Raw genomic sequence first — 45,266 nt, forward strand, 5'->3', positions numbered from 1 at the left:
AGTTGAAAATTTAGCCAAATCCGATTAAAAATAGCAATCGATGTGTAATTTCAACTGTATATGGCCTTATAATTACACATCGATTTTCATAATTTAGGATTAAAAATACTAATTATTGGACAGTCCCTTTATGGCTTATTATTTTTTTCATGATTTTGCAAATATCTTTTAAAAATATTTAAATATTTTGGATTAGATAACTTTATCTTGTAGTATGTTGTTGAACTAATTATTATTGCTTTTTTGGTGATATAATGTCTGATGATAAACCAATTAATTCTATGTATGGTAGTAAAATAAAGTTAAATTTGAATAAAATTAAAGATAGTTCTAAAGATGACGTCGTTGAAGATAGTAAAGATGTTACTTTGAATAATGATGTAGTTGTTGAGGATAATGTTCCTGATGTTCCTGTTGAGGATGAGGTAGTTGTTGATTCTGTTGATGGGGATGATGTTGTTGATGTTCCTGTTGAGGATGAGGTAGTTGTTGATTCTGTTGATGGGGATGATGTTGTTGATGTTCCTGTTGAGGATGAGGTAGTTGTTGATTCTGTTGATGGGGATGATGTTGTTGATGAAACAAATATTAAAACAGATTCTAATGAATTTAAAACAAATTTAGATTCAAATCAAAATAAAGACTATAAAATCTTAATGGATTTAAAATCTAAACTTAAAGAAAGAGAAAATAAATTAAATAATCAATCTGGTGAACTTAATTATTTAACTAATAAAGTTATTCCTAAACTCAAAAAGGAAAATTCTGAGCTTAAAAAGCTTAAAAACGAGTTAACAATTGCATTAGAAAATTCTACTAAAAAATATTTTAACCAATTAGATATTAATGCTGACTTAAGTGATAGAGTAGGAAAACTTGGTGCAGACGGTGCTGTAAATAAAATTAAATTAGATAAATTAGAATCAGAAATGGAGTCTATTAAAGATAAATATGAAAGTAAAATTGGACAATATAAGTCTAAAATTGATTCACTTAGTTTAAATAGATTAGATAGTTTAAAAGAGAATAATATAAAATTGAATAAAGAGATTAAGTCTTTGGAATTAGAAATTTCAAATCATATTGAAGAAAATAAAAAACTCAATTCTGAAGTACATGATTTGAGAAATAAACTTATTGATGTTGGTAGTTATAAGGATGATGTGGATAAAAAAACTAATAAAAAAATCACAGATCTTGAAAATGAAATTAATTCTCTTAAAACTCAATTAAAAGTTAAAGAAAGTAGTTATGATAAATTATCTAACGAATCTCAAAAAACAATTTCTAATTTAAGAAAACAAGTAAATAAACTTGAAAAAATCATTGATAAACAGTCAAATAGAGGTCTATTTGATAGGATATCTAATAAATCTGTAAAGTTAGATGATTAAATCATATGAAATCTGATAATTATTTCATGGATGAAGCTATTAAAGAAGCTAAAAAATCCTTAGATGAAGGTGGAATTCCTATTGGTGCTGTCTTAGTTAAAGATGGTGAAATAGTATCTAGAGGTCATAATAGATTAATTCAAAATGATTCTGTTATTTTACATGCTGAAATGGATGCTATTGAAAATGCTGGAAGACTGAGTCATGAAGATTATGTACGTTGTACGCTTTACACTACACTTTCTCCGTGTCCGATGTGTTCTGGTGCGGTTATATTATATAATATTCCCAAAGTTGTAATTGGAGAAAATACTACTTTGAGGGGGGCAGAAAATCTTCTTAAATGTAATGATGTTGAAGTCGTTATTTTAAATAATAATTTATGTAGAGAATTATTGGAACAGTATGTTTGTCAAAATTCTGATTGCTGGAAAAATGAATTATCTAAAGTAGGAAACACTACCGAAACATTATAAATTAGCTTACATGTTTTTTTTTTAAAAAAATGGTGAGTGGTAAAGGTATTTAAGATTTAAAAAGCTTATTTAAGCTTTTCGTCTTAATCTTTTTACTACAAAATCTTTATCTAGAGATAATAAAAATGATGCTGCCCTAGGGCCCTGTTTTTGACCTAAAATCATTTTATAGATAGCTTGAAAACCTTTTTGTGGTTTTAATCCTTGCTCTTCAAGAATTTCATACATTGCATCATGTAAATCTTCAGCTTTGTTGTAATTTGTAGTTTCTATTAAATTAGCTAGGTCATTTAAAAATTGTGTTTGTTCATCAGTTAGTGGTAATTTTGGAATGTTTTTTTCCTGAACTTGGAATTTTACAAATTTAGGGGCATAAGTATCTAACCAATAACTTACATTATTCACACGTTCTTCAAATTGAGCTAATTCATTTTCATTTAAATCATCAAAGTTTTTATTTTCAAAGCTTTTAGTTAATTGAGAATTATTTTTAAGAATATTAAATATTTTTTCTAAATTATTTCCAGCTATTTGATAAGCATTAACTAAGAATCTGTATGGAGGTCTAAAAGGTAGTGGACTTCCAATATTGATTTGTGAAACTTCGTATATTTTCTTAAATTTCTTACCTTCTTTTTCAGAGGGTGCTTTTTCTTCATCATAAAATACTTTTTCTACTTTGTCAAATTGATCCATAAAGTCTAAAAATGACATTTTAGGTGAAAAATCTTTAGCTTTCATTGGTTTTGATCTAAATAAGTAATAGTTAAGACTTTCAGCAGGTCCAATTTTTAACCATTCCTCTGGTGTAAAGAATACTCCATGAGATTTACTCATAGCTTCACCATCTAATGTAATCCATTCATACGGTACAGGATATGGTGCTTCATAATTGAATATTTCTTCTGAAATTACGCTACTTACATCGTAGGATCCACCACTAGCTGCATGATCTTTTCCAAATGGTTCACAGGTAACTCCAAATATTTTCCATCTTGCAGCCCATTCTACTCTCCATGTAAGTTTTCCATTTCCAGATTTAATGTCCATTTCACCTTTATGACCACATTCACATCTGTATTTGATGTTATCTCCATCATAATCATAAGCATAAGTGGTGTTTACACGACCACATTCTTCACAAATTGGATTATAAGGTAACCAATTATCAGCTAATGCTTCTCTTCTATATTTATTAAATATTTCTTTTATTTGTGGAGTTTTTTCAAGAGCTATCCTAATATAGTCATTATAAATACCACTTTTATACATTTCAAAACCAGATTTAGTTTTAATATCTATTTTATAATCTTTCATTACTCTTAAAAATGGTTTTTCGAAGTGTTCTACAAAGTTACTGCAACATCCATCTGGACATGGAATGGTTGAGTAAGGCATTCCAAGATATTTCTCATAATCTTCAGGAAGTGGAAAAGGAACTTTTCTAAGGGGGTCATGATCATCAGCAATCCATATTGTTTCTGCATCATCACCAAGTTCACGTAATTTTTTCCCAATTGCATTAGCAATAAATACATCGCAGGAATTTCCAATATGTATTGAACCAGATATTGAAGTTCCACTTGCAATTACATGTTTTTCGATATTTCTTTCATTTAACTCTTCAGCGATTTTTTCAATCCAATGTTTCATCTAAATTCACCAGTTATAATAAGATAACTTAATTATCATAAAAAATAAGTATACTAATTATTTTCTTATTATTAGTATAAAAAGATTATTTAAAAAAAGAGAAAAATAGTTAGATTATTTAATTAAATCTGAGTCAGATTTATCTAACCATTCATTAACAATTTTCACAGCACAATAGTTTCCACACATTGTACATGCATCTTCATCTTCCGGAGGTCTTTGGTCTCTTTTAGCACGTGCTTCTTCGGGAAATAATGCAATTTCGTATTGTGCTTCCCAATCAAGTCTTTTTCTTGCATCGGCCATTGCCAAATCTCTTTCTCCACTTATTGCTCCTGATGCTAAATCTCCAGCGTAAGCTCCGATTTTTGTTGCAATAACTCCATCTTTTACATCTTGTGGGGATGGAAGTGCTAAGTGTTCTGCAGGAGTTACATAACAAATGAAATCTGCTCCAGCTTTTGCAGATGATGCTGCTCCAATAGCTGACACGATGTGGTCATAACCTGGTGCTACATCACATACAATAGGTCCTAACATATAAAATGGGGCATTTGAACACATTTTCTTTTGAATCATAACATTAGTTGGAATTTCATTTATTGGAATGTGTCCGGGGCCTTCAATCATACATTGTACTCCAGCTTCACGAGATCTATCAATTAATTCTCCTAAAATGATTAACTCTTGTATTTGTGCTCTATCTGTTGAATCAGCAATGGATCCTGCTCTCATTCCATTTGCAAGAGAAAGAACAACATCATGTTCTTTAGCTATTTCTAAAACATAGTCGAAGTTTTTATATAATGGGTTTTCTTTTTCATTTTCAACAATCCAACCAGACATAAATGATCCACCTCTTGAAACAAGTCCAGTTGCTCGTCCTTGTCTTTTAAGTCTAGTTAATGTTTCAATGTTAATACTACTGTGGATAGCCATAAAGTCAATACCATCTTTTGCTTGTTTTTCTATAGTATTGAATAATTTATCTTCATCCATGTAAATTACAGAGCCTTCATCTCTAATAGTTTCAATTGCTGCTTGGTATACTGGAACTGAACCAACTGGAAGTGGGGACATATCAAGTACTCTTCTTCTAATTACATCTAAATCTCCACCAATACTTAATTCCATTAAACAGTCTGCACCATTATCAATTGCAATTTGCGCTTTTAAGACTTCTTCATCAAAATTTACAATATCTGTTGATGTTCCAACTGTTGCATTGATTTTTGTTCTAAGTCCAGCACCAATACCTGATGCTTCAATATCTCTGTGTACGTTGCTAGGAATTACAATAGTTCCTTCAGCTACAGATTTTAAAATAAATTCCTCTGAAACATTTTCTTTAGCTGCCACATGTTTCATTTCTTCTGTTAAAATATCTTTCTTTGCGTCGCTCATTTGTGTCATATTATCACACTATTTTTTCCAATAATATTTAAAACAGTCAAATTTATATGAATTCTATATAATATCAATTTGATATTTTCTTATTGTTCGTTAATAGTATTTAAATTAATTGGATTGATTTTAATTTAATTAATATGGACAAATATCAATCTAATTTTAAAAAATAGTTTATTTAATTTTTTTGGTTTAATTAAAACGAATTTGAGTTAAATAAACTAATCTTTAATAAAAAAAGTATAATAAATTAATAAAATTCATTCATTCTTTTAAATGCATCATCAAAGCTTGGCATATTAGTTTGACAACCTTGTTCTTCAACAATAAATGATGATACGGATGATGCAAATTTAGCAGATTCTTCTAAGGATTCTCCATTTAAAAATCTTGATAAAAATCCTGCCCTATAGGAATCTCCTGCACCTGTTGGATCAACAGCTTCTTTTAAAATAGAACCAATTTTTATTTTTTCATCTTTTGAATATATTTCACTTCCATTAGCACCACAAGTTTTAACGATTATTTTAGGTCCTAATTCTTTAAGTCCATTAATGTCAATTTCAAGAGAGTTTAAAATTCTTTCTATTTCATGATGATTTCCAAAGAGGATAGTTGTGTTTCCAATCACATCTTTTAGTTTTTTAGTATCGTACATTCCAAGGTCTTGGCCAGGATCAAATGAAACAAGTTTATCATTATTTTTAGCTTCTATACTACATTTCCAATTAAAGTTAGGATCTCCTGTAGCTAAATGCACTGCTTCAACATTGGATATTGCAGAAGTTGGTATTTTACTTTCTGTGAATTCTCTAGCAGCACCCCAATAGAAATAACTAATTTGGTCTTCATTATCATTAGTTAAAACAAATGCAGTAGGTGTTGATTCACCTGGGACAATTATTAAAGAGTCAGTGTCGATATCTAAATTTTTCATATGCTCGTAATAATCGGATTTTTTGAATTCACCACCAACAGCAGAAACTAATGAAGTTTTTAATCCAAGATTAGCTCCAACACAAGCTACATTTGCTGCAGCTCCACCATTAAATGTTTTCATATTTAATATAGGCGCTGAAAAATTAGCTTTTGGAAATTCAGATACTCTAATAATATAATCATGGGCAGAGTGACCGATTGCTAATAAATCTTTGTTTTTTGCCATATTATCGCCTTTTTTTTTGTTTCGTATTTAATTTTTTGTTTCAATATTATTTAATAATTTTGAAAGTGCATATGCTTAGTGATGGTGTAGTTTAAATTAATTCGTAATTAATTATATTACATCATAATATTATATTACATTTTTTCTTAGCATTTGAAAAGTATTATTCCATTGGGATAAATCCTTGATTTTTAATGGCTGTTTGCCCTTCATTTAATAAAAAATTAATAAAGTCATCAATTTCTTCTTTATCTTCATTAACTTTAATTAAGCTAATTACATGACGAGTATCGAATTTTAATATTTCATTTCCTTTAAAATAACTGGCATTTAAGAAACTATGTAAGTTTTTTGAATTTCTAACCAGTTTAAATGCATCAAACTGAGAATTAACATTGTTTGTTATATTATACTTAACGTCATAATGATTTAAACTGTTCCAAGCAAGCCTTTGAGCCGAACCATTAACGTTTACAAAATTAAGATTATCTAAATCATTAATACTTTTAATTTCTTTTGAATTAGGGCTTGATATTAAAACAAGGTAATCATAAGCTATTGGTATAAAGTCAATGTCTCTTTCATAAGCAATTACTGGATCATCTAGGGTCAATATATCTACAGCTCCACGTTTTGCAAGTTCAAAAGCATCTTCATCACTACTACTATAAATATGGAGTTTAAATGGATGATTTATACTGTCTAAAAGTCCAGAACTAATATGGCCTCCAGCAAGAGTTATATTTTCAGTTTTTTCTATTTGAATTAAATATTTTTTATATTCTTCAAGTAATTTATTACCATAATATGTTAATATGGTTCCATTTCCTGATTTTTTACTAAGTTTAAATCCTAATTTTTCTTCTGCTTTAATTAATCTTCTATTAAAAACAGTATGTGCAATATTTAATTCTTTTGCGGCTTTTCTTTGAGAATTAACTCTAGCTAATGCATCTAAACTTTGGTATAATTTATAATCATAAATTTCACCATTGATTTCTAAATTGACCAAGCCTTTACTTTTAAGATTCATAATAATTAATTATATATAAAATTTTAATCAATAATAAATATTATATGTTTTATTGTTTATTGGGGAACTTGATAAAATGGAAATAATGAAAACCTCTATTAATGCAATTTTGGATAATATTCAAAACGCTGAAGAATATTTGGATGAAAACTCTATTGATAAATTTGAAGACATAATTATTGAATCTAAAAATGTTTTTGTAACAGGGGCTGGAAGATCAGGTCTTGCTGCTAAGGCTTTTGCTATGAGATTAATGCATTTAGGTGTAAGTGCATATGTTGTAGGTGAAACAATCTCTCCTGCTATTTATGAAGATGATTGTATTATAGCTATTTCTGGTTCTGGTGAGACAAATACTATTGTTTCTGCATCTGAAATTGCTAAAAATAGAGGTTCTAAAGTATTAGTTGTAACTTCTTATCCTAATTCTACTTTAGGTAATTTAGCTGATAGTATTCTTCTTGTTAAAGGAAGAACAAAAAAAGAAGTTGATGATGAAAATTATATGAAACGTCAAATTCACGGAAACTATACTTCTTTAACTCCTCTTGGAACCGCTTTTGAATTAACAACTTTAGTATTTTTAGATGCAATTGTATCTGAGTTAATGGAAAAAATGCATCAAACCGAAAGTGATTTAAAAGCTAGACACACTGTTCTTGAATAATTCTTTTTCATGTGCTTTGAAAAAGTTTACATGTTTTTATAAGCACAATTTAAATTTAATATTTTTAACAATAAACTCTAAGTTTAGGTTTAACTAAATTCATTTTATTTCTTTATATATTATGATAAAGATATTCCAGTTTTTTTATATTATTATATGCAGATTTTAATTCTTTAAAAAGGTTCATAGCTTATTAAAAATAGTTATTTGAAAAATTATTAAAAATTAGATAAAAAATAATATTTATAATTATTTATCATTAAGTATTTTATATACTAATAGTATTTAAATATTTCTTTTTGAATTTAATAATAAATCCTTTTTATTAATTAAAAACATATAATAAGACATAATACTATGAAATAAAGAAAATTGGCTTATTCGTTAGTATTATGTTGTATTTAATAAAAAGGGAAAATGAGGTTGATAATATGAGTTCATCTTTTAAAGGTCCAGCAGATGTTGCAAAAGCTGTTGCATCTACTGGTGGAGTTAAAGGGTCTGCTAATTTAGTAAATTTAATTTTACTTTCATTTTTAGCAGGTGCTTACATTGCATTTGGTGGTTTACTTGCAGAAGTTGCTAACGCTGGTATGTTAGATGCGGGTGCACCGCTTGGTTTGTCTAAATTTGTATTTGGTGCAGTGTTCCCAGTTGGTTTAATTATTGTTGTTCTTGCAGGATCAGAATTATTCACTGGAAACATAATGTTTATGACAATGGGAGTTTTAGATGGTCAATCATCTATTGGTGGTCTTGCTAAAAATTGGGTATTTAGTTGGGTATTCAATTTTGTCGGTGCTATTTTTGTAGCATTTGTACTTGCATATTTATCAGGTATTGCAACAGATCCAGTCATTTCTGCAGGAGCTATTAAAGTTGCATCTGCGAAAGTAGGTTTAAGTTGGGATCAAGCATTTTTAAGGGCTATTGGTTGTAACTGGCTCGTATGTTTAGCTGTATGGCTTGCAAATGCATCTGATGATATAATTGGTAAAATATTTGGTATTTGGTTCCCAATCATGGCGTTTGTATGTATTGGATTTGAGCACAGTGTTGCAAACATGTTTTTCATACCATTAGGTATGTTTTTAGGTGCTGAGGGTGTAAATTGGAGTACTATGATTATAAATAATTTAATTCCTGTATCTCTCGGTAACATCGTAGGTGGTGCTATATTCGTAGGTTGTATTTATTGGTACACATACCTTAAAGAATAAATAAGGAACTTTTAAAGTTTCTTATTAAACTTTTTTAAAATCAATTTTGGAGATTATAAAATGGTTGATATTAAAATTGTTCCAACAATCTGTCCATATTGTGGTACTGGTTGTGGAATTAACTTCGTCGTAAAAGACGATAAGATTGTAGGTGTCGAACCTTATAAAAGACACCCAGTAAACGAAGGTAAAGTATGTCCAAAAGGTAACTTTGGATATCAATTTATTAACAGAGAAGATAGATTAACTACTCCGTTAATTAAAGAAAATGGTGAATTCAGAGAAGCTTCATGGGATGAAGCATTAGATTTAGTTGCTAACAAACTTAAAGAAGTATCTGATGAAGATCCAAACAAAGTTGGATTCTATGCATGTGCTCGTTCACCAAACGAAAATATTTATATTACTCAGAAATTAGCTAGGGTAGCTTGTGGTACTCAAAATGTTGACCACTGTGCTCGTATCTGTCACGGTCCTACTGTAGCTGGTCTTGCAAATACTTTTGGATCAGGTGCTATGACCAATGGATTTGACAGTATTAAAGAAGCAGATTATATTTTCTGTATTGGGTCAAATAACATGGAAGCTCACCCATTATTTGGACGTAAATTAATTCAATCTAAGAAAAATGGTGCTAAATTAGTTGTTTTAGATCCAAGGTTCACTCCTACTGCTAAAATTGCTGACGAATATGTTGAATTTGAAACAGGAACTGATGTAGCTTTAATGAATGCTATGATTAAAGTAATCATTGATAAAGGATTACAAGATGATGAATTCATTAAAAACAGAACTAAAGGTTTCGAAGAAATGAAAGAAACTGTTCAAAAATATACTTTAGATATGGCTTCAGAAATTACTGGAATCAAACCTGAAGTAATTGAACACTTAGCTGTTGAATATGCATCTGCTGATAAAGCAGCTATTGTATATTCATTGGGTATCACTGAACACTCTCACGGTGCAGATAATGTAATGTCTACTGCTAACCTTGCAATGTTAACTGGTAACATTGGTAGGGAAGGAACTGGTGTAAACCCATTAAGAGGACAAAACAATGTACAAGGTGCTTGTGATATGGGTGCATTACCATCTGATTATGTTGGATACAGAAAAGTAGAAGATCAGGAAACTACTGACTGGTTCAATGAATACTATGGTGTAAATCTTCCAGCTAAAAAAGGTTTAACCTTAGTTGAAATGATGAATGCAGCTCATGCTGGTGATTTAAAAGTATTATATATTCATGGTGAAGACCCTGTATTATCTGATGCAGATATTAAACACACAAGAGAAGCTCTTGATAATTTAGACATGTTAATTGTACAAGAATGTTTCATGACTGATACTGCACAATGTGCTGATGTTATTTTACCTGCTGCAGGTTGGGGTGAGCAAGAAGGTACTTTTACCAGTGGTGAAAGAAGAGTTCAATGTTTACACAAAGCTCAAGAACCACCTGAAGGTGCTTGGTTAGATTGGAAGATTATGGAAGAAATTGCTGTTAGAATGGGAGTTCCAAGAGAAAAATTCCATTATGAATCTTCTGAAGAAATCTTCGATGAAATTAGAGAATGTGCACCAATCTTCGCTGGTATGGATCGTAAAAGATTAGATACTCCTGAAGCTCTTCACTGGCCATGTCCATCTGAAGATGATCCATGTCAACCATTAATGCACAAAGATAAATTTGCACATCCTGATGGTTTAGGTATTTTCCAAGCTTTAGAACACAAAGGTCCTGTTGAAGTTGTAGATGAAGAATATCCATTATTATTAACAACCACTAGGGTATTATTCCATTATCATGCTGCTATGACTAGAAGGTGTGAAACTTTAGATAATGAAGTAAAAACTGGATTTATAGAAATCAACACTGAAGATGCAAAAGAATTAGATATTATTAACGGTGAGGTTGTTAAAGCATCATCTAGAAGAGGATCTATTGCAATTCCTGCTCGTGTAACTGATGATATTAGAAAAGGTATTGTAAACATTCCTATGCACTTTGCAGAATGTGCTGCTAATGTATTAACTAACTCTGATTCTTTCGATCCTAAATCTAAAATGGTTGAATTAAAGGCATGTGCTATCAAAGTAGAAAAATTCGATGAAGCTGTTGAAATCAAAACTCAACTCTTTAAAGATGGAACTGTTACTGATATCGCAGCAGAAGATTACACAACTACTATTATAGGAAAATAAATGGGGAGTAGATAATATGAGCACAGAAAATATGTACTATGCATACTCTGCTATTGATGATATTAAACAAAAAGGGGAATATGGTGGTGTTGTAACTACCATAATGAAATATTTATTAGAAAACAATATTGTAGATGGTGTCGTTGCTGTTGAAGAAGGAGTAGATATTTACGATGCTGTCCCTTGTCTCATAACAAAATCTGAAGATGTTATTAAAACTGCAGGTTCAATCCACTGTGGTACATTAAACCTAGCTAAGTTTGTATACAAATATTTAGATGGATGCAGAGACATGAAAATTGCAGTTACTTGTAAACCTTGTGATGCAATGACTATGAGAGAATTAATGAAAAAAGGCAAAATCATTGAAGACAATGTAATTATGATTGGTGTAAACTGTGGTGGAACAATGCCTCCAGTACCAACCATGAAAATGATTAAGGATGTATATGAATTAAATCCTAAAGATGTTATCAAAGAAGAAATTGCTAAGGGTAAACTCATAATGGAAACTGCTGATGGAGAAGTAGCATTTGGTATCGAAGATTTAGAAGAAGAAGGAATGGGTAGAAGAGAGAATTGTCAAAGATGTTCTTTAAAAATCCCATCAAACACTGACATTGCACTAGGAAATTGGGGAGTAATTGGTCCTTTAGCTGGTAAAGCTACTTTTGTTGAAACATTTTCTGACAAAGGAGCTAAAATCCTTCAAGAGGTTATTGATGCAGGTTTAATTGCTGTTGAAGAACCAATTGAAAAAGGTGTCGAAATAAGAGAAAAAATTAACAACGTAATGCTTAAAAATTCTGCTAAGAAAAAAGAAGAAGATTTTGCAGGTACAACTGGAGATATTATTGATGTATTTTACAAATATGATGAAGAATTTTCTTCTTGTATGAAATGTTATGGTTGTCGTGAAGCATGTCCACTCTGTTTCTGTGAGGATTGTTGTCTTGAAGCAGAAGGTCCAGAGTGGGTACCTGGTGGATACACTCCTGCTGCACCATTTTTCCATTTAACTCGTATGGTACACATGGTTGATGCATGTACCAATTGTGGCCAATGTAGTGAAGTATGTCCATGTGAAATTCCTGTAGCAAAAGTATGGAACACTGTAAACAACAAAGTTAAAGAAATATATGGATATCAAAGTGGATTTGATGTAGATCAACGTATTCCATTCACTGATCATATATCTCATGCTAAAAAGTTATAATAAAGCTATTTAGCTTTATTTTTTTATTCTTTTTTTGATTTAATAGAAATTTAATTTAAAAATAGTTTTTTTTATTAATTAAAAGGCTTTCGATTGTCAATACCTTTAATGAAAATTTCTTCTAATTTTTTTTCACTTTCATTATTTCTCACATGAGAAATTAGTTCAACAAGATTATCATTTCTAAGCAAACAAGGTTTAATTTTACCGTCAGGGGTTATTCTTAATCTACTGCAGTTTGCACAAAAATTACTATTGTCAACAGGTTTAACTACTTCGATTTCTCCACCGTTGATGTAATATTTTTTACGGCCTTGCATAAATTTACGTGTTTTAATATTATCAGCTATATTAGACAATTCTTCTTCGATAGTATCTAGGTTATAATGATATTCTGCACTAAATTCATCATCTTCACAATTTTCACTTTCTATCAATTCAATTAATTGAAGTACAATATTGTTATCTTTACAGAATTTGAACATGTCTTTAATTTCAAATTGATTAATGTCTTTCATTATAACCATATTTATTTTAACAGGATAAAATCCTACTTCAACACTTTTTAAAATTCCTTTTTTTGCAGAGTCTAAATAATTTTTTTTAGAAATAAATTGATAAGTTTCAGGATTTAAAGTATCTAAACTAACATTTACTCTATCAAGTCCAACATCTTTTAAATCTTGGGCATATTTTTCTAATAAAACACCATTTGTTGTCATTGATATATCTTCAAAGCCAAGACTAGAAATTTTTTCAACAATTTCAACTATGTCTTTTCTAATTAATGGTTCTCCACCAGATATTCTGATTTTTCTAACGCCTATCTTTTTAGCTATTTTACAAATTGTATATAACTCATCAGGAGTCATTTCATCTTTTGATGAAACCATTCCATCGTGATGGCAGTATAAACAATTAACATTACATCTGTTTGTCAATGTTATTCTTAAAGATATGATGGGGCGATCAAATTTATCTTTTACAGGTTGGGAACTCATTTATTCAATCTCCACATCAATTTTCACATCTTTAATTTCATCATCAATATGTAATGTTTTTAATATTCCAAATATGCTTTCTTTTAAAATACCTTTTACAAACGCATTGATTTTAATAATTTCATCATTTATTATAAGAGAAACATTTGCATTGTAAATGTCATTGTTTTCGATATTTTCGATATCTATTTGTATATTTTTAGCTTTTTCATTAGTTTGAAGGGATTTGACAATTCCTATAATTGAATTTGCAACTATTGACTTTACAAATTCATTGATTTCAATTTTTTCACCGTTAATTATTATATCAGATTTTTTAATAGCGGAATCTATTTTTTCTTTATCATTTATTAGCACTTCAATTTTATCAACAGTATCTACACCATATTCTTTGGTATGAAGACTATTTATGATTCCAACAAGGGTTTGTTTAATATAATCGCTAACAAATCTGTTTAATCCAATCACTTTATCGTTAACAGATAGGTAACTGTGTACATCATCTAATTCATCAGTTTTAATATTTCCATTTCGAATTTCATGAGCTATTTCTTCTCCATTATTGTATCCGCAATTATCTAAAAATAATGTATCAACAATGTCATGGCCCTTTTCTTCGATAAGGTCAGCTAATTCATTAATCATTTCATAATCTGCTTCAAAGGGATTAACTTCTTTTATTGTATATTCATCAACAATTTCCGGTGATGTTGCTATTTTGGGATAGTTATATTTTTTAAATCCTTCAATAATTACAAAATCAAAATTACCTAAATGTTTTAGTAAATATAGAATTCTATTTAAATCATATTCTTCTTTTACATTAAAAAATGTAGTGGAACCTATACCCACAACTAAATTAGCTCCAGCTTGTTTATGTCGCCATGTATCAGTGTTCGGTTTATCCATTTCTATATTATGATGAGAATGTTTAACTGAAGCTACATTATATCCTCTTTTTGTAAGTTCTCTAATAAGTTTTGTAGTTAATGAAGTTTTTCCAGAATTTTTATTTCCAACAATAGATACTATTTTCATTTTATAATCCCCATGTAATATTTATAATAACAATGATTATTAACTTAACCGATATTTGTTGATGTGTAGTATCAACATATTTTAGGTAAGCCTAAAAATTTTCATTATTTTATGCATATTTTGTAATACTTTTAATGGTAGTTAGTATGATATTTTTTTCATATAAAATCATATTTTCATTATATTAAAGTATTTTTAATAATTATTTTTTATTATTACTTTATTTTCTTTATTATTTATATCTATAAGTTATAATATAGTCTTAAATTATAATTTAGTAAATTTTAATTAATTTTATAATTTTTTAATGTGTATTATTACCACAGTTATATTTAAAATTTGTGTCTTGATTTTAGTAGGCAAGTATTTATTAATAAAAAACATATGTGTAATCATTACACATGGTGGTTCAAAATGCCAAAACATATAGCATCTGGTTTAAAATATTTGGCCGCGGTCAAATTAAAAGATGCGGGTGAAAGTCACCAAGCAATTGCTGAGGAGTTAGGCGTTGATAGATCGACAATATCTCATTATTTGAATGGTAGGAACTTATCTTGGAATTCAATAGAGGTTGCGCGGACTATCACTGAATTATCTCCTCGCGATTTTTTAAAGATGACTGAGGCCATATTTGATGAACCAGATCAGAGTCGTAAAATTGTGAATATTTGCCGAGAAAGAAATTTCGAAGCTAAAGTAGAAGATTCTTGTATTGGTTGCGGCTTATGTGTAAGCATGTGTCCGATGAAAGCTATTAAGTTAGAATCATTAAAAGCACATGTAGACTCCATACAATGTTGTGGTTGTCAACTATGTAAAGACGAATGCCCAACTAATTCGATAAAAATTTTGGAGATTGAATATGATTAGAAATTTAAAAGAGGTCAACGACAATAACTTTGACATCACAAGATCTGCCGAAGAAGTAAGAAACTTGTCTTTTAAAGATGACATCTGTCTTGGGTGTGGAATTTGTGAATTTACTTGTCCTGTTGGCGCAATTGAATTAAATGCAATTGCTGTTGATGCTCGTAGTAGAGTGTCTAATGCAATTTACTTTAGTGGACATGATAAAATCGCTCAAAATTTCCGTGATGATTTTGATGTTCAAAAGATTACTGTAAACGAAAATAAATGTGTTTTATGTGGTATGTGTAGTGGTTTATGTCCTGTTGACGCATTAGTATTAACTATTAATGACGTGCCGATTAGAGAAATTGAAGCATATCCTCATTATAACGCTTTTTCCGAAATCGACGACGATGAATGTATTTACTGTAAAAGATGTGAAATTGCATGTCCTCGTGATGCTATTGTCATTGAAAGAAAATTACCAGTACGTGCTGACTTAGTAACTGGTGAAATTGAAGTAAATGAAGATGAATGTATCTACTGTGGGGTATGTGAAGAATTATGTCCTGCAGAAGCAATTATTGTAGATAAAGAAACAGGTAAAGAATCTATTGAAATTAACACTGACAATTGTGTTTATTGTCTTGTTTGTAAAAAAGCTTGTCCTACAAATGCAATTAAAGCAGTTTGTAGATCTTGTTCTTATGGAGAATATGACTTAAATCCTGCTAAAGCTGTTGTTAAAGGGAATTCCATCATTGACTCAGAACTTTGTGTATATTGTGGTTGGTGTGAAGGTGTTTGTCCAACTGACGCAGCTAAAACTAAAAAACCATTTAAAGGAACTTTAGAAGTAGATCAGGATAAATGTCAAGCTTGTGGAGCATGTGTAGATATTTGTAATTGTAATGCTTTAGCATTCCCAATTTCTAATGCACCTGGTTCAAGATTAGATCATGTCATCACTAATGATGAGTATTGTATTCGCTGTAAAGCATGTTCTAATGCTTGTCCTAATGGTGCAATTACTGTAACCAGAACTGAAATTGATCATACTCCTATAAATTCAACAACTTGGAAAGAAGCTTTAGATGCAATTAAAGACTAGGTGTTTATATGGAACTTAAAGTTAATCAAGATAATTGTTTAGGATGCGGGATTTGTGTAATTGCTTGTCCTGTTAACGCAGCTATCAGTCCAGAAAATGCTGGTGGTAATGGTGCAAAAACTGAAGAAGTCGTAATCATGGTAGAAAACGGATTTATTAAATTATTCAGTTCTGAAAAATGTGAATTGTGTGGAACATGTCAAATGTTTTGCCCAGTAAATGCTATATGGTTAGAATAGGAGGAATAATAATGCATTATGCTAATACTTATTTAGAAAAACCTGTAGTGCCTGATGTAAAAATTACTGGTGAAGGAACTACTGATGTTCTTAAATGTATGTTAAACACTGGATCTGATATTTATCAAGGGGCATGTAAGAAAAGAGGTTCTACCTTAAAAGAAGAATATAAAAACGTGTCAGGAACTTGTTATATGGATCCAAGAGATATGGCTAAATTAGGTGTAAACAATTGGGACACTGTTTTAGTTAAAACTGATTGGGGAGAAGTTGTTGTAAATGCTGCAGTATCTAGAGATGCTCCTCATGAAGGAACTATATTTATTTGTAAAGGCCCATGGGCTAATACTGTTGTAAGTCATGATACTTACTGTTGTTCTGACCCTACTTACAAAGGTGTTAAATGTACTGTAGAAAAAACTGATAGAAAAGTATTACTCATGGCTGATTTAATGAGGTGGGTATACAAAAAATATGTTGATGAAGATGATAATGATGTTGTTGAAAACATGGAATCTTTAGGCGAAAGGCCAGTATACAAAGGACGTAAATGGGAGGAGTTGATTGATCATGACTTATGAACCACCTGTTACAGATTATGATTACATTGTGGAAAATTGTACTTGTGCATTTTGTGGATGTAATTGTGATGATTTAGATTACTTAGTTAAAGATAATCATGTTGTTGCTGTAAGACATGCATGCAGATTAGGAGCAAGTAAAATCATGGAAGATATGGATCAAAGGTTACTTGTTCCAATGATTAGGGATGAAAATGGAGAGCTCATGGAAGTAGATTGGGACACTGCTTTAGATAAAGCTGCTGAATATATTGCTAATTCTATTAGACCAGTATTTTATGGATGGTCTGAAACATCTACTGAATGTATGAAAGAAGGTTTAGAATTAGGTGAGTATATTGGTGCTGTATTAGATAATCAAGCTACTATCTGTCACGGACCAAGTTTACAAGCTGTACAAAATGCAGGATATCCTATTCAAACTTTAGGGGAAGTTCAAAACAGAGCAGATGTCATTGTTTACTCTGGAAGTAATGCTATGAACTCTCACCCAAGACACATGGCTAGATATGCTGTGTTCTGTCGTGGATACTTTAGACAAAGAGGAAGATTTGATAGAACTGTTGTAACTATGGATCCTAAATTTTCAGATACTGCTAAATGTTCTGATAAATGGATTGGTTTCGAACAAAATGGGGATTATGGTTTCTACAATGCTATCCGTGCAGTATTAAAAGGAAAAGAATTATACCAAGATGTAATTTCTGGAATCCCTAAAGAAGATATTTATGAATTATGTGAAGAAATGAAAAATGCTGAATTTGGTACTCTTTTCTTTGGTTTAGGTTTAACTCATACATTATCTAAACAAAGAAACATAGATATTGCAATTAAAATGATTCAAGATTTAAACAAATTCTCCAAATGGGGCCTTACTCCAATGAGAGGTCACTTTAATGTAAATGGTTTCAACATTTTCATGGCTTTCGAAACTGGTTTTGCATTTGGTGTTGATTTCTGTAGAGGTTACACTAGATATATGTTAGGTGAAACAAACACTATTGATTTACTTACCAGAAAAGAACCTGATTGTTTCATGGTTATTGCAGCAGATCCTGGTGCTCACTTCCCAAATGGAGCTAATCAACACTTAGCTGATATTCCTGTAATTCAAATTGATATTCACTGGGGACCATCTACTGAACTTGCTGATGTAGTATTGCCTGGTTCATTCATTGCTGTCGAATGTGCAGGTACAAGTTATCGTATGGATGGAGTTCCTATTTACATGAAAAAAGCTATTGACAAGCCTGAAACATGTCGTGATGACGAATGGATTGTTAGAGAATTAAAAGAAAGAGTAATGAAACTCAGAGAAGAGCCAAATGTCGCTCCAAAATATGTGCCTAATCCAAACGCACTCTAAATGGTGATATAATGGAATATATACTTAAAAATGGTATTGTTTACGACCCTGCTAATGGAATCAATGGGGAGAAAAAAGACGTAATGTTTAAAGATGACATCATCGTAGACAATGTATCATCAGAAGCTAAAGTAATTGATGTCACTAATAAAATTGTCATGCCGGCAGGTGTTGATCCTCACTCACATATTGCAGGACCAAAATTAGTTGTTGGTAGATTATACAGACCTGAAGATTCAAGAAGAGGTGTTACTCAGAAAACTAAAGTATTAAGATCTGAATCTGGTTTTTCAATTCCAAGTTGTCCAGCAACTGGTTACAGATATTCAAGATTAGGTTATGGTACTGTTGTAGAAGCAGCTATGCCTCCACTTGAAGCAAAACACACTCACGAAGAAATTGCTACTATTCCTAATATTGATGTTCCAGCTTTACCATTATTTGGTAACAACTGGTTTGTAATGGAATATGCAAAAGAAAATAATATTGAAGATTTAGCAGCATTTGTATCTGCATGGTTAAAAATATCTAAAGGGTACGGTATTAAAATTGTGAATCCATGTGGTAGTGAAGCATGGGGATGGGGTATGAATGTACATGGATACGATGATAAAGCACCTTACTTTGATGTAACATCTAGAGAAGTCGTAATGGCGTTAGCTAAAGCAAATGAAATGTTAGGTCTTCCGCATTCTATTCATATTCACCCAAATGACTTAGGTCATCCAGGTAATGTACCTACTACTCTTGCAACTTTAGATTCTGTTAAAAATATTAAGAAGAGTTCTAATGCTACAATAAGAGATCAAGTTATGCATATTTGTCACTTACAATTCCACTCTTACACTGGTAACAGTTGGAAAGATGCTGCATCTGGTGCTGAAGAAATTGCTAAATATATTAATTCTCATGATCACATTACTTGTGACGTTGGTCAGGTAACTTTCGATGAAACCACTACTATGACTGCAGATGCACCAATGGAATATGATTTATTCAAATTATCTGGATTAAAATGGACCAACAAAGATATTGAATGTGAAACTGCTGCTGGTATTATTCCATGTATTTACTCACAAAAAAGTCCAGTTAGTTCTTTACAATGGGCTATTGGTCTTGAATTGTTTTTACACATTGATGATCCATGGAAAGTATGTTTAACAACTGACCATCCTAATGCAGGTCCATTTATAAGATATCCAAGAATTATGTCCTGGTTAATGAGTAGTAAAAGAAGAATGGACATGATAGATAATGGTGAAGTACACAAATGGGCTCATAAAAGAACTACCCTTGGAACTATTGATAGGGAATATGATTTCTATGACATTGCAACTATTACAAGAGCTGCTCCAGCTAAAATCTATGGATTTGAAGATAGAGGAGCACTTACTCCTGGTTTCAAAGCAGACATTGCAGTATATGACATAAATCCTAATGAAATTGACCCATCACTTCAATATCAAGAAATTGAAGATGGTTTCTCCCTTGCAGAGTACACTATTAAAGATGGTCAAATTTTAGTAAAAGATAAAGAAATCGTAAAAGTCAAAGAAAGTCAAAACATATGGGTAAATGTAGAAGGATACGAAAAACAAGAACAAAAAGTCATTGATGATATTATGCCGTTCTTCACTCAATATTACTCTGTAAAATGGGAAAATTATCCTGTACATGATCACTACGTATCTAACCCAATCAGAATAGATGTTCAAAAATAAGGGGTGTTCAATTTGAAAACAATAACTTTTGATCAAATAAAAACTTCTTCAATTGCATTAGAATTTGATGAAGTAATTCCAGATGAAATTTATTCTTGGACTGAAGCAGATTTTGCTAAATATCAAGTACCAATTGGAAATTCTAGATTTCCAATTACTGATTTCTTCAAAATAACAGTTGAAGGTGAAGCTGATGGACCTGCAGATGTTAAAATGATCCTTAACGGAGATTTAAACAGAGTAAAATACATCGGTTGTAAAATGAGTGATGGTGAAATTATTTGTAACAGTAGCGTGGATCTTCACGTAGGTGCTGAAATGAGTGGTGGATCTATCCTTGTTAAAGGTAATGCAGCAGCTCATGCAGGAAGAGAAATGAGTGGTGGATACCTTGAAATTGAAGGTGATACTAAAGAATTCACAGGAGCTTCTTACATTGGTGAATGGAGAGGCATGACTGGTGGTCAAATCCTTGTTCGTGGTAATGCTGGAAAACAATGTGGAGAATGTTTAACTGGTGGAAGAATTCATGTTATGGGTAATTGTGATATCTTAGCTGGTATTCACATGACCAAAGGTATTATTGAAATTGAAGGTGATGTAAATCGTTGGCCTGGTGGTCAAATGAAAAACGGAAACATTATCATTCACGGTTTCCTTGGTAGATTACTCGAAGGATTTGTGCTTGATGGTATTGTCGTTGATCCTGTAGTTGAAGGGGTTGTATTCGAAGGTAAATTTATTAAATATACTGGAGACATTGGTTTAAATGGTAAAGGTTCTCTATTTTTAGATGCTGAAGCTAATAAAGAAAAATTAACAGAATATGGAGAATTAGACGACGAATATACTTCAATTAGAGAATATAGGAATTTATAATTCCTTTAATTCTTTTTTTCTTTTTTATAACTATTTAGTTGTAGTTGATATTATGGTAAAAGAGATTCAGATGTCTATAGAGGATACAATTGAATATGTTAGAAATAATGTTAAAGTTGCTGATATTTTAGAAATTTCATATAATCGTATTTTTGCTCCTGGTGAAGTTCTAGGTATTGTTGAAGAAGATGAAATAACTGGGGAAGGACTTAGAGTTAATTTACAATTGACTGGTGAAATTTTAAATCAAGCTGTTGAAATAGATTTGGATACAATAGCTGATGATTTACTAGAAATGAGACATGTTCATGATGATGAAGAAATCATCATCGAAGTTTTATAGCTATTTATTTTTATTTTTTATTTTTCATATTGTTCGATGTTTTACAAACAAAGTTTTATATTAAGTAAAACATAAGTATCTACAAGGAGTTGAGTTTTATGAAAAAATTAAAATTAACAACTAAAGAAGCTGTAGATTATTTAAAAAAAGAGGTAAAAATTCATGATAATCTCGAAATTTCTTATAATAGGATTTTTGCTGAAGGAGAAGTTTTAAACATGGATTTTTCTGAATATTTTGGAAAAACAGGATTTAAAATGTTAATATCTCTTGATGCTGATTCAATTAATCCAACCATTGAAATTGATGTATACGAAATACAAGAGGATTTAATTGAATTTGTACATACGCCCTTGAATGGGGAAGAAGTGGAGGTAACTGTAATTTAATTACAGCTTATCCATTTTTTCGAAAGGCATTAATTTTTCAATAGCTTTTACATCAATATTTATTCCTTTTTCTTTAATTGAGCATATTAAGTTAAGTCCACTTCCAGTTACAACACCAAAATTGTATTTATCTACTTTTGCATTATAAATTAATTCTCGCGGTTTTCCGATTTTATAAATTGAAAATCCTATTTTTTCTAGAATATCAATGTAATAAATGGCTTTATCTCTTGATACATAGGGTATTTCTTTTAAACTAGCTAATATTTTTTTAGTACTTGTATTTTCAGTAATTGATGTCATATTTTTAGCTAAAAAAATTTTGTGTGGATCAATAGATGTACTATTATAAGAAATTAAATCTATGAATAATGGATGTTCATTTAGTTCTAATAACCCTCCATATTGGGGAGTACTCATTATTCCATTATTAATTAATAATCCATCAATACTTAGACTACATATTGTAGCTATTCCTATTTTATCATCATCATGGGGGTGTTTTATAATTTTATAATAGGGATTAACATATTCTAGATTATTATTATAAGTTTCTTTCATAATTGAAAGAGCAGAGTCTATTTGGTCTTTTTTAATATATGAAACATTGGATATTATATCTCCTTTTTTGGTTTTAACATCAAAATTTACTTGTTGGATTAAATTCCAAGATTTTGAAAGTAAAGATGGGACTTTTGTTTGGTTTTTATTGCAATTTTTTAATATTTTCTTAGTTTGCATTGATAAAGGAGATAATTTTTCGAAATTTTGAATTTCTTCAGCTTTTTTTATATCTATTTGGTGATTTGATTCTTGTATTGCACAAAAAGGGGTTATTCCACCAACAATAACTATTCCCACCATGCCTTGAGGAACTGGAATTCCTAATGTGTCTTCCCCATCTTCTGAAATTTCAATAATTCCACTTATTCCTATTTTTTTAAGGTTTTCAAAGATGTTTATAGCTTTTTTTCGACTAATGCTTGGAATAAGTCTAAAATTAGCTGGTATGTACCCATTTCCATTATCTATAATATCTAAAATAGAAGTCATTCCAGGTGTTATAAATGCTTCAAGTGGTGTTATTGACGTTTTTTTATATGAAATCAATTCCGTGAATTTGTCTGGGTGATAATCTTTAATTTTAAGAAGTCCACCATAAAGTGGTTGTGAGGGAATTTTTTCATTTAATAAAATTCCATCAATTGTTGTTCCACAAATTGTTTGAATTTCGATTTCATCTTCATTTTTAATTTCATTTAAATGAAAATAGTGACTAACAGAAAGGCCATTATCAGAAATATATTTCATTATATTAATAGCTTCTTCATCATAAATCGTTGCAGTATTTATTACCACATTTCCCTTTTGATTCATATAGCTAAAATTAGTTAAATAAATCATTTCTTTAATTTTGGAGTTTACAAAATCAACTTGTTCATAGACTAATCCTTTATCTAATTTTTCTTTTCCGAGTTCTGTGATTCGTCTTCCAGAATAGCCTATTCGTTTAGTATATCCTTTTTCATCTAAGATTTTCATATGGTAACGTACAGCACGTTCACCTAAGTTAAAACCTTTATTTTTTAATTTATCAGCTATTATTTTAGAACCAGTTGGATCTTCTTGTTCATTTAGAATTCTTAAAATTTCCATCATTCTGTCATCTGATTCTGACATGAATTAAGCTCCATTAAGCTAATAAAAAATAATATTTAGTTTAAATATCTAAATATTTTTTTTGTTCGTATCCAAATACTTGAACACGATATTCATCCCATTCTTTGTATTTGAGTTCCAAGAATTTTTCACTAACATGACTACCTAATGCATTTAATATGAGTGGGTCTTCTTCAAGAGCATGATAAGCTTCCCATAAACTTGATGGTAAAACTTTAATACCCATTGCTTCTCTTTCTTCTTCACTTAATTGATAAATGTTAATCTCGGTAGGGTCGCCTGGATCGATTTTATTAACAATACCATCAACACCCGCTTCTAACATTACAGCAAATGCTAAATAAGGATTACATGCTGGATCGGGTGCTCTATATTCAATACGAGTAGCTTTTCCACGAGCAGCTGGAACTCTAATTAATGCTGATCTGTTTTTAAGACCATATGCTCTGTATACTGGAGCTTCATAACCAGGCACTAAACGTTTATATGAATTTACAATTGGATTTGTAATTGCAGTTATAGCTGGAGCATGTGCAAGTAATCCTCCCATAAAGTAAATTGCATCTTTTGATAATCCATTTTCACTATTTGGATCTGAAAATAAGTTTTTATCTCCTTTAAACACAGATTGGTGACAATGCATACCACTACCATTTACTCCAAAGAATGGTTTTGGCATAAATGTTACTCTATAGTCCATTTGATCAAAAGTAGCCATATTGTCTACTATAGCTTTAATAGCTTGTTTAAATGTGATTACTGCATCAGCAGTTTTTAATGCCTCTTTGAATTTAAACGCTATTTCATTTTGACCTGGAGCTACTTCGTGGTGAGAAGCTTCAACTTCAAAATCAAGTTCTTCTAAATTTAAAGTTAATTCTCTTCTAAAATCTGGTCCTTTATCGAGAGGTTCTACATCAAAATAACCTGCTTCATCATAGGGTAAGGGATATCCTTCCTCATCAATATCTACAATAAAAAATTCTGGCTCTGGACCAATATTATATTGTAGTCCTTTTTTAGCTAATTTAGCTAATGATTTTTTTAAAACGCTTCTTGGGTCTCCAACAAATGGTTCATGTTCGGGAGTCCATACATCACAAATAAATCTGCATACAGCTGATTCTTCAGGTCTCCATGATAATCTGGAGTAAGTATTAATATCTGGTTTTAATACCAAATCACTTTCATTAATTCCAACAAATCCTTCAATTGAAGATCCATCAAATAACATTCCTTCAACGAATAAGTCTTCCATATCACTTTCTTTAAATGGAATTACAATATTTTTTACACTTCCATTAATGTCGACAAATTGTAAACGGATAAATTTAATATTATCCTCTTTCATTTGTTCGATTACTCTTTGCATTTTTTCTTTCTCTATTTTGTTCATCAAATCCTACTCCAATATTTTCATAATATTGAGTTCGAAAATAGTCGGAATGTATCTTCCTATATGACTAGTATATTCTTGACTAATATATATAAAACTTTTGAAAATTAGAATGATAGCTATTTTTTTATTGTTTCTAGTATAATAATGTTTATGGTTAATCTTTTTTGATTAAATATAATCTATAATTTTAAAAAATTAATAAATATTTGTTTAATTATGGTTCATAAATAGGTAAAAAATTGATTTATTGTTTAAATCTCTTGTAACTTAAAGGAAGATAAATCTAATAAATCGAAACTTAACATTTTAGGTGCAATCGTAAGTTTTCCAATCCCTGTTAAAAATTTAAAAGCTTCAAATGCTTCTAAACATCCAAGTATATTGGCTGTAGGTCCGATAACCGGTGGTACTTTGGATGTTAGTTCATTTAAAGATTTTAAAATATCATCTGTTAATTGTTTACCATCAGATGCTAAGTTAAACATTTTTTCATAAGTAATTTTATTTTCTGGCATAAATACGGTAACTTGACCTAATGTTCCATGTAATGCTCCATGTATATAGGGGATTTCTTTTTCTTTAGCTGTTCTTGAGGCGATTACTCTTGTTAAAACATTATCAAGAGCATCAATTACAATATCTGAGTCATTGATAATTTCATTGATGTTTTCATCACTGATGTGTTCTGTATAATTAGTTACTTTAACATAAGGATTGATTAACCTAACTTTTTCTTTTGCAACAACACTTTTTTCAAGACCAATATTATTTAAACTAGATAATGATTGTCGATTGAGGTTAGATATGTCAAATATGTCTTCATCAATAAGAACAAGCTCACCAATTCCCATTCTTGCTAACATTTCAATTGTCTGCCCACCAATTCCACCACAACCAATAACTGTAATTTTTCCATTTTTAAATCTTTCTTGCTCACTTCTGCTTACAATACTCATTTGACGACTTGCAATTTCCCAGTATCCATCACCAATATATCTTGTTGGCATTTAATCACCTTCAAAGCATTCATTAACTTTTTGGAGTTCTTCAGCAATATTTATCATTTGAGGGCATAAATGTTCACATTCCTCACACATTGTACAACTATCTGCTCTTGTTCCATCTTCAAGCAATTCAAAATAATATTTAGCACTAGCTTGGGGATTGTTTAACATTTTTGCCACATTGTATTCTCTAAAACAATACGGAATATTAACTCCTTGAGGACAAGGTAAACAGTGATTACAAATATCACACATGTTTCCTTTATGTTGCCAATATTCTATTGCTACGGCTCTAATGATTTCACAATCATTTTCACTAAATGAATTAACATAACTTCTTGAAGCAACTTCTATATGTTCTTTTAGATTTTCCAAACTTTTAATGTTATTTATAAGGCAATGAACATCATCTCTATTCCAGATATATTGAAGTGCCCATTCGAGAGGAGTTCGTTTAATATCTGAATAGTCAAATAATTCTTTAATTTCTATTGGAATATTTTCAATTAAACAGTTATTTCTTAAAGGATTTTTAACAATACTTCCTAGGTTTAAGTTTTTTAAATGTTCAAGTCCTTGAGTACCTGCTCTATAATGCTCATCAATATAACTCATTTGGCTTGTAACAATTTCAAATTTAGGATAATCATCTAAGATTTCCACTAAATAATCCATTTCCATATAAGCTTCAAATCCTAAATGTTTTACAGTACCATTGGATAAAATATTATCTAAAAAGTCTAAGAGATTTAATTCTTTTAATTCATTAAAATCAGGACCAGTTAATCTTATTTGATAAATATCAATATAATCAGTATTGAGTTTTCTAAGTTTTTCGTTTAAATCATTTTTAAAGTTTTTTGAATCAAGTTTGGCTTGAATTAAAATTTCATCTCTATAATCATTTTCCTTTAAGAATTCTCCAATTTGGCTATTATTAGAAGTTTCTATAAAATTAACCCCATTGTCAATAGCATATTTAAATATATTTTCACTTTCATTTATTGGAATTTCATTTCCTAAACCCAGAATAGAAATATTTTCATTTGTTTTTCCCAATTTTCTATATAACATTTAATCCTCTCATGAAAATTATTTATATAAAATATCTTATGTATTTATATTAATTTATAATGTTTGGGAAAACTTTTTTCTAAAAAAATAGTTTATATATTATTCTGGGATATATTATGCCGGGAGCGGGATTCGAACCCGCGGCCTCACGGTATCCCAGAAATAAGCTAGAGCACTGCTTTATTACCCTATGAGCCGTGCGCTCTAACCAGCTGAGCCACCCCGGCATCAGACAACTATTATATTAATTCTTTATTACATTTATATTTTTTGCTTTTAGGCGTTTTTTACTGATTTTAATCATAAATATTTTTTTTCAAACTAAAACATTATATTTAAAAATGTTTAATAAGATATAATATTTTACTAAATTTAATAGGAGATATTATGAGCAAAGTTAAAGATATGTCTCTTGCAGGTGAAGGAGTAAGAAAAATTGAATGGGTTCAAAAACACATGCCTGTTTTAGAACACATCAAAAAAGAATATGAAGAAACTCAACCATTTAAAGGTCTTACTATTGGGTCTTGTTTACACTTAGAACCTAAAACTATTAATTTAGGTTTAACATTACAAGCAGGGGGTGCTGAAGTAGCTATGACTGGTTGTAATCCGTTATCTACTCATGATGATGCAGTAGCTGGAGGAGTTGATTTAGGTTTGAACATTTATGGTTGGAGGGAGCAAGATGATGAAGAATATTATCAAACCATTAATATGGTGCTTGATCATAAGCCAGATATAATTATTGATGACGGAGCTGACATGATTATGGTTCTTCACAATGAACGAACCGATGTTTTAAAACACATAATGGGGGCTTGTGAAGAAACAACCACTGGAGTTCATAGATTAGAATCAATGCACAAGGATGGAGCTTTAAAATTCCCAGTTGTAGCGGTTAATGATGCATATACTAAATATTTATTTGATAATAGATATGGAACTGGTCAATCTAGTTTTGATGCAATTATGGGAACTACAAATATGATAATTGCAGGCAAAAGTGTTGTAATCTGTGGTTATGGTTGGTGTGGAAGAGGATTAGCACTTCGAGCTGCTGGATTGGGGGCAAATGTTATTGTAACTGAAGTTGATCCAATAAGGGCTCTTGAAGCAAGAATGGATGGTTACAGAGTAATGACTATAAGACAAGCTGTAAAAGAAGCTGATTTAATAATTACTGTTACTGGAAATGCTGATATTATCAATGGTGATGACTTTAAATATATGAAAGATGGTTGTATGCTAGCTAATGCAGGCCATTTTAATGTGGAAATTAATAGGCCAGATTTAGAAGCACAATCAACTTCTGTAAAAGAAGTTAGAGAAAGTATTGAAGAATTTACATTAAAAGATGGTAAAAAAATCTATTTACTTGCTGATGGTAGATTAGTTAATTTATCAGCAGCTAGAGGCCAAGGTCATCCTGCTGAAATTATGGATATGAGTTTTGCTGTTCAAGCATTATCTGCAAAGTTTATTCTTAATAATGATTTGCCTGTTGGAGTTATAAAAGCTCCTGATGAAATTGATTATAATGTAGCTAGTTTAAAACTTAAGGCTATGGGTATTGAAATTGATACATTGACTGATAGGCAAAAAGAATACATGTCAAATTGGCAAGAAGGAACATGAATTCCCTCTTTTTTAGATTTTAATGTCTTATTTTAGATACATTGATAATGGTGAAGGCCCAATTAAGTTATTTATTGGGGGGCTTCATGGAAATGAAGGTAAAACTTCAATAAAATTTTTAAAAAGAATTAAAACCAAAGATTTGTCTAATGGTCAATTTTATTTTTATAATTTTGATAAATCAAAGTATGTTTCAACAATTAAACAGGAATATTATGAATCTGAAATAGGTTCAAAGATTTTAGAGTTAATTAATTATTTTGATCCTGATTTTTACACAGAACTTCATTGTTATAACTTAAAAAATTATGATAATTTAATTTCAATGGAAAGATATAGGAAATTTGGAGTTCCACCTTTGATTAAATTGGAAAATCATGTTTTAATTTCATCTGTTTCACCATTAATTAGATTAACATATTTTTCAACCGATACAGTTTGTAAAACTTTGGAATTTCCATGCATTGAAAAATTAGACAACGATGTGATTAAAGAATTTGGATTTAATAAGAAATTATCTATTGAATCTTATGAGAATTTATTAAAATTAATCTTAAAATCTCCTTCAAGAGAGTATTTTGAAAAAGAAATGATGAAAAGATATGCTCTTCAAGCTAATTTAGCTATTGAATATGCAAAAAAAGTCTTTGGTGAGGATTTTCCTCCTTATTAAAACCAAGCATCTAAACTCCCTTGATTTGAACTTAAATTTTTAAGTTTATCTGATGCTTTAATTACTCGATCTTGTGAAAATCCATGTTCATAACATAAAAATTCAATAAGTTTGTCTTGTTTTACTTTTTCGAATTTTATTTTATAATCTGTATTAACTTCATGGTTTAAGAAGATGTCATGAACTTCTTTTAAATCATGTGTTGTTTCTTTTTGAAGTTCGGCTATTTTTTCTTTTAATTGATTATTTTTAGCTAATTTTAGTGCAGTTTTAGCACCAACACCTTTTAGACCTTCACAAAAATCTGTTCCAATTAAAATTCCCATATCAATAAGCTCTTCTTGAGTAATGTTTAGTGAGGATAGTACTTTTTTCAATTCATAATATTCTAAATTTCCTAAATTAGAATTAACGGCTAAATTTCTAATTACTCTTTTAGCTCCAAATAAAAGACAATCATAGTCTTGCGATGCCACAGCCCATGCATCTCCTTTTGAAACCAAATAAGCTGCTTGAGCTTCTCCTTCCCCTTTAGCTTCAATATATGGTATTCCCATGAGAGTTAATAATTTTTTAGATGATTCAATAATATCGGGAGACAATTTTGATGATCTTTTTGCATATTTACTGGCAGTTTTAGTGTCATTTCTAGCTAATGCTTCTTTATAAATCTTCTCAGATTCATCTCTAATTTCTCTTCTTTTAGCTATTGTTTCACGTTTTAAATCAGTTGGTGTTCCATCAAAGACATAAATGGGTTTAATGCCTTTTTCAATCATTGAAGAATTTCTATATAATATTCCACTTAAATGGGAGGTAATATTTCCATTTTCATCAGTTAATGGTCGCCCATCTTGTTGCCTAATTGTTGATAAAAATTGATAAAGAGTATTGAATGCATCAATAGAAACTGTTCTTCCTTCTAAATCTTTAAAATTAATTGATTCTGCTTTAATTATGTCTTTTAGTTTAACACCCATTTTATCACATTTTAAATATTTGTAAAGTGGCTAACTGGAAATATTTCTTTAATCCACATTAAAATTTCCCCATTGTGAATAATAACATAGTCTCGAGTTAACATATCTTCATCTGTGTTGAATAATTTTTTTAATTTTTCATTAGGCTTTTCAATGTATATGTTATTAATCTCACGTCTAGATTCATAATTATAATTTTTTAAAATTCTTCCAATAGGTATATCTGCTCTTACTAAATCAGCACAGACTTCATCACTTAATCTAGATAATGGAATATGAGATATAGCATATATTAAAGGCATATCACCTTTATGCATTATAACTTCCCTATAATTGATTTTATCTCCAATGTTACAATTTAATAAATTTGCATGATATTCATCTGCATCCTCAAAATGTTGCTCTAAGGTAGATAACGTAATTTTACCGTATAATACATCTAAAATAGCAGTAATAGATCCATCTGTTGTTAAAAGAATTTTTTGAGTATTTGAAAAGTTTTTAGTATAGCTATTTTCAAGTTCATCTATTTTTTCAATGAGTCTTTTGTTGGCATCGTTTTTTCTAAATGTCATATTATATCACTTATAAATCCTTTGGATTTGTAATAACACCTTCAATTGCTGATGCAGCTACAACCTTTGAATTAGCAAGGTATACTGAAGATTTTGGATCACCCATTCTACCCTTAAAGTTTCTATTAGTTGTAGATATACAAACTTCTTCTTCTGATAAAACACCCATGTGTCCTCCAAGACAAGGACCACATCCTGGATTACAAATAATGGCTCCAGAATCAATGAATGTTTCAATATAACCAGCATTTAAGGCTTCTTTATAAATTTCAACAGATGCTGGGAGTATTAATAATCTAACATCATTGTTTATTTTATTTCCTTCTAATATTTCAGCTGCATCAGCTAAATCAGATAATCTCCCATTTGTACAAGAACCAACTAAACATTGATCAATACTAATGCCTTCAACCTTAGAAATGTTTTTTACATTATCAACATCATTAGGACAAGCTATTTGAGGTTCTATATCTCCTATTTCAAAATGCATTTCTTTTAAGTATTCGGCATCTTTATCAGATTTTAAAATATTTAGTTCACTTTCTTTTTTACCAGTATTTTTAATAATGTAATCAATGACTTCACGATTAGGTTCCATTATTCCATTTTTAGCTCCCATTTCGATAGCCATATTACACATTGTGGCTCTTCCTTCTACACCCATTTTATCGATTGTTTCACCACAAAATTCTGCAGTTTTATAAGTTGCTCCAGCTATTCCCACTTTTCCTATTATATTTAAAATAATATCTTTTGGAGCAATGTAAGGGTTCAATTCTCCACTTATTTCCATTTTGATTGATTCAGGAACCATAAACCATGTTTTTCCAGTAGCCCATACCATAGCTAAGTCAGTTGCTCCCATTCCAGTTGAAAATGCACCAAATGCACCATATGTACAAGTATGTGAGTCTGCTCCAACAATAACTTTTCCAGGTTCCACTAATCCTTTTTCAGGAAGCACTTGATGGCAAATTCCTTCTCCATGAATGTAATTATGGGTAATATTTTGTTGTTTTATAAAATTCCTACAAACTTTTTGAAACTCTGCTGAACCAATCGTATTTGCAGGGATATTATGATCAAAAACAAGAACGATTTTATTTGGATTCCATACTTTTGTTGCTATTTTTTCAAATGTTTTAATAGTTGGGGGGGATGTTCCATCATGAGACATAGCTAAATCAACAGGAATTTCAATAATTTCTCCTGGTGAAACTTCATGATTTGTTTTTGAGGATAAAATCTTTTCAGTAATGTTCAAATTAACACCTAATTATTTACAACTTTTAACAATCTTTTTAAAGACTTCATCGTTAATGTATTTTCCTTCTTCTCTTGTTTGTTTTACTTTTTTAACAATTTTTATAAGGGTATCATCACTAACATCTAATTCGCATTCATTTAATTTAGCTTTAACTGCTCTGCATCCAGAATGTTTACCTAGAACTAATTGTCTTTTTTGACCTACTAATTCAGGTAAGTATGGTTCATAACATAATGGTTCTTCTATAACGGCATCAACATGAATTCCAGATTCATGTCTAAATACATTATTTCCAACAACTGGTTTGTTATAAGGAACATCAAGTCCACTAGCTTCACAGACAATATCAGATAATTCTTTTATATATTTGGTTTTAAATCCTAAATCTTTTCCATACAATATCTTTAAAGCCATTATTAACTCTTCAAGAGATGCATTTCCAGCTCTCTCACCAATTCCATTAACTGTTGTTGAAATTCCATTTGCACCTGCTAAAATACCTGTAATAGAATTTATAACAGCTAATCCAAAATCATTATGGCAGTGAAGTGCAATGTCAATATTTAAATTGTTTACAAGTTCTTTAACTAGAAATTCGATTCCCTGTGGGGTAATAGCTCCAGTAGTATCAGCAATATGGACTCTATCAGCTTTACATTCTTCAGCTTGTGAGTAAATTCTTTTTAAAAAATCAATATCAGTTCTTGTAGCATCTTCTGCAGAAAAAGCAACAAACAATCCATGGTCTTTAGCATAATCAATGGCTTTTTGACTTAAATTCATTGCATCTTGTCTGCCTATGTGCATTTTATGGTCTAAATGAATGTCTGAAGTTCCAATAAATGTAATAATCCCATCTGCATCACAATCAAGTGCAGCATCAATGTCTTCAGTTTTTGTTCTAGTTAATGCAAGAATTTCTGCATCTAATCCTTCACTAGCTATTGCTTTTACAGATTCTCTTTCTTTTGTTGAAACAATTGGAAAACCTGCTTCTATTTGATCAATTTTAAATTGATCTAGTTTTCTAGCTATTTTTAATTTCTCTTCAAGACTAAAACAGACACCAGGGGTTTGTTCTCCATCTCTTAATGTGGTGTCGTATATTGTAATGTCATCTGGAAAATTTAATTCAGTTTCTTTATTATAATGACTTGTATAATATTGCAATAATCTCACTTCTTTAAAATGAATTTAATATAATTATAATTAATTGTTGTTATTATATTATAAGTTTTCTAAAAGTTCTAAATATGAAGTTCTCTCAAAACCATCAGTTATTCCTAATTTTTCAAATAACTTAAAAATACTATTTTGAGCTTCATTATAATCACTATCATCTTCAAGAGATATTTCAATTTCCATATAGGGATCAAGTCCTTCGATATCATCTAAACTTATTTCAAAATTTTCATAATTATAATATTGTCTGTTTTTTTTAACAGTTCTTACTGCTATGAATCCTATTTCTTTAAATATTTCACTACATTTTTTACTATCTTCAATAGCTATTTCAATTTCTTTTCGGGTTTTACTTGATTTATCAATTTTAGGTCCTTTGTATGTTATGAACGTGTTTTTGTTATTATTTTCTTTTGTTGTTCTTATTCTTAATGCTTCATCTGTTTTAATAAAATCTACAATTGGACTATTAAAATATATGTCTTCTTGAAATTCTTTTTTACTTTTATTTGCACCGATTTTATTCAATTTATCTTCAATATCTTGAAAATTATCAATTTTAGCTTTTACTTCAACTTCTATCATTTTAATCCTCTTAAAACTTTAGTTACTAACTTATAACTTTAAAAAATTTATTCTTTTCATTTAAAAATTTTAAATATTAATTTTTTAAAATTTGATATATATAAATAAACATAACTTTATATAGTATTTAAATAATATTATTTATTAGTAAAAATTTAGTTGATATTTTTGTTTTCTTAAATTTTACTTACTACTTTTAATAACTTAATTGGAGGTTTTAAATTGACCGATGTTGAAATTAAAATTGAAAACATTGTTGCTTCTGCAAGCATAGGCAAAGATATTGTTTTAACTGAAGTGTCTGAAGCTTTGGAAGGGGTTAATTTTAATCGTGAACAGTTTCCAGGATTAGTATTCAAACTTAAAGATCCTAAAACCGCAGCATTAATTTTTAGCTCTGGTAAGCTTGTTTGTACTGGAGCAAAGTCTATTGATGATTCAAAATTAGCAATCAAAAAAACTGTAGACTTAATGAGGACTATTGACACCAAAATTCCTCATGAATTTGAAATTAAAATTCAAAATATTGTGGCATCTGCTAACTTGGAGTCCACATTAAATTTAGAAGCTGTAGCTTTAGAACTTGAGGACACAGAATACGAACCAGAACAATTTCCTGGTTTAGTATACAGATTATCTGATCCTAAAGTTGTTTTATTATTATTTGGCTCTGGTAAGGTTGTTTGTACTGGAGCTAAAACCCGTAGTGATGCTAAACTTGGTGTCGAAAGAGCTTACGATAGATTAAGTGAGCTAGATTTAATATAATTTGGTGGTATTATTGATTAAACTTGTAGTATTTGATTTAGATAACGTTATTATAGATGGAGAAGCAATCGATGAGATAGGGAAATTAGCAAATGTTGAAGAGGACATAGCTGAAATTACTGAAAAAGCTATGCAAGGTGAAATTGACTTTGAAACTTCTATTAACCAAAGAGTTAAGCTTCTTGAAGGAATTTCTATTGATGAAATTCAAAAAGTTGCTGATGAACTTCCATTAATGAATGGGGTTGCTGAAACTATAGCACGTTTAAAAGAAGAAAATTTAGATGTAGCTATCATTAGTGGTAGTTTTGATGTAGTAGCTGAAAAGGTTAAAAATAAACTTGGTATTGAAAAAGTTTATACTAATAGTTTCACAGTTGAAGATGGAAAATTAACTGGTGAAGTGACTGGTCCTTTAGTATCTGGTTCTAAACTTGATATTTTAAAAGATTATGTTGAAGATGCAGGAATTACTTTAGATGAAGTAGTTGCTGTTGGAGATGGCGCAAATGACATTTCCATGATTGAATCAGCTGGGTACGGAATTGCATTTAATGCAAAAGATTCTGTAAAAGAAATTGCTGATATTGTAGTAGATGAAAAAGACTTAACTAAAGTCTTAGATGAAATTCTTAATCAATTAACCACTGAAAAAGACATAGTAACTGTTGAAAAAGAAAAAACTGAAGACAAAAAGTCTAATTCTGGACTTCCTGAATCTAATTTTGTACTTGCAGACACCATAGCTGGTGTAAGAAGACAAAAAGATGAAAAAGAAGCTGAAATCTCCAAAATTGCTGATGAAAGAGAAGAATTCAATAAAATAGCTAAGGAACAACGTAAAATTCGTGATGAATTAAATGCATCATTAAAAGAAAACTTAAACAAAGCTATTGAGTTCAGAAATGAACGTAATGAAATTAACAAAGCTGTTGAAGCAGCTAAAAAAGCACGTAATAGTGTTAATGATAAAATTAAAAATATTGAATGGACTTCCGGTAAACGCGATAAAATTAAATTAGAAAATGAAATCAAAAAAATTGATAAAATTATTGAAACTCGCGTTTTAGATATTAAAAAAGAAAATCAGTTAGTTAAAAATGCTAATGATTTAAGAAAACAGTTAATGGAAATTCACGAAGACAAATCTGCTAAAGATGAAGCTCAAAAACTTAAAAAAGAATCTGAAAAAGAACATGAAAAAGTTATTGAATTTTCTGAAAAAGCACAAACTGCACATGAAGAAATGTTAAAATACTTCAGAAAAACTGATGATATTAGAACTGCTGCTGATGAAGCTCATAAAAAGTTCATTGAAGCACGTCAAAATGCAGCAGCAAAACATGAAGAATTTAAAGCTATTTTAAGCGATATTCATGTTATTAATAAAAAATTAGGTTCTAATAGACCTAAAAAGAAAAAATTAGATAAAAAATCTTCATCTGAATCTAATAAAAATCGTGAAGAAAAACAAAAAGCTGAAGATATCTTTAAAAAGTTCAAAGAAGGTGGAAAAGTATCTACTGAAGAACTTTTACTTTTGCAAAAATATAATATAGGTTAAATAATTAATTTAACCTTCTCATTACTTTTTTTATAAATTTAGCTCAATTATTAAAACATTTTTATTTACTAATTTTTTAGTTTATTAATTTTTATAACTTTACTACTTTTTCCTACTTAATAAGTTACAAAAGATTTAAATATTAAATTTAGGCATACCTTAATTTAAAATTCAATAAAAAATTTTTGAATATAAATAATTAAATAAAAAAAGGTGAATTGTTTATGAGTTATGAAGATTGGAAAGATAAAAGAGATGAATTTAAAAAAGTTGATGTAAGAGGAATTGCTAAAAACTTTTTTCCTGGATTGAAAAAACAAGCAATGAAACTTAAAAAAGGAGAAGGTTTAGAAATTGTACAGAATTTTGATCCAATTCCTTTATATGAAGTAATGGAAGATTTAGGATTTGAACATTATACTAAAAAAGTGGATGAACAGGAATTCCATGCCTATTTTTATCGTATAGAAGTAAAAGATGAAGAAAAGAATATATTTATGCGTCCTGTTGCTCTTACTAACATGCCCATAATAGATAATGAGCTTGGAGATGTTGCAGTAAAATTTTGGGATTTAACTTGGAATGATAAAAAAAGATATTTGCCTTATGAAACAAGATTGCTTTTATCACTAACTAATGCTGTTGGTGCAGGAAGAATGCGTCAAGCAACCAGAGAATTAGTTAAAGCTTATATTCATGGAGTTGACTCTGCTGCATTTGATGATGTATTTGAACTATTTGCATGGAATCAAGGAATTGGTTATTTTAGTTCTGAAATAGGACCATCCTCATTGTTCCAAGCATACAAAGTCATTAAAAATATGGAAGAGAAAGGTATGGAACATGAAAAGATTTGTGAAATTTTAAAAGAAAAATTTTCAGATAAAAATCCTGATGTGAAAGTACTATAAATGAGATGATGAAATGGAAAAAATCACAAAAGAAACAAAATTAGATTATCTTTTAGAAAAATATCCGTTTCTTATTGATGAAATCCCAAAGATTCACAAAAAATTCAAATTGCTAAAAACTCCAATTGCTAAAGTCATGTTGAAAAAAGCAACTGTTAATGATATAAGCAAAAAATCTGGAATAAGTACAGATATAATTATCAAAAAGTTAACAGAGTTGATTGATTCTCATGAAAGCAAATAACAAGTGTGTAGAAATATACTTGTTATTTTTTTTGTTTTAAAAGCTTTTTTCTAGAGGTTATTTAATATTTACATAATGATTCTTAGACAATACTATTTAGATTATTTTCTGTTGAAAAAATAAAATATTTTTTTATAAAATTAATTAGTTAATAGTTTAATGGATATTTTTATTGGTAAAATTAGTTTTTAAAAAATAGGAAATATATAAAAATTAACAATTAATTCTAACAAAGAAATATAAATCCTTAATGATTCCGAAATATATAGAAAATTAAAGTTTTTTTTATTTTAATTATTTTCCCATCTCAATTTGGATTAATTCTTCATAAAATAGTTATATTTTTAATTTTATTAATTGACTCTTAATCTTTTTTAACCATAAATTATTAGACGGAGTCAAATTATAATTTATTTATTTTTCAGTAGTTTTAAGAGTTAATCTAGCTTGCCACTTTAATAAGATTCATTAGAGTTAAAAAAATCTCTTAAAGATTTGTTAAATATTATCTGAAAAGTTATTTGTTCATAAAAAGTTACTATAAAAACAGACAAAATAGTGTTATTAAAATAAGTTTATAGTTAAAAATATTTAATTAGCGAGAATTCTTTAAATTTCAAGCAGTGATTTCTAATAGGAATATTTTTATATAAGATGACTTATTATATTTAATTCAATAATTTTTTTAAAAAATTTTGGTATGGTATGATGGATGAAGTAATTATTTGTGAGAAACCTAAGTCTGCTGAAAAAATTGCACAAGCACTTTCACCAAAGGCTAAGAAGTATAAATATAATAAAAAAGTTGCATATTGGAAATTAAAAAAAGATGATAAAAATATAACAGTTTTATCGGCTGTTGGACACTTATTTTCATTAGTTCCTGATAAGCCTAGGGAAAAAGTTTTTTTTGATTTGCATTGGGCTCCTTTATACGATATTGATAAAACTAAAGGATATACAAAGGATTATGTTAAAGCTATTAAAAAATTTGGAAAAGGTGCAGATTCATACATTCATGCTTGTGATTATGATATAGAAGGGACTTTAATAGGATATAATGCATTGAAATATGCATGTGGTGATGATACAATAGATAAATCATCAAGAATGAAATTTTCTACCTTAACAAAAAAAGATATTCTTGAGGCTTATGAAAATAAAATAGAAATTGATATGCATCAAGTAGATAGTGGTATAGCTAGACATATTTTAGACTTTTATTTTGGTGTTAACATCTCTAAAGCTTTGATGAAATCTGTAAGTACAGCTGAAAATAGATTTTTAAAATTATCTGCAGGTAGAGTCCAAACTCCTACATTATCTATTTTAGTGGATAGGGAAAAAGAAATTAAAAAATTTGTTCCAGAGCCTTATTGGATTATTAAAGCTCTCTTAGAGGGAAATATTGAGGTGGAACATGTTGAAGGAAAAATTTTTGAGAGAAAACGGGCTGAAGAAATTTTTGAAAAATGTAAAGGTAAAAATGCTATTGTAGATAAAATTAAATTATCTAATTCTGTAACTAAACCACCAGTTCCATTTAATTTGGGTGGATTGCAGTCAGAAGCATATGCTGTATTTGGTTTTTCACCTAAAAGAACTCAAGTAATAGCTCAAAGTCTTTATACAGCAGGATATACTTCATATCCACGTACTTCCTCTCAAAAATTACCTGAAAGCTTAGACTTTAAATCAATTTTTTCACAATTATCCAACGATTCTAACTTTAAAAAACACATCTCTCAATTACCATCAAAATTGAAACCTAATGAAGGTAAAAAACAAGATGCAGCACATCCTGCGATTCATCCAACCGGAATTTTACCTCAAAATTTATCTAAAGATGAGGAAAAGATTTACGAATTAATTGTATATAGATTCATTTCAGTATTCTTTGAGGCAGCTAAATTTGAAACTATGAGTACTACTGTAGATATTGAAGGGGAAAAATTCAATTTCAGACGTAGAAGAGTCACTCATAACGGTTGGTTAGATCATTACCCATTTAAAAAAATTGATGATGAAGAATTCCCTAATATTAATGAAGGAGATTTAATAGCTGTTGAGGATATTATTTCAGAAGAAAAGGAAACTAAACCTCCTGCAAGATATAATGAAGCGTCATTAATTAAAGAGCTTGAAAAAAGAGAACTTGGTACTAAAGCTACTCGTGCAGACATTATAGCTAAATTGTATGATAGAAAATACATATCTGGATCTAAAATTGAAGTTAATCAACTTGGAGAAAATATGATTGATACTTTAAGTGAGTATTGTAATGATATTACAAGTGAAGAACTAACTAGAGGATTTGAAAATAAGCTTGAAGGAATAGATCAAGATAAAGATACTAAAGAAAATGTAATTTCTGAAGGAAAAGTAGAAGTTAAAGTTATTTTAGGAGATATAGAAAAAAATAGTAAAGAAATTGGTTCTAAACTATATGAAGCTTATCAAGAAAGTAATATTGTTGGTAAATGTAAATGTGGTGGAAATTTAATTAAAAAATATTCACGTAAAAATAAAAGTTATTTTGTTGGGTGTTCTAATTATCCTGACTGTAATGTTACTTATTCTATTCCAAAAGGGGTTAATTTCTTAAAGAAAAATTGTGAAAAGTGTGGATTACCAATAATATCTTTTGGAAAACCTCGTCAACGTGCATGTCTCGATCCAAATTGTGGAAAAGAGAATACTAAACCTCATTTTCCTGAAATTGTTGGTAAATGTCCTGAATGTGGTGAAGACCTTGTTAAGCGTTCTGGTCGTTATGGAGATTTTATAGGTTGTAAAGGATTTCCAAAATGTAGATTTACATGTTCTTTAGAGGAACTTGAAAGTAAATTAAAATAATTTTTTAATTTTCTTTTTTTTATTATTTTTTTTAAATTTAATTTGAATTTTAAACTAATCTTATACTAATTTTTTTATTAGTTATTTAAGATTTTTTTATTAATGTTGGATTATTGATATTTTGCTTTTATTTTTATTATAAAAATGTTTACTTTTTAATATACAAAATACTTAATAATGTTAAAAATTATATACTTTATCTAATAGAAATAATCTTTTAGTTATGACAACTTGAAGATAATTTTTATTTTAATATTAATATTAAAAAATTTATAATAATATAACTTTGATAAATTGTTTTTATACTAAACAATTAGATTTAATTAATTAAATAGAGGATTTTATGAATAGACAAACATTAATGACAATAACTAAGGGTGTTATAATTGTTTTAATACTTTTAGCAGTTGTCTTTGCATTAAGAACTCCTGCAGCCGATCTTAATGTAATTCCTAATGAGATTAAAGGAGATTATCATGATGCTTCTGGTCTTCCTTATTTTAGTGAAATGGATTCATATTATAATTTAAGGCTTACAGAGGATTACATTGATCATGGTTACGTGGGAGATAAAATAGTAGATGGAAAAGAAGTGGATATGCATAGGTATGCTCCTGATGGGAATAATATTTCCTATGAGCTGGGAATTGTTTATGTAACTTCATTTTTCTATGATATGGCGAATCAATATTTAGGTGATTATTCTGTAAGGGAGATTGCATTCTGGACTGGTGCTATTATTGCATCTCTTGCGGTTATTCCAGCATTTATATTTTCAAGAAGATTAACTAATGATTATGGAGCTATTGTGGCAACTTTAATCATAGTTTTAGCTCCAAACTACTTTGCACACACATTCCCTGGATTTTTCGATACAGATATGTTTTACTACATATTTTCATTATTGTTTATATTCTTCTTTGTAGAGAGTATAAGGGCGAAAAATATTATTCTTAAAGTTATTTTTGCCTTAATTTCAATTATTTCAATAGGACTATTTTCAATATCTTGGACAGGTTACATATTTTATGTTGGTTTGATGGGAATATTTTCTATTGTTTATTTAATTGCATGCTACTTCTTTAATATTGGTGATGATGATGTACAAGAATATTCAAACAAGTTTCAATGGTTTATTCATCAAAAAGATTTAGTATCAATTATTTTAATTGGTGTAATTGGATTTATTGGACTTGCATTGTTCCAAGGTGTTGGTGGGGTAACTGGTATATTTGGAAGAGTAATGGGATTACTTTCATTGCAATCAGCTTCTACTGTAGTTGGTGGATTCCCTAATGTACTTATTTCTGTTGCAGAGATGCAAATGCCTGCCATGCTTGGTGAAGGAATGATTTCAGCATTTTTAGCTAATACTAATGGCGTAGTTAATGGTATTGGTGGTATAACTATATTATTTACTGGTTTAATTGTTTTATATTTATTAATTTCTAGAGCATTTAAACTTAGAAATGTTAAAGTAAAATCAGACGATTTAACTTATAAAAAACCACATAAATCTAAAAGATTATCTTCAGCTAAAAAACTTGATGATAAACGTAAATTTAAATTATCTTTAAACGATTTAAACGATTTTGGTTCTGTTGATGAGATGATTAATACAAAAAGATTAACTGTATTATATGCATCATTGTTCCTTGTTTGGACACTCATCACTATACTTGCAGTAAGTAGAGGATCAAGGTTTATTACAACTCTTGTATTGCCATTCGCATTAATGACTGGTATATTTGTGGGGTATGCTACTGATTACATTAAAAATAAATTAGATAGTGATAAATGGCTAATGTTCCTTGTTTTCTTAACTGGATTTTTAACTGCTATTCCATTAACACAAATCAATAATACTTATGGTATTTTATTATTCCTTGTGATTGTTGTTGTTGGGGCAATTGCAATATATGCTATTAAATCAAATTCTGCATCTACAAAAGTTCCATTTAAAAAATATGTTGTGGTTGTAGCATTAGTTTTAGCATTGGTATCTCCATCGATTTGTGGAGCATATATCACTTCAGAAAATGTAATTCCTGGAACAAGTGATCCAATGTGGAATTCAATGGAATGGATTAATGAACATACAAGTAATGATACTGTAATAACTTCTTGGTGGGACTTCGGTTACCTCTTTGAAATTGCTGCTGATAGACAAGTAACTTTCGATGGAGGTAGTCAAACTGGTAGCCGTGCATTTTGGCTAGGTCAAGCCATGACAACGGATAATTTAGAATTGTCTGCAGGTATATTTAGAATGTTAGATACTTCTGGTGAGCGTGCTGTTGATGCATTAATTAACTATACTGGGGACACTGGTAAAACTACAAAAATTTTAATTGATATTTTACCAATGACAAAGCAAAATGCTCAAAAAACTTTAATAGATAAATATGATTTATCGACAGATCAAGCAAAAGAAATTGTAGGATACACTCATCCTTCCAAACCACGTCCAGTAATATTTGTTGCAAGTTCAGATATGCTTCAAAAAGCAGGATGGTGGAGTTACTTTGGAGCATGGGACTTTAAAAATCAAAGCTCTGAAAATTATAATTATTATGTTCCTACAGAACAAGTTAAAGTTGAATCAGGATCTTCTGGTAAATTATCATTGATTGTTGATGGTGGTATGACTGTTAATGCAGTTATTACTAGAGGAACGGGCAATAATACAACTTCTGCTTATACTGAAGCTGTATACACCCATAATGGAAGCCAAATATATGTTAATAAAACAGTATATAATCCATTAAATATTTCCAACCTTATTGTTGTTGAAGATGGATATCTTATGAAAAACGAATCTGTTGGGAATGTTAAGGATGCTAATTATACATTATTCTTAATGGGTGAAAAGAACAAATATACTCCAATCCTTATCAGTAATAAATTAGCCAATTCTATGTTTACTAAATTATATCTTTTAGGTGGAGCTGGTCAGGACATATTTACAAATGTCCATACTGAAGAAGGAGTAATGTTGTGGCAAGTAAACTTTAATAATACTGTCGCTGGCAAATAAATAATTTGATTAGGATTTTTCCTAATCTTCTGTCTTTTTTTTTAATAATTTGGTGGTTTAATGGGTATAGAAGAGAAAATTAAAGATATTGAAGAAGAGATTCAAAAGACGCCTTATAATAAAGCCACTTCTCATCATATTGGTAAACTTAAAGCAAAACTTTCAAAATTGAAAGAGGAATCTTTACAAAGAAGTAGTTCTGGTTCTAAAGGACAAGGGTTTAATATTAAAAAAACTGGTGATGCTACTGTTGTTCTTGTTGGATTTCCTTCTGTTGGTAAATCTACTCTTTTAAATGAAATTACTAATGCTGAAAGTAAAGTTGGAGCTTATCAATTTACTACTTTAGATATTGTTCCAGGAATTATGGAACATAAAAATGCTAAAATACAAATTTTCGATATTCCAGGTATTATTACTGGTGCAAGCAGTGGTAAAGGTAGAGGTAAAGAAATTTTGTCTGTAGCTAGAACTGCCGATTTAATTGTTGTCGTGTTAGATACATTAAATCCACAACATTTAGATGTAATATTAAAAGAATTGAATAATATTGGAATTAGACCTAACCAAACACCTCCTGATGTTACTGTTAATAGAAAAAAATTAGGTGGAGTAAAAGTATCATCAACTGTTCCACTTTCGCATCTTGATGAAAAAGCAATCAGGTCAATTATTAATGAGTATGAAATGCATAATGCCGATGTACTTTTTAGAGATGATGTAACTATTGATCAATTTATTGATGTACTTGATAGGAATAAATCATATGTTCCAATGATTATTTTATTAAACAAAGTGGATTTGGTAGATGAGGCATATATTAAAGAGATTAAAAATTATATTCCAGAATTTATACCAATTTCTGCAGATAAAAAAATTAATATTGAAAATCTTAAAGACATTATTTTTGATCATTTAGATTTAGTAAGAGTGTATCTTAAGCCACAAGGTAAAAAAGCAGACATGGAAGATCCATTAGTTATTAAAAAAGGTTCTACAGTCCTTGATGCTTGTGGAAAATTACATCGTGAATTTGTTAAGAATTTTCGTCACGCTAAGGTGTGGGGGACTTCGGTTAAATTTCCTGGTCAAAAAGTTGGACCAGATCACATATTAGAAGACGAAGACATTTTAAGAATTATTCTAAGGAAATAATTCTATTATTTTTGATAAAATGGCTAATAGAGTATTTATTAGTGGAACACCAGGCGTTGGTAAGTCAACAATAGCTAATAAACTTTCAGATGAACTCAATGCTAAACTTATTGATGTTAAAAAATTAGCTATTGAAAATGACTTAATTTTAGGAATTGATCCTGAAAAGGGTTATAAAATAGTTGATGTTGAAGCTTTTGATAGCTTTTTACAAAATTTGGAATTAGAAGGTTTTATTATTGTAGAAAGTCATTTATCTCATTTATTTTCTAATCCTGATAAAGTGATAGTTTTAAGGGTGGATCCTGACATTTTAAAAGGAAGATTATCTAGTAGGGATTATTCTGATTCAAAAATAAGGGAAAATCTTGAAGCTGAAGCATTAGGTGTTTGTAGTATTGAAGCATTTGAACTACATGGTAAAAAGGTTTCTGAGATTAACACTAGTAATTTAAGTGTTTCTGAATCTGTTAATATAATAATTGATGTTATTGAAGGCAACAATAACTTTTTATTTGGTCAAATTGATTTTATGGATTGGTTGATTAAAAATCCTTAATTTTATTAACATTCTATTTTGCTAATTTTTACGACTTTGTTGAAATCCTGTATTTACAGTTGAAATTTCACATCGAGTTTATTTTTTTTCTATTTTAAACTCTTATTTTTGGTGTTTTATGATATATTTATTTCTATTTTATTTACATTTGAAATATTA

The 45,266-nt window shown here is 29.6% G+C and carries 40 protein-coding genes and 1 tRNA gene; 25 read left to right on the top strand and 16 right to left on the bottom strand.

All coding sequences use genetic code 11. The annotated features are described in order from the left end of the window. Positions 1-254: 254 nt before the first annotated feature. Both MBORA_RS11045 and MBORA_RS01170 read left to right on the top strand, forming a co-directional pair. Positions 255-1,394: a V-type ATP synthase subunit I domain-containing protein gene (locus MBORA_RS11045; RefSeq protein ID WP_231475886.1), complete on the top strand. Its 1,140-nt coding sequence runs from the start codon at positions 255-257 to the stop codon at positions 1,392-1,394. A 5-nt stretch (positions 1,395-1,399) separates the two neighbouring features. Next, complete coding sequence (locus tag MBORA_RS01170) at positions 1,400-1,870, top strand: nucleoside deaminase (RefSeq protein ID WP_042693661.1); 471 nt, start codon at positions 1,400-1,402, stop codon at positions 1,868-1,870. A 69-nt stretch (positions 1,871-1,939) separates the two neighbouring features. On the opposite strand, the gene lysS is transcribed toward MBORA_RS01170, so the two are convergent. The 4 genes from lysS to MBORA_RS01190 all read right to left on the bottom strand — a co-directional run bounded on the left by lysS (position 1,940) and on the right by MBORA_RS01190 (position 7,128). Beyond that, complete coding sequence (lysS, locus tag MBORA_RS01175; protein WP_042693660.1) at positions 1,940-3,523, bottom strand: lysine--tRNA ligase; 1,584 nt, start codon at positions 3,521-3,523, stop codon at positions 1,940-1,942. A gap of 114 nt (positions 3,524-3,637) precedes the next feature. Continuing rightward, on the bottom strand, positions 3,638-4,936 hold the full coding sequence (thiC, locus tag MBORA_RS01180; protein ID WP_042693658.1) for a phosphomethylpyrimidine synthase: 1,299 nt from the start codon (positions 4,934-4,936) through the stop codon (positions 3,638-3,640). Positions 4,937-5,180: 244 nt separating this feature from the next. Then, on the bottom strand, positions 5,181-6,095 hold the full coding sequence (locus MBORA_RS01185; RefSeq protein ID WP_063720115.1) for a carbohydrate kinase family protein: 915 nt from the start codon (positions 6,093-6,095) through the stop codon (positions 5,181-5,183). A 163-nt stretch (positions 6,096-6,258) separates the two neighbouring features. Beyond that, positions 6,259-7,128, bottom strand: a complete 870-nt coding sequence (locus MBORA_RS01190; RefSeq protein WP_042693656.1) for a LysR family transcriptional regulator — start codon at positions 7,126-7,128, stop codon at positions 6,259-6,261. 76 nt (positions 7,129-7,204) lie between these two features. Between MBORA_RS01190 and hxlB the strand changes: the two genes are divergently transcribed. From hxlB to MBORA_RS01210, 4 genes are all read left to right on the top strand, one after another. Then, positions 7,205-7,795 (top strand): 6-phospho-3-hexuloisomerase, encoded by a 591-nt coding sequence (hxlB, locus tag MBORA_RS01195; RefSeq protein ID WP_042693654.1) that lies wholly within the window; start codon positions 7,205-7,207, stop codon positions 7,793-7,795. A 431-nt stretch (positions 7,796-8,226) separates the two neighbouring features. Continuing rightward, complete coding sequence (locus tag MBORA_RS01200) at positions 8,227-9,015, top strand: formate/nitrite transporter family protein (RefSeq protein ID WP_106787261.1); 789 nt, start codon at positions 8,227-8,229, stop codon at positions 9,013-9,015. A gap of 60 nt (positions 9,016-9,075) precedes the next feature. Continuing rightward, complete coding sequence (gene fdhF / locus MBORA_RS01205) at positions 9,076-11,220, top strand: formate dehydrogenase subunit alpha (RefSeq protein WP_248845829.1); 2,145 nt, start codon at positions 9,076-9,078, stop codon at positions 11,218-11,220. 16 nt (positions 11,221-11,236) lie between these two features. After that, positions 11,237-12,436 carry a Coenzyme F420 hydrogenase/dehydrogenase, beta subunit C-terminal domain gene (locus MBORA_RS01210; RefSeq protein ID WP_042693652.1) on the top strand — a complete coding sequence of 400 codons (1,200 nt, stop codon included), beginning with the start codon at positions 11,237-11,239 and terminating at the stop codon, positions 12,434-12,436. 74 nt (positions 12,437-12,510) lie between these two features. Here the strand turns inward: MBORA_RS01210 and moaA are convergent, their stop codons facing one another. Next, a complete protein-coding gene (gene moaA, locus MBORA_RS01215; RefSeq protein WP_063720116.1) occupies positions 12,511-13,437 on the bottom strand; it encodes a GTP 3',8-cyclase MoaA in 927 nt (308 codons plus the stop codon). Further along, entirely contained in the window at positions 13,438-14,475 is a 1,038-nt protein-coding gene (gene mobB / locus MBORA_RS01220; protein WP_042693651.1) for a molybdopterin-guanine dinucleotide biosynthesis protein B, read from the bottom strand. 414 nt (positions 14,476-14,889) lie between these two features. On the opposite strand from mobB, the gene MBORA_RS01225 reads away from it, so the two are divergent. The 9 genes from MBORA_RS01225 to MBORA_RS01265 all read left to right on the top strand — a co-directional run bounded on the left by MBORA_RS01225 (position 14,890) and on the right by MBORA_RS01265 (position 21,956). Beyond that, the gene (locus MBORA_RS01225; protein WP_042693649.1) at positions 14,890-15,348 is read left to right on the top strand and encodes a 4Fe-4S binding protein; all 459 of its coding nucleotides are present in this window, start codon (positions 14,890-14,892) and stop codon (positions 15,346-15,348) included. Then, positions 15,341-16,438: a tungsten-dependent formylmethanofuran dehydrogenase subunit FwdF gene (gene fwdF / locus MBORA_RS01230; RefSeq protein WP_063720117.1), complete on the top strand. Its 1,098-nt coding sequence runs from the start codon at positions 15,341-15,343 to the stop codon at positions 16,436-16,438. The genes MBORA_RS01225 and fwdF overlap by 8 nt, the downstream gene beginning before the upstream one ends. Before the next feature lie 8 nt (positions 16,439-16,446). Beyond that, complete coding sequence (locus MBORA_RS01235) at positions 16,447-16,677, top strand: ATP-binding protein (protein ID WP_042693647.1); 231 nt, start codon at positions 16,447-16,449, stop codon at positions 16,675-16,677. Between the two features lie 11 nt (positions 16,678-16,688). After that, a complete protein-coding gene (locus tag MBORA_RS01240) occupies positions 16,689-17,258 on the top strand; it encodes a molybdopterin dinucleotide binding domain-containing protein (protein WP_042693823.1) in 570 nt (189 codons plus the stop codon). Next, positions 17,248-18,624, top strand: coding sequence for a formylmethanofuran dehydrogenase subunit B (locus MBORA_RS01245; RefSeq protein ID WP_042693645.1), 1,377 nt, complete (start codon positions 17,248-17,250; stop codon positions 18,622-18,624). The genes MBORA_RS01240 and MBORA_RS01245 overlap by 11 nt, the downstream gene beginning before the upstream one ends. 8 nt (positions 18,625-18,632) lie before the next feature. After that, positions 18,633-20,345, top strand: coding sequence for a formylmethanofuran dehydrogenase subunit A (locus MBORA_RS01250; RefSeq protein ID WP_081738378.1), 1,713 nt, complete (start codon positions 18,633-18,635; stop codon positions 20,343-20,345). Between the two features lie 3 nt (positions 20,346-20,348). After that, on the top strand, positions 20,349-21,224 hold the full coding sequence (locus MBORA_RS01255; protein WP_042693641.1) for a formylmethanofuran dehydrogenase subunit C: 876 nt from the start codon (positions 20,349-20,351) through the stop codon (positions 21,222-21,224). A gap of 52 nt (positions 21,225-21,276) precedes the next feature. After that, positions 21,277-21,567: a DUF2097 domain-containing protein gene (locus MBORA_RS01260; protein WP_042693639.1), complete on the top strand. Its 291-nt coding sequence runs from the start codon at positions 21,277-21,279 to the stop codon at positions 21,565-21,567. 98 nt (positions 21,568-21,665) lie between these two features. Then, positions 21,666-21,956, top strand: a complete 291-nt coding sequence (locus MBORA_RS01265) for a DUF2097 domain-containing protein (protein ID WP_042693636.1) — start codon at positions 21,666-21,668, stop codon at positions 21,954-21,956. Here the strand turns inward: MBORA_RS01265 and MBORA_RS01270 are convergent, their stop codons facing one another. The 5 genes from MBORA_RS01270 to MBORA_RS01290 form a co-directional block, all read right to left on the bottom strand. Beyond that, positions 21,957-23,636 carry a DUF128 domain-containing protein gene (locus tag MBORA_RS01270; RefSeq protein ID WP_063720118.1) on the bottom strand — a complete coding sequence of 560 codons (1,680 nt, stop codon included), beginning with the start codon at positions 23,634-23,636 and terminating at the stop codon, positions 21,957-21,959. A 40-nt stretch (positions 23,637-23,676) separates the two neighbouring features. Continuing rightward, positions 23,677-25,032, bottom strand: coding sequence for a type I glutamate--ammonia ligase (glnA, locus tag MBORA_RS01275; RefSeq protein ID WP_042693634.1), 1,356 nt, complete (start codon positions 25,030-25,032; stop codon positions 23,677-23,679). 254 nt (positions 25,033-25,286) lie between these two features. Beyond that, positions 25,287-26,042 carry a HesA/MoeB/ThiF family protein gene (locus tag MBORA_RS01280; RefSeq protein ID WP_042693632.1) on the bottom strand — a complete coding sequence of 252 codons (756 nt, stop codon included), beginning with the start codon at positions 26,040-26,042 and terminating at the stop codon, positions 25,287-25,289. Beyond that, positions 26,043-27,113 carry an aldo/keto reductase gene (locus MBORA_RS01285; RefSeq protein ID WP_042693630.1) on the bottom strand — a complete coding sequence of 357 codons (1,071 nt, stop codon included), beginning with the start codon at positions 27,111-27,113 and terminating at the stop codon, positions 26,043-26,045. Between the two features lie 117 nt (positions 27,114-27,230). After that, a tRNA-Met gene (locus MBORA_RS01290) sits at positions 27,231-27,340 on the bottom strand. Between the two features lie 160 nt (positions 27,341-27,500). Here MBORA_RS01290 and MBORA_RS01295 point away from each other — a divergent pair. Together MBORA_RS01295 and MBORA_RS01300 are read left to right on the top strand one after the other, a co-directional pair. Next, positions 27,501-28,751: an adenosylhomocysteinase gene (locus MBORA_RS01295; protein WP_042693629.1), complete on the top strand. Its 1,251-nt coding sequence runs from the start codon at positions 27,501-27,503 to the stop codon at positions 28,749-28,751. A gap of 22 nt (positions 28,752-28,773) precedes the next feature. Then, on the top strand, positions 28,774-29,424 hold the full coding sequence (locus MBORA_RS01300; protein ID WP_042693627.1) for a DUF2119 domain-containing protein: 651 nt from the start codon (positions 28,774-28,776) through the stop codon (positions 29,422-29,424). Here the strand turns inward: MBORA_RS01300 and fen are convergent. Genes fen through cyaB form a run of 5 tightly spaced genes read right to left on the bottom strand, consistent with a single transcriptional unit; the run spans position 29,421 to position 34,013 of the window. Next, on the bottom strand, positions 29,421-30,404 hold the full coding sequence (gene fen, locus MBORA_RS01305; RefSeq protein WP_042693625.1) for a flap endonuclease-1: 984 nt from the start codon (positions 30,402-30,404) through the stop codon (positions 29,421-29,423). The genes MBORA_RS01300 and fen overlap by 4 nt on opposite strands. Positions 30,405-30,415: 11 nt before the next feature. Further along, positions 30,416-30,979 (bottom strand): chorismate--pyruvate lyase family protein, encoded by a 564-nt coding sequence (locus MBORA_RS01310; RefSeq protein WP_063720119.1) that lies wholly within the window; start codon positions 30,977-30,979, stop codon positions 30,416-30,418. Between the two features lie 10 nt (positions 30,980-30,989). Further along, entirely contained in the window at positions 30,990-32,243 is a 1,254-nt protein-coding gene (gene hacA, locus MBORA_RS01315; RefSeq protein WP_042693622.1) for a homoaconitase large subunit, read from the bottom strand. Between the two features lie 12 nt (positions 32,244-32,255). Further along, positions 32,256-33,416, bottom strand: coding sequence for a homocitrate synthase family protein (locus MBORA_RS01320; protein WP_042693621.1), 1,161 nt, complete (start codon positions 33,414-33,416; stop codon positions 32,256-32,258). A 57-nt stretch (positions 33,417-33,473) separates the two neighbouring features. Then, entirely contained in the window at positions 33,474-34,013 is a 540-nt protein-coding gene (cyaB, locus tag MBORA_RS01325; protein ID WP_042693620.1) for a class IV adenylate cyclase, read from the bottom strand. 222 nt (positions 34,014-34,235) lie between these two features. Here cyaB and MBORA_RS01330 point away from each other — a divergent pair, with 222 nt between their 5' ends. The 8 genes from MBORA_RS01330 to MBORA_RS01365 all read left to right on the top strand — a co-directional run bounded on the left by MBORA_RS01330 (position 34,236) and on the right by MBORA_RS01365 (position 45,107). Beyond that, on the top strand, positions 34,236-34,781 hold the full coding sequence (locus tag MBORA_RS01330) for a TATA-box-binding protein (protein ID WP_042693619.1): 546 nt from the start codon (positions 34,236-34,238) through the stop codon (positions 34,779-34,781). Positions 34,782-34,794: 13 nt separating this feature from the next. Next, positions 34,795-36,345, top strand: coding sequence for a phosphoserine phosphatase SerB (gene serB, locus MBORA_RS01335; protein WP_063720120.1), 1,551 nt, complete (start codon positions 34,795-34,797; stop codon positions 36,343-36,345). A 224-nt stretch (positions 36,346-36,569) separates the two neighbouring features. After that, a complete protein-coding gene (locus MBORA_RS01340) occupies positions 36,570-37,256 on the top strand; it encodes a DUF2249 domain-containing protein (protein WP_042693617.1) in 687 nt (228 codons plus the stop codon). A gap of 13 nt (positions 37,257-37,269) precedes the next feature. Next, on the top strand, positions 37,270-37,500 hold the full coding sequence (locus tag MBORA_RS01345; RefSeq protein ID WP_042693615.1) for a DUF1858 domain-containing protein: 231 nt from the start codon (positions 37,270-37,272) through the stop codon (positions 37,498-37,500). A gap of 708 nt (positions 37,501-38,208) precedes the next feature. Continuing rightward, positions 38,209-40,356 (top strand): DNA topoisomerase I, encoded by a 2,148-nt coding sequence (topA, locus tag MBORA_RS01350; protein ID WP_063720121.1) that lies wholly within the window; start codon positions 38,209-38,211, stop codon positions 40,354-40,356. Positions 40,357-40,699: 343 nt separating this feature from the next. Continuing rightward, positions 40,700-43,393, top strand: coding sequence for an STT3 domain-containing protein (locus tag MBORA_RS01355; RefSeq protein ID WP_042693613.1), 2,694 nt, complete (start codon positions 40,700-40,702; stop codon positions 43,391-43,393). 60 nt (positions 43,394-43,453) lie between these two features. Next, positions 43,454-44,548, top strand: a complete 1,095-nt coding sequence (locus tag MBORA_RS01360) for an OBG GTPase family GTP-binding protein (RefSeq protein ID WP_042693610.1) — start codon at positions 43,454-43,456, stop codon at positions 44,546-44,548. Positions 44,549-44,567: 19 nt separating this feature from the next. After that, positions 44,568-45,107 carry an adenylate kinase family protein gene (locus MBORA_RS01365; protein WP_042693608.1) on the top strand — a complete coding sequence of 180 codons (540 nt, stop codon included), beginning with the start codon at positions 44,568-44,570 and terminating at the stop codon, positions 45,105-45,107. The last annotated feature ends 159 nt before the right edge of the window (positions 45,108-45,266 follow it).

Source organism: Methanobrevibacter oralis, from assembly GCF_001639275.1.
GTDB classification, from domain to species: domain Archaea; phylum Methanobacteriota; class Methanobacteria; order Methanobacteriales; family Methanobacteriaceae; genus Methanocatella; species Methanocatella oralis.

Excerpts from the sequence above, each read along its gene's own strand:
- MBORA_RS11045 (WP_231475886.1), top strand. The coding sequence starts at position 255 with ATGTCTGATGATAAACCAATTAATTCTATGTATGGTAGTAAAATAAAG.
- MBORA_RS01170 (WP_042693661.1), top strand. The coding sequence starts at position 1,400 with ATGAAATCTGATAATTATTTCATGGATGAAGCTATTAAAGAAGCTAAA.
- lysS (WP_042693660.1), bottom strand. The coding sequence starts at position 3,523 with ATGAAACATTGGATTGAAAAAATCGCTGAAGAGTTAAATGAAAGAAAT.
- thiC (WP_042693658.1), bottom strand. The coding sequence starts at position 4,936 with ATGACACAAATGAGCGACGCAAAGAAAGATATTTTAACAGAAGAAATG.
- MBORA_RS01185 (WP_063720115.1), bottom strand. The coding sequence starts at position 6,095 with ATGGCAAAAAACAAAGATTTATTAGCAATCGGTCACTCTGCCCATGAT.
- MBORA_RS01190 (WP_042693656.1), bottom strand. The coding sequence starts at position 7,128 with ATGAATCTTAAAAGTAAAGGCTTGGTCAATTTAGAAATCAATGGTGAA.
- hxlB (WP_042693654.1), top strand. The coding sequence starts at position 7,205 with ATGGAAATAATGAAAACCTCTATTAATGCAATTTTGGATAATATTCAA.
- MBORA_RS01200 (WP_106787261.1), top strand. The coding sequence starts at position 8,227 with ATGAGTTCATCTTTTAAAGGTCCAGCAGATGTTGCAAAAGCTGTTGCA.
- fdhF (WP_248845829.1), top strand. The coding sequence starts at position 9,076 with ATGGTTGATATTAAAATTGTTCCAACAATCTGTCCATATTGTGGTACT.
- MBORA_RS01210 (WP_042693652.1), top strand. The coding sequence starts at position 11,237 with ATGAGCACAGAAAATATGTACTATGCATACTCTGCTATTGATGATATT.
- moaA (WP_063720116.1), bottom strand. The coding sequence starts at position 13,437 with ATGAGTTCCCAACCTGTAAAAGATAAATTTGATCGCCCCATCATATCT.
- mobB (WP_042693651.1), bottom strand. The coding sequence starts at position 14,475 with ATGAAAATAGTATCTATTGTTGGAAATAAAAATTCTGGAAAAACTTCA.
- MBORA_RS01225 (WP_042693649.1), top strand. The coding sequence starts at position 14,890 with ATGCCAAAACATATAGCATCTGGTTTAAAATATTTGGCCGCGGTCAAA.
- fwdF (WP_063720117.1), top strand. The coding sequence starts at position 15,341 with ATGATTAGAAATTTAAAAGAGGTCAACGACAATAACTTTGACATCACA.
- MBORA_RS01235 (WP_042693647.1), top strand. The coding sequence starts at position 16,447 with ATGGAACTTAAAGTTAATCAAGATAATTGTTTAGGATGCGGGATTTGT.
- MBORA_RS01240 (WP_042693823.1), top strand. The coding sequence starts at position 16,689 with ATGCATTATGCTAATACTTATTTAGAAAAACCTGTAGTGCCTGATGTA.
- MBORA_RS01245 (WP_042693645.1), top strand. The coding sequence starts at position 17,248 with ATGACTTATGAACCACCTGTTACAGATTATGATTACATTGTGGAAAAT.
- MBORA_RS01260 (WP_042693639.1), top strand. The coding sequence starts at position 21,277 with ATGGTAAAAGAGATTCAGATGTCTATAGAGGATACAATTGAATATGTT.
- MBORA_RS01265 (WP_042693636.1), top strand. The coding sequence starts at position 21,666 with ATGAAAAAATTAAAATTAACAACTAAAGAAGCTGTAGATTATTTAAAA.
- MBORA_RS01270 (WP_063720118.1), bottom strand. The coding sequence starts at position 23,636 with ATGTCAGAATCAGATGACAGAATGATGGAAATTTTAAGAATTCTAAAT.
- glnA (WP_042693634.1), bottom strand. The coding sequence starts at position 25,032 with ATGAACAAAATAGAGAAAGAAAAAATGCAAAGAGTAATCGAACAAATG.
- MBORA_RS01280 (WP_042693632.1), bottom strand. The coding sequence starts at position 26,042 with ATGCCAACAAGATATATTGGTGATGGATACTGGGAAATTGCAAGTCGT.
- MBORA_RS01285 (WP_042693630.1), bottom strand. The coding sequence starts at position 27,113 with ATGTTATATAGAAAATTGGGAAAAACAAATGAAAATATTTCTATTCTG.
- MBORA_RS01295 (WP_042693629.1), top strand. The coding sequence starts at position 27,501 with ATGAGCAAAGTTAAAGATATGTCTCTTGCAGGTGAAGGAGTAAGAAAA.
- MBORA_RS01300 (WP_042693627.1), top strand. The coding sequence starts at position 28,774 with ATGTCTTATTTTAGATACATTGATAATGGTGAAGGCCCAATTAAGTTA.
- fen (WP_042693625.1), bottom strand. The coding sequence starts at position 30,404 with ATGGGTGTTAAACTAAAAGACATAATTAAAGCAGAATCAATTAATTTT.
- MBORA_RS01310 (WP_063720119.1), bottom strand. The coding sequence starts at position 30,979 with ATGACATTTAGAAAAAACGATGCCAACAAAAGACTCATTGAAAAAATA.
- cyaB (WP_042693620.1), bottom strand. The coding sequence starts at position 34,013 with ATGATAGAAGTTGAAGTAAAAGCTAAAATTGATAATTTTCAAGATATT.
- MBORA_RS01340 (WP_042693617.1), top strand. The coding sequence starts at position 36,570 with ATGAGTTATGAAGATTGGAAAGATAAAAGAGATGAATTTAAAAAAGTT.
- MBORA_RS01345 (WP_042693615.1), top strand. The coding sequence starts at position 37,270 with ATGGAAAAAATCACAAAAGAAACAAAATTAGATTATCTTTTAGAAAAA.
- topA (WP_063720121.1), top strand. The coding sequence starts at position 38,209 with ATGGATGAAGTAATTATTTGTGAGAAACCTAAGTCTGCTGAAAAAATT.
- MBORA_RS01355 (WP_042693613.1), top strand. The coding sequence starts at position 40,700 with ATGAATAGACAAACATTAATGACAATAACTAAGGGTGTTATAATTGTT.
- MBORA_RS01360 (WP_042693610.1), top strand. The coding sequence starts at position 43,454 with ATGGGTATAGAAGAGAAAATTAAAGATATTGAAGAAGAGATTCAAAAG.
- MBORA_RS01365 (WP_042693608.1), top strand. The coding sequence starts at position 44,568 with ATGGCTAATAGAGTATTTATTAGTGGAACACCAGGCGTTGGTAAGTCA.